A 49517-nucleotide genomic window follows, 5' to 3' on the forward strand; every position below is an offset into this window, starting at 1 on the left:
AATTTTGGATTGCTGATGGATAAAATTTCGCGATCGCTTGCCAAATTTGTTACTCTTTATCAAGAGACTATCCGAAAAATCGGCTGATAGAATTGGCAAAGATATGTATGTATCTGCTAGTTGTCTTCATCTGGCTACCCCACAGGAAGGCTACACCTACATCTGGCCATAAAAATATCTAAAACTGATTGGCTCCTGCCGCGATGGTATAGCCGCTCGGTAAGCTTATTTAAAGAAAGTCAAAAATTATTTGATTTCCTGACAGCTATTCTTATTTATGAATAAACATCTGTGATATAATGCAAGTCGTCTGCGCGACTGCTGTAATAGCAACGCTTTTTGAAACGTAAATTCTGATGCAAGGATGGGGTAGATGCTCTGGGGACTTTGGCACTGGCTCAAAAGCTTTTTTCAGCGCTTGTTTGGAACCTCTCCCCACCCGTTTTCGCAACGGGGAGGAAGCAGAACACCTTCTCCTCGATTGATGGGAGGTGCAGGAGGGACAAACTCAACCCTGAAGGATGCAGACTATGAAGTGTTGTTCGTTCAACTCCTAGAGGGGGTAAGTGAAGGCTGGAGTCGCGGTCAAGTTTCCGGCTTTTTGATTGGAAAACGCATCACCGAGGCTGAGTTGGTGCAATGGTTACCTCGCTTTGCGGAAAAATTGCTGGAAGCACCCGAACAGCATCAGGAATTAGCGCGACGGATGGTGTGGCTGGGTCAACTTCGCGGAGGAGAATTAGGAGATGTTTCCCAACGCATCGGCAGACAGCTACAACAAGCACAGGTGTCCCCCTCTCCAGAATCTACCGGTAGGGATGACGATCGCAGCAATAATATTTGGTATGGCGATGTTATAGAAGCTGACTTTGTTGGCGACGGTTTAACTGCGCCAGCCGATACAACTGCTCAAGTCGCCGCCTCCACAACTGAGGAAATTCCAGAAGCACAAGCTGTAAGCGTAGAATCAACTGATTTAGCCGAGCCAATTTCTCAACCATCGGCAACAGAAATAACTGCACCCCAACTGGCTATTGTTGAGGCATCGAGTAATCAATTGGATAGAGCAACAGCAGCCATAACAGAAGAGGAAGAAGTTGCCGAAATACCAGATGATGCGTCAGTAAGTGTGTCAGCAGATACAGATTTGGTTGAAGAACCAGTATCGTCAGTACCAACAACAGCAATATCCCCAACACCACAAATTGTTGAATCAGCAATTCAGCAATTAGAGCCGGAATCAGAAGAGACAACAACTGAAGAGATAATAGAATCTCCCGCAAAAGAATCGTCGTCAACGGTGTCAGCAGATGTAGATTTGCTTGAAGAACCAGTATCGTCAGTACCAACAACAGCAATATCCCCAACACCACAAATTGTTGAATCAACAATTCAGCCATTAGAGCCGGAATCAGAAGAAACAACAGCATCGCCAGCAATTGCACAAATTTCGGCAGATGAATCGTCGTCAACGGTGTCAGCAGATGCAGATTTGCTTGAAGAACCAGTATCGTCAGTACCAACAACAGCAATATCCCCAACACCACAAATTGTTGAATCAACAATTCAGCCATTAGAGCCGGAATCAGAAGAAACAACAGCATCGTCAGCAATTGCACAAATTTCGGCAGATGAATCGTCGTCAACGGTGTCAGCAGATGTAGATTTGCTTGAAGAACCAGTATCGTCAGTACCAACAACAGCAATATCCCCAACACCACAAATTGTTGAATCAGCAATTCAGCCATTAGATACAGAATCAGAAGAGACAACAATTGAAGAAATAATAGAATCTCCCGCAAAGGAATCGTCAGTAAGTGAGTCAGCAGATGCAGATTTGGTTGAAGAACCAGTATCGTCAGTACCAACAACAGCAATATCAGCATCTCCACAAATTGTGGAATCTCCAATTAACCAATTAGATACAGAATCAGAAGAGACAACAATTGAAGAAATAATAGAATCTCCCGCAAAAGAATCGTCAGTAAGTGTGTCAGCAGATGCAGATTTGGTTGAAGAACCAGTATCGTCAGTACCGACAACAGCAATATCCCCAACACCACAAATTGTTGAATCAGCAATTCAGCCATTAGATACAGAATCAGAAGAGACAACAATTGAAGAGATAATAGAATCTCGCGCAAAGGAATCGTCAGTAAGTGAGTCAGCAGATGCAGATTTGGTTGAAGAACCAGTATCGTCAGTACCGACAACAGCAATATCCGCAACACCACAAATTGTTGAATCAGCAATTAACCGATTAGAGCCGGAATCAGAAGAGACAACAGAATCGCCAGCAGTTGCACAAATTTCGACAAAGGAATCGTCAGTAAGTGAGTCAGCAGATGCAGATTTAGTTGAGCTAGTCTCGGAAATACCAACAACAGTAACATCGGCAACGCCACAAATTGTTGGGTCGGCAATTCAGCCATTAGATACGGAAGAAGAGGCAGAAGAGACAACAACTGAAGCAACAGCAGAATCTCCAGATGAAGCGTTGGTAAGGTTGTCATCGGATGTCGATTTAGAAGAAGAAATAGCAGCAGAAACGGCAACAAGGACAACTGAACTTACAGAAATTGATGAAAGCTCGGCCAATCAAGCAAGTGCGGTAACAGAAGCAACAACCGATGGGGTAGAAGTTTGGTTTAACAAAGGTTTACAGCAAGCAATGGCGGGAGATTTTCAGGCAGCTATTGCTAACTGGAATAAAGCGCTAGAATTAAAACCAGACTTTTACGAAGCATGGAATAACCGGGGCAATGCGCTAGCGAATATAGGAGAATATGAAGAAGCGATCGCATCTTACGATCGAGCAGTAGAATACAAACCAGACTATTACCAAGCTTGGTACAATCGCGGCAATGCACTGGGTAACTTAGGCCAACATGAAGAAGCGATCGGCTGTTACAGTAAAGCAGTAGAATACAAACCAGACTTTTACCAAGCTTGGTACAATAAAGGCTGTGCGCTTTATAATGTAGGGCAACAAGAGGATGCGATCGCTTCGTACAGCAAAGCCCTGGAATTCAAATCAGACTATCACCAAGCTTGGTACAACCAAGGCACTCTTCTATATAACATAGGTAAGAATGAAGAAGCGATCGCAGCTTACGATCGAGTCATAAAATTTAAGCCAGAAGATCAGCAAGCTTGGATTAACCGAGGCATTGCCGCTAGAGATTCGATCGACTATAATTCTACCGTCGCCTCTGTGTCAGCTACTCAAAATCAAGATTTGAACTTGCGAGGGTATGAGGGAGAACTGACAAGCTATCAGGAAGGATTGAAGTATTGCCAACAAGATACCCACCCGGAAGGTTGGGGCGATTTGCATAGAGCGATCGGCAACGCCCACTATTTTAAAGGGCGATCGGCTCCAAATCCTAGCGATTATTACCGTCAAGCTGTAGATGAGTACAACGAAGCCCTAAAAACTCTCACTGAAGCAGATTTTCCCGAACTGCATTTAGAGGTTTTGCAATCTTTAGTTCGCGCAGATTTGGGTTTGGGACAAAAAGATGAAGCCGCAGAATTACACCAACGCGGTATAGAATTATTGCAGCGCTTGTTAAACGAACCGCAACGTTCCCAGTACAGTAAAAAACAACTCGCACTCAAACAAGCCGCTTTTCAACAGCTGACAGTAGATATCGCCATCCAGTCCGGTCAATTTATAGAAGCTTTAGAAGCTGCCGAAGTAGGAAAAAATTCCTGCTTGTATTGGTTACTATATGGCTGGAAGGATAACGTTTCCTCACCGAAATATGCCGAAATTCAACAACTTTTGAATCCAAAAACAGCCGTAGTTTACTGGCACATCAGCCCCTGTGCCTTAACCACGTTTATCATCAAACACGACGCCCCAGCACCTATAGTTTTACCAGCCAATCGTTCTTTAGAAAAAAACGAGTATCTCAATCGCTTGGTAAAATTTGAAAATTGGGTAAAAGATTGGAACCAACAATACCAAGAATATCAGTCAAAAAACTCAGATGCCCTCGCCGCAGGTGAGGAGGACAAGAGTGGGATCGACTGGCGGGATAAATTACCCGAAACGATCGCCCAACTGCGTCAAATTCTCGGCATTTCCACAATAGAACTACTGCTTGCCGGAATTGATAAGTTGATATTTATTCCCCACCGCGACTTGCATCGCTTACCCCTTCACGCTTTGTTTGCCGATAAATTCAGGATCGCTTATTTACCCAGCGCCCAAATTGGACTGAATCTGCTGGAAAAATCTTCATCCAGCACTCAGCAGCAAGCAGCAAGCACTCTTTTGAGTGTAGAACAACCCGAAAGTGCAGGATTAAAGCCGCTACTATTTGCGAAAATTGAATCAGGTGCGATCGGTCAAATCTTTGCCAATCCCACCCGTCTTGTGGGCCCTTCCTGCACCCGCCCACAACTGGAAACCTTACTGCAACAACCTCACAGCATCTTTCACTTTGCCGGATACAGCACTGACAATTCCCAAAATCCCAGCCGATCGGCCCTAGCCTTATCCGGCGACGATAAACTCACCTTAGCAGAAATTGTTCAAATACCCTTCAACGAATATCAACTGATCGCTCTTTCCGCTTGCGAAACCGCCGTTAAGGGAAATCAAACCATCTCCAGCGAATACGTCGGCTTAGTCAGCGGTTTTCTCTACCAAGGCGCGTCCCACGTCCTCAGTACTCTGTGGACAGTTGATGACTTCTCCACCGCGCTGTTTACAATTCGTTTTTACCAATTATTCAAAGCAGGTGCGACTCCCACCGTCGCCTTCAAAGAAGCTCAAAACTGGCTTCGTAGCGTCACCTACGCCCAACTTGCCGAGTGGTATGTAGCATTGCCAACAGATGAAATCCGCGATACCGACCCTGAAGGCTGGGAACACCTGCAAAGCCTTGCCAAACACATTCAGGATAACTCAGACAATTCCAGCGATCCGCCTTACAGCCATCCTTACTACTGGGCTGGATTTACGATCGCTGGCAAGGTTAATTCCTAGTATCTCAAGTTGCTAGTTAGATTTAGTAGGGTGCTTCAGAACTTTAAAATTAATGACGATCGCGAAAATTATGCCCTCTGACACACCCGAAAAATTCAAAAAAATAACTAGCAACTTCCACGATCGGCAAAACTGCCAACTATCCCTTCCATGCTTTGTTTTGAGTGCAGACCTTGTTAATCTATCCTCACCTACTTCTATTTGCTTATAACCTGCAAGAAAAGTCTGACGGCAAAGAAATCAACCAGCCAAAATCCTGGGAAGCTTTGCGTACTCGACTGAAGGTTCCCCCAGAAGCAGATTTTGATTCCGAACGAAATTATCCCTTCGCAGTTGATGATATCCACGGCTTTTATCAGCGCATTTCTTTGGGCGAAACCGATAGCTTGTTAGTTTCCACTTTTATCAAAGATGAGGATAAGCCTCAAGATGTCGCCTGTTTCCATAAATTCAGACAAAAACTAGAATTACAAGCAAACGTCGGCAGAACTTGGCTGATTTTGGGTTATTTAAATTCTGCCTCGGATGCCGATCGCGAAAAAGCAGCCAAAGAAGCATATAAGGCTTTGAATGGCATTCAGCAAGAACCTAAATTAAAGCAAGGAAATTACTTTTTAGGCAGCACTATTTTTGAAGCATTGCAACCACAAGATTTGACAAAGCTGGAAAATAATGACTTTATACTGATTTGTATATGCCCATATAAGAAAACAATGGAAAGAATTGCCACTTTTTACTACGAGTGGCTGTGGTTGTTCTACTATCGCCATAAAATTCTCTGCGCTTATAGTAACAGTAGAATTGTTAAAAAACTTCTGGAAGCAGAAGGTTTATTCCCAAGTATATCGATAATTCCAGAGATTCAATTTTATTTACCGGAATTGAATTTAGCAAATCTATCTCTGGAGCAAATAAAAATAGATTTACATAAAAATTTACTGATGCTATCTAAACAGACAGGCGGACTGGAAAGTTTAGCGTTGCAGCTGCAAACGCTCAAAACTAACGTGAAAAATTATAAAAATCGCTTGGAAAAAATTAAAGAAATAGCTAATAACGAAAATGGACTTACTAAACTGAATTTTTTGGAGGAATTTGGCGAGGCTGTAGCATCGAAATATCAAGGGGAAATTGAACAAGATTACACAAGTTTGAGCCCTAGCTTGAAAATCAGAGAAAAGTACATCGATACAATTCGAGGCATTATGGAGGTTTCCCAAGCAGAACGCGATCGCACTTTAACCAACACTATAGCGATCGTCGGTATTGCCGTCGCCAGCAGTAGCATCACCGCCACCATTTTGTCAACCCAGTTACCTCAACCTCAACCTAAAAATAGTCTTTCTTTGACAACAGCCTTCTTCTTGAGTATATCAGCTGCCATAATTCCAGCTGCGATCGCCTTCATATTATTACATCAATTCCGCCGCAAATAACACTCAAGACTTATCCAAATAGAAGTGTAGCCGATCGCCCAGTTTCTTTGCCTCGATCTACTTAAAAAATCTTACTTATCGGTTTCGTTTGATAAACTGGAATTTCAATCAAAAATTCCGTTCCTTTGCCAACTTCAGAAACGTAACTCAACTCTCCCTTGTGCCTTTCCACCACAATTTGGTAGCAAATAGATAGCCCCAAACCTGTACCCTTTCCCACAGGTTTTGTAGTGAAGAACGGATCGAATAATTTGCTTTGGTTTTCTGGAGGAATACCACACCCATTGTCTTTAATTGTAATGACAACGCGAGGCTGACTGGAGCCTGAATCCGGATTTTTTAACTCAGTGCGAATAGTAATCGTAGGTGTAAAGCTTTCTTCTTCTTCTTCTTCTGTCGCCTTACATCGTGCCTTTTCCAAAGCATCGATCGCATTACTAATAATATTCATAAATACCTGATTTAGCTGTCCCGCATAACACTCCACCAGCGGCAGATTACCGTAATCTTTAACTACTTCAATCGCCGAATGCGTCGGCGTAGCTTTGAATCGATTTTGCAGAATAAGCAACGTGCTGTCAATTCCTTCGTGAATATTGACATCTTTCATTTCCGCTTCATCAAACCGCGAAAAGTTGCGTAACGACAGCACAATCTCGCGAATTCGATTAGCACCTATACTCATCGACGACAGCATTTTTTGCAAATCCGCAATCAAAAAATCTAGTTCAATTTCTTCTGTAAGTTCTGACACTTCCGGATCGGAATGGGGATACTTTTGCTGATAAAGTTCGAGCAGTCTAATTAAATCTTGCGTGTAGGTACTGGCATGAGGAAGATTTCCGTAAATAAAATTAATCGGGTTATTAATTTCATGAGCAATACCAGCTACAAGCTGACCCAAACCAGACATTTTTTCAGTTTGTATAAGTTGAGCTTGAGCTTGTTTTAAAGCTTGGTAAGCTTTAGCTGATTTCTCCATTTCTTTCCGTAACCGCTTCTCATTTACAGTCACCTGCCCCAGCAAATTATAAAACGATATAGTCAATTGCCCAATTTCATCTTCTCGGCTCATCAATTCTTCGCTTTTAGGACTAGCTTCAGCCAATAAATTACATTCATCCATAATAGGCTGTAGACGTTGATTTAAGCGTTTGACAAATAGAAAAACTACTATAGCCAGCACAATAGATGCACCCAGCGCAGCCAAGAGAGTTCCCCCTACTGTAAATTGCAACAATGGGCCAAAAATAACCCACTGAGGCACCGACGCCAGCAATATCCAATTATTATTAGCGATTCTCCTATAAGCCCAATATTCTCTTTTTCCGCTCCCATCTTGCCAAGATATAATACCGCTGTTTTTCTTACCAGTTTGGATATTCTTTTGAATTCGTTGCCAGAGTTGGGAATAATTATTAATTTCTGGAAAAGGTTTCAGATCGAGAGCTAATTCGGGCTTGGGTGGATAAGCGATCAAATTGCCTTTGGAACTCACCAGCGCAAAATATCCTTTATCCCTCATGACTGGCTGTGATAATTTCACGCTGAGAAAACCTAACTCTAAATCTTGAGCCAGTACCCCCAGCAACTCTTTTTTATTGTTGTAAAAAGGTAGTGAGTAACTTGTACTGACAGTTTGCTGTGGAGGTTCTACAGTTGTTTCTAAATAAGAAATTGGCTCCAACCAAATAGGCTTACCGGCTTTAATCGGTTCGATAAAATAACTTGCTTTGTAATCATCAGGACTAGATTCTCCCCCCTTAGCAATTACCTTACCATCATTTTCTCTAATCGCAAAAGGGTAAGCATACTTTCGCTCTGGAATAATTAAACGCTTTTGTGGTGGCTGACCGAAACCCAATCCAGTTCCTAAAGGTATAGTTTTCAAAGAACGACCGATTAAATTAACATAAACTTGTTCGCGTCGTTCTCCAGCCTCGTAGAGTGTGGTTGCAGATGCTGCAACCAGTTTGGCTGAGTTTTCAAAGCTATTGAAGCTGCCTTCTAAGTTTTGAGCATTTACCTCTAGGCTTGCCATCAATTCGGTTCGTGCCTGTTTCACAAGTTCTTGGTAGAATAAATAAGAAGCACATCCCAATCCCACCAAAGAACCGCCCAAAACTGAAAGAAATAAACGCGAGCCAACCGATTTTGCGATAGAAGTTTTTTGCTTGCGACGAGAGGTTAATTTTGGGGTAGTGTCCTGCATAGTTTTTTCTCCTAGCAGTAGATGCAAACGACGCATAGATGCCACCTATAAATATGGAATAACAGTCAAAGTTTAGCATTTCATTGTGAGTAATTTTTATGTGTTTATTTTGATTCTAGCTAACAAACTTTAACTTTTTAGACCGATCGTAATAAACGTTAAGAATAGAGTCCATTTCTTCTTTTCCTTCAGCAACCGCATTAACTTTATCAAGATATTTATGGTTAATTAAAGGTTTTAACGGCTGTTGAACTTGGTTAAAGTATTTCATCGCTTCAACCGCTTTTTTATCCCAATTCGGATAATATTTGAGAAGATCGTCAGGCATTACCTTTGTCCTTGTACTACCTTTTTCGGGGAAACAATAAAAAGGTTTGTCTAAATTCAAATAACCGTAGTCATCTGTCAATTCCTCGCCCGGATGGATATCCCTGCTAGCCAATTCAAATTTGTATGCCGTACCGATACAACTGGAATTAAAGCTATGATTTACAAATTTGCCGATATCCCAACACAATATATATGTACCTTCATTATCCCGATAACAATACTTGAGCAGTTTTTCTCGCAGAATCGGGTTGAGCGAGAATATGTAAGATGGAGAAAACCTTTGATCTAATTCATCTAAAACCCAAGTAATAGTACCTTTGGGAATGAGTTTAGTGGCAAACACGCCGTAGCCTATAATTTTGTTTATATAACGGAGTTCTGTGTGCGGGTGTATCATTTATCCAAAAAACAAGTAAATACTTCTAGTTTTCTCAAGATGAAAAAGCTTAAAATGTCGTGCAGGCAATCAAAACTATAGATAAACCTAGCTTACAAATTGGTAATGGACTTGCCGCTGGTATATCATCCAGATTACATCGCACCGCTGCCAGAGGGGCATCGCTTTCCGATGCGGAAATTTCGGCAACTATACGAACTGCTGTTAACCGATCGCGTTGCCCAACCAGAACAATTCTACACACCCAAACGTCCACCGCCAGAGTGGATAGAATTAGTTCACACCCCCGATTACATCCAAGCTTACTGCGAAGGAACCCTCGACGCCAAAGCGATTCGGCGGATTGGATTACCTTGGAGTCCAGCACTGGTGAATCGTACTTGCGTGGCTGTAGGCGGTACTATCCTCACAGCCGAGCTAGCACTAACTCGCGGTTTAGCCTGCAACACCGCCGGAGGAACTCATCACGCCTTTCCCAATTATGGCTCCGGTTTTTGTATTTTTAACGATTTAGCTATTGCCGCCCGTCTTCTCCAAAAAATGGAACTTGTCCGCCAAGTCTTGATTGTGGACTTAGACGTTCATCAAGGAGACGGCACAGCTTTTATCTTTCAAAACGACAAAAGCGTCTTTACCTTCTCAATGCACTGTGAAGTTAACTTTCCAGGCACCAAGCAAAAAAGCGATTTAGATGTTTCCTTACCAGTCGGGATGGAAGACGACGCCTACCTGCTTTCCCTGGCCCAATATCTGCCCGACTTACTTTCCCAGGTAAAGCCAGATATAGTATTGTACGATGCAGGCGTCGATCCTCATGCAGGCGATCGCTTAGGCAAATTATGCCTCACAGACACCGGCCTATTTCGCCGCGAAATGCAAGTTTTGAGTACCTGCGTCGCCGCCGGCTATCCCGTTGCCTGCGTTATCGGCGGCGGTTATGCTGACGATCTCAACGCTCTAGTGTATCGCCACTCTTTACTTCATCGTGCCGCCAGCATTGTGTACCACCAGTACCGACTTTGATGCCAAACTATTGATAGAGGAGTAACTCTATCTTTCTCTATACCGTTTTTAACAGAGGGAATTGGCGAGCCTTAATTGGTAAAAGAGAATTCCCCACATCTCCCCATTCCCCATTCCCCATTTCGCAGGCAAGGAGAAATCGTGCTGCTATCTAAAGGCTTTGAAGTTGAGATGTACACCGGGACGCCACAAGGAGATATTGTTGGCCTCTCAGACAAGATTGTGGCAGACCTGGACGGATTTGTCACAGAGCCAGATAGCCGCAATGTGGAATACACTACCGCTCCTTTGTATTCCTACGATCGGCTGTTGTGTGCCTTAGTGCGTCCTCGCCAGCGACTGCGGGCGTATTTAAAACGCTTGGGCGACTACACTCTCATTCCGGGAAGTACCTTATCTTTGGGACAGAGCGATCGCTTTTGGCGTTCCGATCCCAACAACCCTTACCACACCTACATCGAAAACACTTACGGCACAAACGTCGTTACTGCCAGCATCCACATCAATATCGGCATCAGCAATCCAGAATTACTCATGCGGGCAATTCGCCTCATCCGCGTGGAAGCACCCCTTTACCTCGCCTTAAGCGCCTCTTCTCCTTTTCTCGACGGTAAGGCGACCGGCTATCATTCCACCCGCTGGGCACTTTTCCCCAAAACTCCAGCCTATGTGCCCCTGTTTGAAAGCCACGCTCATTTTATCCAGTGGACGGAAGCTCAACTAGCCCTGGGTACAATGCAGAATGTCCGTCATCTCTGGTCATCTGTCCGACCGAATGGCAATCGGCGTCCCTACGATCTCAATCGGCTGGAATTGCGAATTTGCGATTTAATCGTCGATCCGATCGCTCTGCTGGCAGTCACCGCATTGTTAGAGGCACGTCTCCAACAAATGATGGCCGATCCCAACCTCGATCCTCTAGAAAAAAGTCAATTATCCTCAGACGATCTGACCTCCCTTACCGATGCTAACGAAGCTGCTGCTGCACGAGATAGTCTGGATGCCTACCTCAGACATTGGCACGATGGCAGAGAAATATTGGCACGAGATTGGATAATGGAACTTTACCAGCAGGTTTTACCTGTTGCCAGAGAACAAGGCTTCAGTTGTTTTCTCTCTCCCCTGACCAAAATTCTCCGCGAAGGTAATACAGCAACTCAGTGGATAAAACTACACCGAGAAGGTCTGGATGTTCGGCGCGTTATCTCTGGAGCTATCCAAGCAATGCTTTTCCAAGAAGGAGAGTTGGAAGATAAGCTTTGCCAGGAGATTTTAGTAGCTTAAGCTACCCCAGTTTCTGTTTCGCTTATTCTGATGCTCCTGTCGGGCATCAGAATATTTAATCGATTCTATTTTATAGAAACATATAAAAAATATATATAATAAACCTCTGCCTTCGGGTAGATTTTATCCAAGCGAGGTTGTTTACTTAATGTCTGATTTCGACTATTTTTAAGCCTCATGCCATATGTTGTCTTAATTAACCCACAAATACCCCCCAATACCGGCAATATTGCCCGAACCTGCGCTGCCACGGCCACAGAACTGCATTTGGTAGGGCCGCTGGGCTTTGAAATTACCGATCGATATCTTAAACGAGCGGGTTTGGATTACTGGCCATACGTGAAGTTGCACTATCACCAAAGCCTCGAAGATTTTCAAATCTTTCATAGCCAACGCGGGGGAAGATGGATTGGGTTCAGCACTTGCGGAAGGTGCAGCTATGTTAGCTTCCGATTTGAAAATAATGACTGGCTTTTGTTTGGCAGCGAAACAACAGGATTGTCGGCGCACGTACTGAAGACTTGTGCCGAAACTGTCTGCATACCGATGGCGGAACCCGGTGTCCGGAGCTTGAATCTTTCCGTTAGTGTGGCGGTTGGGCTGTTTGAAGCTCATCGGCAACTCGGACAATTGGGATAAATTTTATACCTGCTTATTTCTAGTTCGGAAAGGCGATCGATACTATATCTGCATATGAGTGTATGAATATGCCCCTTATCCGGATGAGGCTGAGGACTGCCTGACTATAGGTGTAGTCAAAAAAACGCACGCAATTCTACATCGAAGTTCCCAAATCATGCACTATCCAGAGAAAAGATTTAGTTTGGCTACGATAAGAAATTTCTATCGTTATCCCCCTTGTCAGAGCCTGCTGAATTGATAGATTTTATTCATTTTAAAAAGGCCGCTTCTCACCAAGCCAAAAAAATGTAGTAAGTTGTTGCAGAACTCCTATTCGCTTTTGAGTACCTACAGTGATGGCCTACAGCAAATCTGGAAACCTACTCAATTCTACGGTTGTGGTTTGATAGGGATTAGGTTTAAATCTGTGTTAAAACCAACACTGTATACGTATTTCATCGGGTGTGCTACAAAAGTCACAACACAGAAGAGTTGGTTGTCTGTATTGTCTTTTCCGGCAAAATCTTGTTTGTTATTGATGGTGCGTCTTCACTACTTCAGGGCGAATGTCTGCGGTACTATGGTGCCTCAGTTAATGCAGGAGTATCCCGGCACTTTCACAACAGAGCCAAACTCCATACCCTGTTAAAGTCTCGTAAAGGTAGCCCTGGCAGGTGAAATATGCTAGGCAAAATTTATTAAGTCTTGTAAACTTGTCTAAATTCAAAAACCAGGGTAACCTTGCCTAAGTATGTTTACCGCAAGTGATCCAGATCGGTTCTTAGAAGTGATCCAAATCATTTATAGGTAAACTTAGACGGCATCCATCAGGGACAGTTAAACGCTAGTGATCGTAGGAGGTCGTTTTTTGAAACGAGCATTGACGCAAAAGGTTAATCCAATCCCTGCCTGTGAGGTAGACAATTCTGCAATGGTGGGACATCTAAAGCCCATTCCACCAGAGGTTAACCGTCGGGCTCGCACCTCTGCTGCCATGATTGGCTTGGCTATCTCAATGGGTGCGTCTAGCCTGTTAATTCCACAGCAGGGCGATAGCGCAATGGCCACCGAACCTGGGGCTGGCAACAGCGCTTTATCAACACTTCCCTCAGTGCAGGGAGAGGCAGGAGCAGTCACCGCTTTAGAAGCGAAATCGGCACCGGAAACAGCCGAAGCGGGTCAGCAACTACCCCTGCTACAGTCCCATAAAGCACAAGAATGGCAACCGACTGGCGTAGAAACCAGTGCCGCTAGAGAGTCCGAGCCCATTCAAAAGGTTACGTTCAACTCCTCCGAAAACACTAACCGGGTGGAGCCAGAAAATACAGCCACAAACGATCGTCCCGGCTCCACCGCAACAGCGAAAAGTACTTCGCCCGATGGCATCGGTAACGACATCAAGGTAGGCGATATCGTTACCTCCCAGTCCGAGTCCTACAACATCGGACAAAATCAATCCAGACAATCTGCTGCACCAGAAGCATCTGGCGCTATGGCAGGCGAATCGGCTACAGCTGCTACCGATGATGTCAACAACCTTTTAAGGGCAAAACAAGCAGTGGCTCTCAATCGTCTGAGAGAGTCATCGAACCGTTTGAGAGCCAGTTTGGCGGAGTGGAAGTCTGAGGAGTTAGAAAATACATCAGCTCAAGTTTCTGAGCCTGCTGCACCAGCTGTAGTTGCAGAGCATTTGAAACCTGTAGTCGAACAAGCCCCTGCTTCTGTAGAAGTGCCTAATTGGCAACCCAAGTTGGCAGCGGTTGAGCCAGCAGTAGCAAAAGCATCGTCCGTTGATACAGCGGGGGAAGCAGCTCCAGAAGTCTGGGAAGCAGGTGTAGTATCTCAGTCAGCTGTATCCGCACCGACAATGGTTTACCAGGTTAAACCAGGGGACACCATCGGTACGATCGCCCGCAATTATGGCATAAATGTATCGGCTCTAGCTAAAGCCAACGATTTAGACAATCCGAACCGCATTCAGGTTGCACAGCTAATCTCCATTCCGCAATCTTCTCCGTCGGTCGGATTAACAGCGACTCAACCAGCGGCAAATCCCTTTGAGTCTGAGCCCATCTCTCCCAATTTTGCCGCTCGCAATCGGTCAAGTGCTTCCTCAAAAGCTAAAGTACCGATCGTTACTGCTTTGACACCCGTTACTGCCGTAGATAACATCTCAGCTCCTACGGTACCCCCAGCAAATTGGACTCCCGGTGCTGCGGTTGCCTCAGCATCAGCTAGCTCGGGCACAGACGCTGTACCGCCTGGGTACAAAGGTCTTAAATACGAAGTTCCGGAACATATATCCAGAACAAAGCAGACTTCTGAGGTTCCTGTTGGCAAGAACTTCCAGTTAAACGCACCTTCAGGTGAACCTTCCCTGTTTGCCGAGAACGAGCCGAACCAGGGGCTGCAAGCCAGTTCAAATCAGCAAAATAACCCCTACGTCGAGCGCTTGCGGGCTGAAATATTGCAACTTCGGGAGCAATACAAACACCAGCAAGGGAGCGATACGCTGCAACGCATGACATCAATGCGTCAGTCTTATCCCACACCAAATCCCGCGCCTGCTCACGCACCGACTCCCCTGGCTCCCGAACCTCGCCCCGCTTCGACATCTGCTCCCAGATCTGCCAAACCGGAGTTAAGCCGGAATCAGAATAACGAGCCTTTACAGGCAGAAATCCAAAGACCTGCAAGACAGCCATCCCAACAGGCTCCCATTCAGATTCCAGTACCCGAAGCGGGGGCAGTTCCAGCGAAAAGACAACAGCAGCTGGTTGCTACCGCTCCGCTGGGGCCGGAAGTATATCAACCCTACAATCAACCGGCACCGAGAATGGTGGCTCCAGAATTACCTCCCCTTCAAGGGCCGGATAACTATCTTCCCGATGGCGTAAACCCCAACTTCAACGGCTACAACTGGCCAACGAGAGGCGTCCTCACGTCGGGCTACGGTCGCCGTTGGGGACGGATGCACAAGGGGATTGACATTGCAGCTCCTACCGGAACGCCAATTGTGGCTTCTGCGCCTGGGGTTGTGGTCTACGCACGCTGGAATTCTGGTGGCTACGGGAACTTGGTAGACATCAGACACGCTGATGGCAGTCTCACCCGTTACGGTCACAACAGCCGCATTTTTGTCCAAGAAGGGCAAGTGGTTGAGCAAGGCCAACAGATTGCCGCTATGGGTAGCACAGGCTACAGCACAGGCCCTCACTGTCACTTTGAGATCCATCCACCAGGACAGGGTGCTGTTAACCCAATGGCTTTCCTACCCCGTCGTTAGTTTTTTAGCGATCGCATCAGTCATCATCGGGGAGTCAAACGACTCCCCACTTTTTTTGGGGAAGGGCTAGTAATTTTTGAGAAGTTTATGTTATCTTAATAAAGGTCTAGAAAAATCATGGCTCAGTAGCTCAGTTGGTTAGAGCACGGGACTCATAAGCCTGGGGTCGTTGGTTCAAATCCGACCTGAGCCATTTTAAAAAATTTTCAGTTTAAACTGATTGACATTCTGTCCGCCCTGAAGGGGCGGATATAGAATCACTTTCGGTCATACCAGTGACGGATTATTTCCGCTACTGACCAAGCTTGTGCGAAGGCTCCTTGGGCAGAATGGGGAATATCGCCGTCAAAAATTTCCGAAATCGAACCCAAACAAGCCTCGTTTTGAAAGTGTTCCCGTAGAAGTTGCCAATCGAAGGGTAGTGGCGCATCTGGATAAAAGCGTTGCCAAGCTCTAATAAAAGGCCCAATCAGCCAACTCCAAACCGTACCCTGATGGTAGGCACGATCGCGGTGAATGCGATCGCCACCATAACGCCCGATATAATCTGGATCGGAGGGATCGAGACTGCGTAAACCGTAAGGAGTTAAAAGACGATCGCGTGCCACCCGCAACACCTGACGAGCTCGCTCCTCCGTAAATCCGCAATGATGTAGAGACAGGGCTACAACAGCATTCGGGCGAATCTGGGCATTGGGGCGTCCATCCGGCTCGATCGTATCGTAAAAATAGCCGGTTTCCGGATTCCAAAACTGTTTGAGCGATACCTTAACCTGTTCTGCTTGCAGGGTGTAGCGTTCCGCTTGTTTGAGAAAGCTTTCCCGCTTGTCTTGCTTTTCCCTTGCCAAACGATTGGCCCACTCGGTCGCCCAACACAAAGCCGAGTACCATAGGGCATTGATTTCGATCGGTTTGCCCCGCCGAGGTGTGATGGGTTGACCGTCAATCACTACATCCATCCAGGTAAGCGCGACACCGACAGCATCCCAAGCAAGCAACCCATCAGTAGCATCAACATTGATATTGTAAATAGTACCGCCACAGAAGGCTTTGTATATCTGTCGCACCACGGGATATTGCTCGGCCAAAAAATCCCAATCCTGGGTTGCTTCTAAGTAAAGTCCCAGTATTTCTATCCACCAAAGGGCAGCATCGATACTGTTATAAAATGGCTCAGAGCCAGCATCAGGGAAAGTATTGGGAATTAAGCCCGATTTACAGTAACGACCGAAGGTTTGCAGCAATCCTTTCGCCAAATCAAAGCGTTGAGTTGTCAGCGCCAGTCCTGGTAAAGCAATCAGCGTATCCCGTCCCCAATCGTTAAACCACGGATAACCTGCAATTACAGTCGGGCCCGCAATTGAAGCTCGGTAGGCAATAAATCGATCGCCTGCTTTGAGTAGCTGAGGCCAAATATCGTCAGTATTGGGCTTTGGGGATTGAGAATTGAGAAATTTTTCCCCTTTCCCCCTCTCCCACTCTCCTACTCTCTCCTCTTGAGCCTGCACAGCTTGCTCAAACTCCAAAGCACTAAGTCGATCGGCCCCAGGATCGGGCCATCCCACTTTTGCTTCCAGGATGAGGACTGCTCCCGGTTGCATCATAATTGTTAAGTAACCTGGGTTATAGAGGTCTTCGCGATCGCCCAAACCCCGCCGCTTCTCTTCCGGATAGCTATAATTCCAGTACCAGACGCCCTCCGGTTGATAGTCTCCATCGCTCCAGCGTAGATGCCAAGGCGTTCCTAGCCAATCCAGCTTACTTGCTTGCAGAGTGACTTGTCGCTGAATCACTAACTGAGAAAAATAGAATCCAGGTTCGCCTAATTGCTGCTGGTGAAAGTCGCGATCGCCAATTAGCGGTCGCAACCTCAAAATGGCTGCCTCTTTACCTTCATAACGATACTGTATCAAAGTGCGGTTGCAAAACTGAGGATTCGATGTTTTCCCGCTCTCCCCTGAAGATAACAATCCATAAGGCATCACCAACTGGCGAGTCAGCTGCCAGTTCTCTCCACTCCATATCCATGTGGGTACGGGGTCGATCGCAAAAGAATGCAGGTGCTGGTATCCCAAAGGTGCGATCGTACCATCTCCCCAAAAATTCGTTCCCAGCGCCCAAACTTGCCCTCCTACCTCCAGCGTCGCCTCTATGTGAGACAGCAATAAGGTGCGCCGACTGGGGGGATCGAGAGATGCTATTAACCAACCGTGATAAGTGCGGGTACGAGCATCGCTAACCGTACCGCTGGCAAAACTGCCTAACCCATTTGTCAGCAGCCATTCTCGCGTATCCAAATTGTCCATTGCTACTCAAAATCGTTATGAGTATGATATATTTGTAACAGTTCGTAAAAGTGACTTCTAAAGCTGCCTTAAATATTGCCAGCCGAGAAGTCGCGACCTAAACGATCGGTCGTTGCGCCTGTCGGTAAGCCTCTAACTACCTTACCTGCTATTGTGTACGACTCAAAGCATAACTATCTAGTAGTAAGGAGAATCCCTTCATGCCCTTAACTTACGCAGCCGAAGGATGCCTTCGGGTTGGTCAGCCTGCTCCCGATTTTACTGCAACGGCTGTGGTCGATCAGGAATTCAAGACGATTAAACTGTCTGACTATCGCGGTAAGTACGTAGTTTTATTCTTCTATCCGCTCGACTTTACCTTTGTTTGTCCAACTGAGATCACAGCCTTTAGCGATCGCTACGAAGAATTTAAGTCTATCAACACCGAAATCCTTGGCGTTTCTGTGGACAGCGAATTTTCCCACTTAGCTTGGATTCAAACCGATCGTAAGTCCGGTGGCGTTGGCGACCTGAACTATCCCTTGGTTTCCGATATCAAAAAAGAAATTAGCGCTGCTTACAACGTTCTCGATCCGGAAGCTGGAGTAGCTTTGCGCGGTTTGTTTATCATCGACAAAGAAGGCGTTATTCAGCACGCCACCATCAACAACTTGTCGTTCGGTCGCAGCGTTGAAGAAACCCTGAGAACCTTAAAGGCTATTCAATACGTCCAATCTCACCCAGATGAAGTTTGTCCGGCTGGTTGGCAACCGGGTGACAAGACAATGACTCCCGACCCAGTTAAATCGAAAGTCTATTTTGCCGCCGCTGTTTAAATTTAGGCAAAGGGCTTTTTTGTAGATTGTAAACCCCAACAAAACGGCAATAACTTCAAAGCTAGTTATGTTGGGGTTTAAATTACTTTAAATTTGTTGGCAATCGCTGAATTTCTGGTTGAATTATGTTAACTTCCACAGACTTTAGCGGCTTGTTAAATGAGCGCTTCTTCCGCAATTTTTTACCCATACCTGCCAGTAATGGGATAAATTTGGGAGAAACAACGCCAGGATTCGATCTACCCGATATCACCCACAAACGTCCCGTAAGTTTATCAGATTACAAAAGAAAGCAACTTGTTTTAATCGCTTTTACGCGCATATTTACGGAAAAACAATACTGCCCTCTGTGCTATCCCCACATTAAAGCACTGAATGAAAACTACGAGCAGTTTACCAGTCGAGGTGCTGAAGTTTTGATGATTACTAGCACCGACAAGGAGCAAAGCGAAAAAGTTGTGCAAGACTTGGGGTTGAAAATGCCTTTGCTCAGCGACTCCAGTTGCTCGGTTTTTCGCGCCTATCAAGTCGGTCAAGCGCTGGGTGCGCCTCTACCAGCGCAGTTTGTTATAGATAAGCAAGGAAAACTTATCTATAAACATCTATTTTCTTTCCTTTCCCCCAATGCCTCTGTGGAAAAGTTGCTGAAAATATTGAGTTAATTAGGCTAGGCTGTAAATCTTGTACCACCAAATTCTGGAGATCGGGAGCGATCGCTTTGCTACTAACTGTGTACGAGTAATCGGTCACGTCATTTCTCCTTCGTCAGATTTTTGCGTAAAATTACGTAATAGCACCCTTGCAATTTAAATCCTAATGAAGGGTTGATAAAGTTATGATAAACTTTTCATAAAGTATTCATGAAGTCATGCTGAAGTTCTATTTTTAAGCGTCTCGTATTTAAGTAAAATTTACGCAAAAACACGGTAATTTTAGTAAAAATTTATAATTAATAAGTAAAGTTATAGTATTTTCTCCAGATGTGTCGGCCTTAAATATTACCGCACCAAATGCGAGAAAAAATGTAGAGACGTTGCGGCCAACGTCTCTACAACAGGAGTAGTATTAATCCCTAATGCTGCCTAGCCATTTCTACATAGGAGTGGTAGAAAATGGGTTGTAAGTGACAAGCCCAGCACCAGCCCCAGCAATGTGGTTAACTCCTGTGCCGCCCACAATCGGCCCGGTGTTAGAATCCCACCAGTTATTGGTAGCATCGATCGTGCCGCTACCGCCGTGGTAGAGAGCAGCATTCGTGTTACCGATTAAATTGTTGTCATTGATAGCGACAGTAGCGGGGACACTTGTTCCATTTGCGATCGCCACACCGTTGAAAGAGTTAGTAATACTGTTGCTGAGTACATCCACCGTTCCCAGATTTAGGCCGGAAACAAGGCCAGAACTCCGCAAGCGGATACCACCCCGGTCAGCAGCGCTGCTGGTATTGGCATTGGTGATATCGTTGTTGTCGATCGTGGCATTACCGCCAGCCAACTGAATACCCTGCTGAGCAATATTGCTAATCGTGTTATGGTTAATTATCGCCATACCAGTAATCGCATCGGCAGCTACACCAGGACCAGTGAGGTTAGCGATCGTATTGTCGGTAATCGTAACCGTGTCGAACCTGAATGCCTGAACGCCACTGGTAACGCTGCCGGCAGCAGTAGTAACATCGCGAATTAAGTTGTCGATGACACTTGCTGACGAACCAGATGCACCGCTGGTATCCAGGTAGACAACACCGGTATTAAATCCCCCAGGCCCAGTAAATTCATTTTGACGAACAACGATATTGCTACCAGCACCTTGCAATCGGATCGCGTTTTCACTATTCGTTTGAATCTGCAAACCTTCAATAGTGACATTACTGAGGCCAGCGGCGAGGGTGAAAACAGGTTGGGACGCAGGCCCACTAACAACAGATGGGGCAACTAGGGAACCGTTGCTGGGGCTGATACCTGCGTTCGCTCCGCGTATAGTTAATGCCTTATCGATCGTTACAGTAGCCGGTTCCGTGTAAGTTCCTGCTTGTGCGACTAAGATGTCGTTAGCAGCAGACCCACCAACAGCGGTAGTAAAGTTATTGAAACTACCCAGGAAAGTTCCACCAGAGTTATAACGAAGGATCGGGCCAGATCCGGCGGGAGCGATCGCTAATGGATTATTATCTACAATCCTGACTGTGCTTGAGTCTGCGCCACCCACCTGATAACCGATGTCTTCAGCTACAGTTACAACTACCGATTCCGTCGCTTCGTTAACGCTATCAGTCAAGGGGGTAATGACGACAGGAGCAGAAACGGACTGACCGGCAGCGATCGTCACAGTACCAGTCAACGGTGTATAGTCAGAGCCAGCAGTAGCCGTACCCGTGATAGTATACCGGATGGGGAGGGCTTGGCTGAGATCGCCGCCAGTGCGTGCGAACTGAAATGCACCATTTCCTTCCGAACGACCGGGTTCGCCAGCGACGGGATCGAGAGCGGCAACGAAAACGACTGGTTTGTCTAGCTTTACGTCATTATCCAAAATAGTCAGGGTAGCCGTATTCTGCGTCCCGATTGTGGCACCGCCTGTGGGGTTGGACAAGCTCAAATTAACAGTCTCGTCCAGTTCCACAAGTGTGTCATCTAAAATAGGAATGGTCACAATCTTGGGCGCAGTGTCTCCATCTGCCCAATTGACTACGATTGAGCTATTGTCGTAATCTTCAGGTGATGCCAAGGGTGCAGCACCGCCGATCGCAGTGCCGTCCGCGAGGTTAACTGTCGCTGAAACTGCTCCCGCACTACCCCCAGTACGATTGAGAGTAACAGCTAATACAGGCGTGCCATCTTCGCCAACAACATATTGCGGGTTGCTAAATTCAATAGTCCCAGGCGTATCATTGTCCAGAATTGTTAGGGTCGCCGTACCCTGCGCTCCGATGGTGGCACCACCTGTGGGGTTAGTCAAAGTTAAATTGACAGTTTCGTTCCCCTCTACCAGAGTGTCGTCAACAACGGGAATAGTAATAGTCTTGGGCGTATTATCCCCAGCGGCAAAATTAACTGTAATAGGACTGTTGGTGTAGTCACCAGGCGCTGTGGCAGTGCCATTGCTGAGATTAACTGTGGCACCAACTGCTGCGGTAGTATCGCCAGTGCGAGTTACCGTCACAGTTAGCACAGGCGTACCATTTTCGTTGACGCTGAAGACAGGTTGACTGAACTGAAGGCTGGTATCGTTGTCTACAACGTTTAACGTGGCTGTATTCTGCGTCCCAATCGTGGCACCGTTTGTCGGATTGGTTAAGGTTAAGTTGATAGTTTCTGTCGGTTCGATTACGGTGTCGTCAGTGATAGGAATCAAGACAGTTTTGGGTGCAGTATCTCCATCCGCAAAATTGACGACGATGGGGGTGCTGGTGTAGTCGCCAGGAGCTGTAGCGGTGCCGTTGCTGAGGTTAACTGTACCAGATACTGCGCCAAAACTACCGCCCGTGCGAGTAACTGTCACTGCTGCTACAGGCGTGCCGTTTTCGTTAACGGTGAAGACAGGATTGCTAAATTGAAGAGAGCCGATCGTTTCTTCTGTTCCGGTATATTTGATTTGTTGAACTAAGTAGTCAGAACTATCGCTGATGTATGTCCCCGTAGAATCTGTATAGGTCGGTTGGGTAGCGCTTGGGTTAGCATAGGCTTTGGTGGAAAATCGCAGTTCGTCAAAAGCTCCAAATACCTTAAACTTGAAATCTCCATTAGTTCCATCATCGGCGAGGAAAGTTACTCCATTGGTAGCGTTTTGGATGGAGGTCTGAGTACCGCTGACAGTATTCTCATTGACCATCCGAACGCCTGTCACCTGCACCGGAGCGCCATTTTTATAGGCTTGTAAGAAACCGACTTCGGTGCCTGCTCCTTCCGCACTTTTGGGAACGAATAAGCTCAGGTCAATAAAAGCATCTTGAATTGTTTTGTTAGGAGCCCATTTGTAAGTTAGTGTTTCGGATTGTCCGGTGTTGGGGTTATAGTTGATTTCCGCCCGCACTTTGGTTGTGGCAGTCCACCAACCGTAATAAGCATTGGCGACTCCCATGCCGTATTCGTCGCCATAACTTACTGTACTACCGTTGGAAAAATTTAGATTGTTTTGGGCAGTTGTTGTCAGGTAGTCGGTTTGTATACCGTTGAAACTGGTTCCGTATATTTGGATGCCTTGATTTTGGGCAGCTGTAAGCCACTCGGCTTTAAAAGCGTTTATGCCTGTCGTGTCATTGGTATACCCAAAGTTACGACCCAGTACACCAGTTATTGGGTTAGTAGCCATAATTTATCCTTTAATTATTTTAGCGATCGAGCAGATGAAAGCCGGGAATTTAGATCTCTAAATCTTCTTCCCTAGTACTTGAAGCTACATCCGGAAAATTGCTTCAAAATTTCCGATTTAACCCTGGCTAATTTGGGTGCTGAATTAATTTGTAAAGAACCAGTATATTTAAGGATTTGATTTTATTAATTAAATAAATTTATCCGGGTTTTCTCTGATATGCTAATGATTAAAAATTTCAACTATGGCTCAATCTTAAAGCTTATTGATAGAGATTAGCTTAATTTTTATAGGCCATCTATGTGAAACTACGGTTCTCAATAAAAACTTAAATTTTTAATCTCAATAATACTGAAAAAGTTGGTAGCATTTGGCCAGCAGCTGGTTGAAAGTTGTCAAAAGTCAAAAGAAAGGGGCTAGGGGTTAGGGGCTAGGGGCTAGCGAAGAGGGAAGAGGCAAAGGGAGGAGGGAGAGAGAAGAAGAGGAATTTTGACTTTTAGATCCCCCGCTCCCCCTCTTCCTTCAGTAACGAATACGTGGGTCGATGTAGGCGTTGATGATGTCAATCAAAATGCTGGCAGTCACGACGATCGCACCAAAAAATACCATAATTCCCTGTACTGTGGGATAGTCTCGTTCGGAAATTGCCAGATATAAGCGACGCCCCAATCCTTCCCAAGAAAACGTCACCTCAGTTAACACCGCTCCTCCCAGCATCGAGGCAAAAGTAAGTCCCAAAATCGTAATCACTGGGATTAAGGCATTTTTGAGTGCATGAGACCATAAAATGCGCTTTTCTGGAATCCCTCTGGCTCTGGCGGCTTCTACATAATCTGCTTGTAGGGTTTGCTGCAAATTTACTCGTACAATGCGCTCGAAAATACCGCTGATCAGGATACCTAACGTTAAGCAAGGAAGAGCCAAATGGTGCAGGGATGTCAGTAACTGACCGAAGTCGCCGCTGAGGAGGCTATCGATCGTGTATATTCCAGTTATGTTTTCTGGTGAAGGCCCGCGTCCGGAAGGGGGAAACCAGCGCAGCTGCACGGCGAAAATCAATTGCAGAATCATCCCAAACCAAAATAGGGGAATGGCGTAGGTGACAATCCCAAACAAACGTCCGCCGACATCCAAAAAACTGTTGGGATTGGAGGCAGAAATCGCACCAAAGGTAACGCCTACGATGAGTGCGATCGCCATACTGAATGCTGCCAATTCCAATGTTGCTGGGAAGTATAGTTGAATTTCTCCCCAAACAGATTGACCGGGAATTGTGAAGGAACTGCCTAAGTCGAAATGCAGTAACGATTCCATATACCGAAAGTACTGCCACCACAAAGGATCTGCTAATCCTAAGCTGCGACGAAATTCCTCCTTGACGCTATCTGGTACGCGACTGCTAAACATTGCATCTACGGGATCGCCTGGAGTTGCTCGTAATAGCAAAAACACTAAAGTGACGATCGTCCACAGCATCAGGGGAGCTAGTAGCAGACGCGAGATAATGTAATATTGCAGGGCTTTGGAACGAGACATAGCGATTTTAGATTTGAGATTTTAGATTTGAGATTGGTTTGAAAGTCTCAAATCTAAGCTTTCTTGATTTCCCAAAGAGGTAGTTGCTGAATTGGATCTAGCTGAACGCCTGACAATCCTTTTTTCGCGAAGGCATAGTCTTTGCTTTGCCAGAGAGGAATCAGGGGGACATCTTTGGCTAAGAGGTCTTGAATTTCCGCAAAGATTTGTTTGCGCTTTTGCGGGTCTTGTTCGGTGCGTTGTTGTTTAATTAGCTGATTCATGCGATCGCTATAATAAAATGACCCTTGACTTTGACTCGCTCCCTCTTGACAACCTGTCGCTTCTGTGCCTTTAGAACAACTCAATAAAGGCTGAATGTAGTTGTCTGGGTCTGTGAAATCCGGATACCAATCCAACAAAGCGCTTTGATAAATTCCTTTGCGAATGTTGGCGAAGAAACTTGCCGATTCAACTGTTTGCGGTTGAATTTGAACTATCCCTTCCAGTTGTTGTTTGGCATATTCGCTTAACAAAGTGGCAACTTGTTGGCGAATTGCGGAACCTGAAGAATACCAGACTTCTAACTTGAGGGGGTTTTCTTTAGAAAATCCAGCTTTAGTCAGGAGTTCTTTAGCTTTGGTAATATTGCCATCGCCATACGCTTGTTCAAATGTTGGCTTATAGGCATCGAATGTTTTAGGGATCATGCTATAAGCAGGTTCTCCCTGGTTTTTGAGAACGCGCTGGTTAATCAGTTTGCGGTCTAGCAAAGAAGCGATCGCTTGTCTGACTTCCGGTTTATCCAGGGGTTTCTGCTTGGTATTCAATACCATATAATTCATCACATTGCCTTGGGCTTCGATCGCTTGCCATCCGCCAGTTTTCGAGCCATCTTGCAAACCGACAATCTGTTCCGGTTCGAGACTTTGATAGCCAATGTCTACCGTACCTGTCGTGACAGAATTATACAAATTAACCGAACTGCTGAGAATCTGAAAATCAATTCCCTGATTGGCTGGTTTTTCACCCCAATACTTATCAAAAACATCGAGGCGGATGGAGTTGGGGGTAAACTGAACCAATTTGTAAGGGCCTGTTCCTACAAACTTCGTAGGAATGAATTTACCAGTACCGATTTCGTAAGCTTTCGGCGAGACGGCGCAGACACCTGAAAAAGCTAAAAGTGATGGAAACGGTGCAAAGGCATTCTTTAAGTTAATGGTGAGTTCGTATTCTGCTGTCGCTTTTACAGATGCAACGATATCCGATAAAAGCGATGAAGGTTTGCCACCGTTTTTAATAAAACGTTCTAGAGAGAAAGCCATTGCTTCAGCGTTGAAGGGAGTGCCATCATGAAAAACAACTCCCTGACGCAATGGGATAGTGTAAGTCAAACCATCTTTGCTGATTTTGGGAAGTGCTGTAGCGAGTTGCGGTACGATTTCGTCAGTGCCTAGTTTGTAAGTGTAAAGACGATCGCCCAAGCTGTAAAGGACGTTGTTAGCTGCGAGTTCGTATGCGTCAGCAGGATCGAGGGTGCGGGGTTTGAGCGTTGTGCCTATTGTAAGGCGATCGCTGCCATTACCGGTATTGGTCGAAGTATTTGGCCCAGTGGCTGTTGGGCGTTTCCCGCAACTGATAACTAGAAAAAAACACAGACAAAACAAACCGAAAAATTTTGCAAAGGAACGAAATTGTTGGGAGGATACAGGAAACCAGTTCATTAGTACCATTCTTTTCCGAAAAACTCTCAGCCGTCAGCAGTCAGTAGACCTCTGGCAAAAATACTGGCGATTGTAAATAGCGGTTACACGAACAAAAACTGCGTAGGCAAGTTTTGTTTGTATAGCCCCAGACTTAAGTCTGAGGGCGCACGTGTACTTTTGCAAGAGGGGTATTTAATATAACCAACCAACGACTAAAAAAGGAGTACGTATTGCAGAGTTTTGACTCCGGATAAAAGCAGGGCTACTTCATTGTCGTCAAAGAAAATTGATGGGCAGGGGGGCTTTCGGAGCAGGGGGGCAAGAAAGTTTGACGATTTTTCTACACGCCACCAACATAAAAATAATTTCTTCCGCGAACATGAATTAGCCCTGCGGATAAAAGGCTCTATTGCTGAGACTGAGATCTAGATGGAATAGTACAGCGGAAACGACTTGGCACCCTTTGGTTTGACGTAAACTCGCTGTTGCGGTTGCAGTTCTAACTCGTTAAACCGTTCTCTGCTCAGATGCGCCGTCACCACCTGACCGTCATCTAATATTAATTCGGCTTGAACTTCCCAACCCAAATTAATCAAGCGAGCGACTCTGGCAGGAGCTGTATTTCCGTTTGGCTCTCGTTGCACTAAGATATCGTGGGGGCGTAAAAAGATTTCTGACTGGGTAGACTCTATCCCGCTTTGTTGGAAAATGTGGGATGTACTGGGCAATACGTTCACCGGGCCGATGAAACTCATCACAAAAGCTGTGGCTGGGTTGTCGTAAATCTCGGCTGGTGTGCCTACCTGTTCGATTTTACCTTTATTGGTGATCACGATTTCGTCGGCAACTTCCATTGCTTCTTCTTGGTCGTGGGTAACGAAAACGGTGGTGACGTGAACTTCGTCATGCAGACGTCGCAACCAAGCGCGGAGGTCTTTACGGACTTTGGCATCTAAGGCACCAAATGGTTCGTCTAGCAGTAGAACTTGGGGTTGGACTGCTAGGGCCCTTGCTAAGGCGACCCGTTGTCTTTGACCGCCGGATAGCTGGGAGGGGTAGCGATCGCCCAGACTGTTCAACTGGATCAGTTCCAGCAGTTCCTGCACCCGCTCTTCGATCTGAGATTTTGGCATTTTGCGGATTTCCAGACCAAAAGCAATGTTCTGACGCACAGTCATGTGTTTGAACAAAGCGTAGTGCTGAAACACGAATCCTATTTGGCGCTCTTGAACGCTAGTATGGGTGGCATCCTTACCAGTAATCCAGATTCTGCCGCTATCTGGCTTTTCCAGACCTGCAATTAACCGCAGCAGGGTTGACTTACCCGACCCGGATGGGCCCAACAGCGCTACCAGCGTGCCGCTTTTTACCTCCAGGTTAACTTGGTCAACTGCTTGGAAACTACCAAAGTGCTTAGATACATTCTCAACAACGATACCCACAGAAAAGAACCTCTCTGACGCGCCATTTTCAACGTTATCTCAGTCAAACCACATTTTGTAAGCCGACATCCTGGGTGACCGATCGCCTTTTGACCTTAAAAATTGCATCTCTATTGAGAGAATCTCCCGTTACCCGATGCAATTTATGTAGTATTATCTCATATAAAGCTTACTCAATACCTAAGATAAGCGGGTTTTTGAATTTCTTGTCAAAAAGATTCACAGCCAGCTTGATTAAGTTGCAAAGGCTGACACCAGAAGAGGAAAATGTCTCAGCTTCTGCAATAGACATCTGCTCCAAAAGTTCTTGTAGGGCAGGCATCCTGCCTGCCCCACAAGAACTTTTGGAGATGTCTAAATATATTTGTTGTTTGATGAGGGATGGGAGATGGAACAGCGAAGTCGATCGCTACTTCGCCTATTGTTACCTTATGGGTATTTCGATCGCCTATTGCTTTCAGCCTATGACGCAAAATTAATAGCGTACTTTCTAGCCCTTCGTGAATATCGAATAGCACCTTAATACAAGTATCCGCACGAGAAAAAGTTCTGATAGCGACACTAATTTGGTAAATGCCTTCGATCCCCATTTTCATGGATGTCATCAGCTTGGGCAGGTCGTCCATCAGCTAATCTAATTCGATCGCATCTATTTCTGCTTGGATAGCAGGTGTGGGATCGGGATAATAGATATGATAGAAGTGGTGTAAGCTAAATTAATCATACTTAGTCGTTCTCAGAGCGTAGTAAATCGGGCGAGAGAGAAATATTAACTTCTTTATTGAGAATGCCCTGAATCTCATAAAAATCTTAAATATTAAATAAATCTAAATATTAAAGTATACAAATCTTCAGATAGGGAGCTTGTAGCTTCCTCTGACACGATCGGGAATTAAGTTTTGACGGTGTTGGGCGGTTTATTGCGGTAACAGAATCAAAAACTGCAACTACCGCAAGGACTACCGCAATCCAAACCAGAGCCGCAACCAACAGCACTACAATCAATCCCAGAGGCGCAAAAGCTGCAATCGGGCAGATCGCAGCTAGGTAGATCGCAAGGAACAAGCCCGTCGCAGTTTATCCCTTCAGCCCCACATTCAACGCAATTCCAGCCAGCGTCTGTCAGGCAATTATCTTGTTTGTGGATATTATTTCTTTTGGTCTGTTCCCGTTTGACTTCATCCTCTGATTCAGAGTTTTCTATTCTGGCGCTCAGAATCCGATTAGCTTCTTTACAAGCCTGAAATCTTTGCCGGGATGCGATCGAAGCATCCCATAAACCCTTGTGGGCGATCGTCCGTTTCACATACTCAGAGCAAGACTCGCCGCCATAGAGCAATCGGTGAGCGCAGGAGAAACCTTTGCGAGGAGAAATGTGTTTCTGATAGCCTGCGATCGAAGCGCAAGCGATCTGTCGGATTCCGGAATCGAGCCAATCAGCATTCATTTGTGCAATTGGGTGCATCTAACCTAAGATACAAATCTCTTGAACCCAAATACAGATCCTTATAGAGATATTAAGGTGTGTTGCATTTTATTCACATCCATAAGAGTAACGTAGGGGTTTTCAAGACTCCGTGATACCATCTCAGCTTGTAGGTTGATGAGATTGGGAGAAAACCTTTGACGATACGGGTTGCTGTTGTTGGTTCAGGCCCAGCGGGCTCCTCAGCCGCTGAAACGCTCGCCAAAGCTGGAATTGAGACGTATCTGTTCGAGCGCAAGCTAGACAATGCCAAGCCGTGTGGCGGTGCGATACCCCTGTGTATGGTGGGCGAGTTTGATCTGCCTCTACACATCATCGATCGGCAGGTGAGAAAAATGAAAATGATCTCACCTTCAAACGTTGAAGTCGATATCAACATAAACAAACAAGAAGAATATATTGGTATGTGCCGCCGCGAGGTGCTGGATGGCTTCTTGCGCGATCGCGCTGCTTCGTTAGGTGCCAATCTGATTAACGGCACAGTTTATAAACTGGATATTCCCACAAACAACACTGACCCTTATACCATCCACTATGCCGATCACTCGGATGGCAGTGCCGAGGGGACAATGAAAACCCTGAAAGCTGATGTAGTGATTGGGGCAGATGGAGCGAATTCGCGCATTGCCAAAGCGATTGATGCTGGGGATTATAATTATGCGATCGCCTTTCAAGAACGCATTCGCCTCCCGGAAGACAAAATGGCTTACTACGAAGACCTAGCCGAAATGTACGTTGGCAACGATGTTTCCACCGACTTCTACGCTTGGGTTTTCCCCAAATACGACCACGTTGCTGTTGGTACCGGCACCATGAAGGTGAACAAAGCCGACATCAAAAATCTGCAAGCAGGTATCCGCAAACGTGCTGCCCAGAAACTGGCCGGCGGTGAAATTATTAAAGTAGAAGCTCATCCAATTCCAGAACATCCGCGTCCTCGCCGCGTTGTGGGTAGAGTCGCGCTGGTAGGAGATGCCGCAGGTACTGTTACCAAGTCTTCTGGCGAAGGTATTTACTTTGCCGCTAAGTCTGCCAGGATGTGTGCCGAAGCGATCGTCGAATTCTCTAACGGTGGCACCCGCATCCCCACAGAAGCCGATCTCAAAGTTTACTTGAAACGTTGGGATAAGAAATACGGCCTCACTTACAAAGTGCTGGACATCCTGCAAACCGTATTTTATCGCTCCGACGCTACCCGCGAAGCTTTTGTGGAAATGTGCGCTGATAAAGATGTGCAGCGCATGACCTTTGACAGCTACCTATACAAAACAGTTGTGCCAGCAAATCCCTTGATTCAGATGAAAATAACCGCCAAGACGATTGGCAGTCTGCTGCGGGGTAATGCCCTAGCTCCTTAGAAATAGGTAAGTTTGGTGGTGGGAGGCTAAGAAACTGCCAGATCCGCTAATAGCAGTAGGGTATGCGATCGCGCACCCTACTTTTTTGTTTGTTTATAAGTACAAATTCTACAGTAGCCGTATTTTTTAATACTTTTATTTGTTAACTATATAGCGGTAATTAAGGTTGAATACTTGCTCCTAAATTAAGTACCTTGGGTTTGCAGAGTACTAAAAAGTAGAATTATGTCCTTACATTCTCGCCCATTTAACCCGCTCGTGCGGCAAGTTAAAAATATGGCCACACCACGAGCCAACTTTGGGTTATCAGGTGCAGCTGTCACCGCTGCTGTGCTGGTAAGTTTTGTCAGTCAAGCGCAAGCTATTACCTTCTTAGGCACATCCTCCGGTCAATGGGGAATGCCTGAAAATCCTTCTGCCAGTACGGTTATTTCCAGTCAGAATGGCGGTATAAATAATCGTCTGTCATGGGGTAGAACCGATAACTGTTCGACCTGTACCCCATTCAACAATTATGTCCAGTACGATGGTATAGGCTTCAACACTGGTGTAGGTAGCCTTTTCAATCTTGGTAATCTCAGTTACCGGAATGGCTCTGTTTACGATGCTTTCGACGGCGACTTTCCTCTCAGCATTACTTTGTCTTTGACAAATCCTGTCAGCAACTCTACTACTTTTGACTTCTCGTTCAACATCTTCAACTCGCCCAACAACAGCGGCAATCCAGTTATAGATGGAGATAAACTGCGTTTTTCCACGGCTGGAATATCCAGCCAGACGTTCAAGTACGATGGAGTCGATTACACCCTGGAGTTGTCCGGCTTTTCTACAGATGGCGGTCAAACTCTAGTCAGCGAGTTCAACTCTCCAGAAGGGACTGTCGCCTACGCATCCCTGTACGGGAAACTAACTGCTCTGGAATCGACTGAATTGCCTGAATTACCTGAAACGCCTGAATCACCGCAACAGACAATTCCTGAGCCTGCTGCTTTGGCTGGTTTATCTCTGTTGGGAATTTACTTTGCCACCCGTCGTCGTAGCCGAAACATTTAAATGCTGCAATCTCAGTCTTGCTCATCAAGCAGCTGAAATGGCTCTATTTGCGTATATTTGCGGAAACTGCGCTGCTCGTTTAGCAAAATTACTGTTGAGCCAGTATGCAGAAGTTTTCAGTTGATTAGCACATTTGCAGCAGCCTCAAATATTACTGCACCAAATGTCCGATATCTATGAATTACAGCCCATAAACCCGGTTTTTGCGAGAAACCGGGTTTCTTTGTCGCTCATTCACCTGAAAAGGACTGTATAAGCTTAAAAATATATCCAAAAAGTCTTGTGCATAGTTTTTTATAAAGATTGCATAAAGCTTAAATAAAGAATCTATGAAGAAAAATAGTTTCTGGTGTTTGTAAAAAGCCTTTTGTGAAATATCGATAAAGATTGAATAAAGAATTAGTAAATACGTAAGTACAAGTTTGGCAAGCCCTACGTAAATCTACTAGCTTTAAGAAGTTACTTCTATTGAGTAAGAAAATTATGAAATTGCAATTAGAAGATACACTTAAGCTATCTAAGTTTTTTTTGGCGATCGCCGCTGCATTATTAGGTTTACAAGATCGAGCACAAGCGATAAATTTCTCAGGCACAACTTCTGGTGAATGGGGACTTCCTCTTATTTCCAGTCCTACATCAGCTATTTCCATTACTAGCCACAATGGCGGTACAAATAACCATAATCCTAGATACCTGAAAAGTCTGAAAAAGCCATATATCAAAATACGGTAGGACATACCGAAATCAATGCTTGCAAAGAAACGATCCTATACTTAAACCTGGAACAGTACTTAAGCAAGAGCATTTGCTGAAGCAAAAATCCCCCGCCACAACCGTTTAGGTTTGGCGGTGGGAGTGTCAAGATTTTCCACCTTCTACACTTAATGAAGTCGTATCCGACCCCATTTGCTCGCGGCTGGGTAACTCCAAGCAGTAACCAGCACCGTACACTGTTTTGATGTAACGCGGGTGGCGCGGGTCTGGTTCCATCTTGGTTCTCAGGTGTCGGATATGTACCCGAATAGTTTCAATATCATCATCTGGGTCATAACCCCAGACTTCCTTGAGAATTTCGCTAGGAGAGACAGTTTGACCGTGACGTTGGAGTAAGCAGTGGAGTAGCTCAAATTCTAAATGAGTTAGTTTGATAGTCTGACCGAACCAAATCGATTCAAACCTTTCCGGAACGAGGGTCAGAGGGCCGTAGTTAAGGATTTCGGCGTGTTTGGCAGCTTGGGGAATGCGATCGGTACGTCGCAGTAGAGCTCGCACTCGTGCCAACATTTCCTCTATTTCAAACGGCTTGGTCATGTAATCGTCGGCACCAGCATTTAAGCCTTCTACCTTATCTTGGGTTTGACCCAAAGCCGTCAACATTAACACAGGGATATCGGCGGTGCGCTCATCCCGACGCAGGCGCTGGCAAACAGTAAAGCCATCCACCTTGGGTAGCATCAGGTCTAGCATGATCAAGTCTGGCTGTATTTGCAACGCCAAAGCCTGACCTTTTATGCCATCTTCTGCTTGACTGACATCGTATCCAGCCATTTCCAGATTGACGGCGACTAATTCTGAGATAGCGGGGTCATCGTCGATGACGAGTATCCGAGGCATCATTATATAGCTTTGACTAAGGTGTTTTTTTAAGGTTCTATAAGAACCTGTTAAGGCATCCAAAGATTCCTGTACAGATTATAAGCAAGGATTCTAAATTCTTTCTAAAGAAGGCCAAGTTTTATTAAAGCTTTACAGCTACCAGCAGATGAAATTTCGTCGTTATGGGTTATTCAGCTACTGGGGACGGATTGGTGCGACTGGTTTCGATCGGGTGAAAGAGGTGGATTTGGATCGGCTGGGCAACTGTGCTGGTATCTTGAAGTAGTTTGAGATTGCAAGATCTGTTCCGATATGCCAATTCCTGCTTACATTCCGCCAAAGTCAGTTAGAAACGGTTTGGCCATGACGCTCTACACTGCTCTATGGGCTAGTCGTAAGTGGGAAAGCACTATTACCGAGCCGGAGCCGCCTTACCAAGAGACAATCTTTGCAGGTGCTGAAGATGTGCCGATTTTTGGTCTTGTGGCAATTCCCGACAAACCTCGCGCTACGATCGTCGGTACTTATGGCATTACAGGCTCTTTAGATAATCAATGGTTTCTCAGACTGCTGGGACGCAAAGCTTTCGCTAGGAGTTATGCAGTAGTTCTGTTTGACTGGCGGGCTCACGGTAAAACGGCTTTGTTATCTCCGACGCTAACTTCTGATGGATTGTACGAGGGAGAAGATTTTGTTCGCGTTGCGGCTAAGGCTAAAACAATGGGGTGCCCGCCGCCGTTTTGGTTTGCGGGGTACTCTCTGGGAGGACAGCTGGCGCTGTGGGGAGTTAAAGCAGCAGGCGAGTGGGGGAGTAACTCCAGCCCGTCCCGCGAGGAGGGAAGAGGAGAATTTGGCTCAGCACTCAATTTTGAGGATATTGGGGGAGCTGCGGTTATTTGTCCGAGTTTAGACTCAAATCGTTCCCTTTCTTATTTAGTGAAGCATCCTTGGGGTAGGTACTTAGAAAAGGCGATCGCACGGGAACTGAAAAAACTGGCTTGGCGTATTTACTCAGCTCACCCAGACGCAATCGATCCGGATGCGATCGCACGCGCTAACAGTATCTGGGGTTTCGATCGCGAATTGGTAATCGAGAGATTGGGCTTTCCATCTGTAGAAGCGTACTACGAGGCTAGCAGTGCCCTGCACATACTGCCACACTTAAAAAAACCGACATTGATTTTATACGCCGCAGACGATCCGATGTTCGATCCGACGATAATACCTGACTTGCAAGCTGCTGCTCAAAATCCTGATATTAACTTGGTATTAACTCAGTATGGCGGTCACGTTGGCTACATCAGCAGTAGGGCTTGCCAGGGCCAAGCGGGAGACCCAGACCGTTGGTGGGCTTGGAATCGAGTTTTGGAGTGGTGCGATCGATGTCAGGATGTTAAGTCGCTAACTTGACTAAGTACTGTTCAAAAACTTGGACAAAACCAATTGCGACTTGAATTAAAGGCCAGCCTACCAAACAAATTATCGCTGCCGATCGAGTCTTGATATCTAAACCTTGACGAACTGCAACGATCGCCGCGAGCAAACTCCAGACGGATAACACCAATTCGATGGGTCGCCCTAACAAAGGAATCACCGTTAAAAAATTCAGCACTTGGGGAGAATAGGCATAGCCGATCGGAATTAGCAGATCTTTATAAGTGACATGATTTGGTTTTAGCCACTGCCCTATTTTTGATATAGTTAAAGTCCAAAAATAGTAGCCTCCAACCACGCTGAGTTGATCGATTACAAGTGCCAGAATTAAGATCTGCAACGTAGCCCGATTGATTAATAATATTATGGCACTGCCCAAGGCATGAGATACTGCTGCTAAAGTGACGATCGCTAAAGCTCTCCTGGCTCTTTTAGGTGTATTGTGAGCATTCTCATAAAAATTGGCATTTAAAGTTAACGCTTTCCAGATAGTCTTCCCTAAACTCCCTTTTGACTTCTGACTGTTCACAGCTAAATTTTAATACCTTAGATAGATGACTGCATTGATTTTGTTATTATACTGTTTAGTTTGGCAAAAAACAATAAAAAGTTCGAGCGAAGTCTGGATTTATTTGCTGACTGTAAACTTGGTGATGCACCCAAACAATAGAAAATGCTTCAGTTAATTTGGCGAATTTTACTTTGGCTGCGAAGCGGAACATTAAATTTGTTGATTTTAGCAGGAATATTACTTTTAATTTGGGGGATATTCTCACCCGTCGGAACTATAGTTTGGTGGGTGAAGGAAGGTTCGGAGAGTCTGGGTTTTAAACCGGAAGGGTCTAAAAACTTGCCAGCAAGGAAAAAATTGAATTTCGTTGCTAAATCTGCAAATATAAATTGTTATATAGTTTTTCTACCCGGAGTAGGAGATTTTTCTGCGGATGAATTAACTCCTGGAGAAGAAGAATTTCTAAACCGTTTGATTAAGAGCCATGCCAATTGCGTAGCGGTCAGCGATGTTTTTCCCTATTCAGCAGCTAATGAAAGTTTAGGAGGAAGAAGACCCTTAGCTCCATTATGGCGATTTGCGAATCGGGCAGATGGCTGGCTGGATATGGCAGACGTGCTGATTAAAATTCGCAATTTGTGGCGATTTGCGATTTCCGCAGACGATCGCTACGGGCCGATCTACAATCAGGGAATCGCGACTGCTATTATCGATCGAATGCAAGCGGCACATCCGATTCCTCAGTCTAGCAATCAACCGTTTAAAATTATACTTATCGGCACTAGCGGAGGCGCACAAGTCTCGTTGGGAGCGGTTCCCTACCTTCACGAGTGGCTGAATGCAGAAATTAATGTTGTTTCTGTAGGTGGTGTATTTGCTGGGGATAAAGGTTTTAATGTATCCCAGCATATTTACCACTTGCGAGGTCGTCGAGATTGGGTTGAAGATATAGGTCGCATTGTGTTCCCATCCCGTTGGCCTTGGACTGTTGGTTCTCCTTTTAATCAAGCAGTTCGGGACGGTCGTTACACAGCAAAAATCTCTGGGCCGCATAACCATGATGGCCCTCAAGGATACTTCGGTCAAGATTTAGCCAAGGGTAAAGATATTTCCTATGTAGATATCACGCTGGAAGAGGTTAACAAGCTTCCGATTTGGTCTGTGCAAAAATCATCAGCAGTGAGGCAAGGGAAAAGCGATTAGGGAATGGAGACAGGGGTGATTTTATTTTGCGATTTTAGCAATTTGAAATCATTCAAGCTCCCATCCCCTTTTAGGAAATTACCAATAAATAGCCAATTAGAAATCGACCGCTAGTGGGAATATTGACGAAACGAAAAAAATTGCGATCGCTCTCTCTTTCGGCGGGGGTATAACCGAGTATATAGAGGTATTCTGCAAGAAAAGAGTAGCTTAGTTTTCGTATAGGGTAGGCAGCTATACCCTTTGGGTTGAGACGTGGCCTATTTCTGGAAAAACCGCTCTAGCAATTCTCAATAGAGACAGATATGCAAACTCAGTCAGAAACATCCTTACTTACCCCAACAAAGCAAAAAGTTATCACCCTATTTCGCCTACTAGGCTGGCTTAGCTTCTGGGTAGAATTAGGTTTGGCTATAGCTTCTGGCTTAGCTTTGTTATTTTCTATCTCTGGAAGAAACTTCGCGACAGAAACTAATGCCGGACTGGGAGTAGGGATATTTTGGGCTGTCGCTGGACTTTTGGCGCTGTTGTTCAGCATATTTTTAGCTTTCCGTTACACGCGCATAGCCAAACATTTAGCAAATCGTAATTCAGGGGTGCATCCAAAAAAAGCAGATACTATGCAAATGTTGCGACTGGGTGCGATCGTTAGTTTGGTGGGCATATTTTTATGCCTTTTAGGCGCTGGCGCGACTGTAGGTGTAATGGTGGCAAAAGCTGTATCTCAACCTCCTGGCGTCGCCATCACCGACCCCAACAAAATTATTCGAGCGCTTGACGTTTTTGTAGCCGTAGCGAATATCAACGGTATTGCCGCTCATTTTGTGGGTGTTGTAATTTCACTTGGTTTGTACAGTTGGCTGCATCGCGATTAGTAATGAAAAGTGCTAAGCAAATAAGAGAAATATTACGGTCAATTAATACGCGATTCTTGCGGCTCAACATCCCTAGATTTTGGGCGGGTTCGTTCTTGCAATGCCCACAAACTTAATAACGCTGCCATTGTAGCACCAATGCTATCCATAACTAAGTCGCTTATCGTATATTTCCTCATTCGTTGCCGTTACCATCTCTTTGCGATCGCATTTCTGCCAATTTTCGGAGAGAACCGCCAATACTGCGAGCTTTCGGGACTTGAGCTTTACCTGCGGGCCATCCTTCGCGCTGACGGGAGCGATCGCCATCTGTCTCTTCCGTTTGGTCGTGAAACAGAATCTGCTGTGTTGGGAAAGGCAGATCGATACCGTTGGCAGTCAGCTTGTTTTTAATTGCAGTCAGAACGCGATCGCGCATATCGAGAGCATCTGCGCGTCGGGGTGGTTGAATCCACCAGCGAGCGCGGATATTCACAGTACTGGAAGCGAGTTCCATTGTCAGCACATCGGGAGCGGGATCGGCCAAAACTCCATCGACACTGTGCATTGCTTCTAGAATAAGTTGTTTGGCGCGATCGATATCATCCCCATAGCCGATCCCGATATCGTATTCTAAGCGGCGTTTTTCAAAAGCAGTGTTCACCATCACCGAATTAGTAAAAAGCTCAGAATTAGGAATGACAATGCGACGACCATCGTAAGTCCTAATTGTGGTAGCGCGTGTCTGGATGTTTTCTACCGTTCCCTCATAACCTTTAAAAACAATTTGGTCATCAATCTGGAAAGGTTCCGTCAAAAGAATCAAGATACCAGCCAAAAAGTTCTGGAGAATATCGCGAAATGCGAAGCCGATCGCCACACCGCTAATACCCAGCAGTTGAATCAAATCTCCTGCCTGGAATGTTGGTATGACAATGGATAAAGCCACAAATAGACCGACTAAAATCACAATTCCCTGCGATAAACGCCCCAACACCAGTCCCAGATTCCTAGCCTGCCGATGCCTTCTGGTCAGACGTTTGACGAGCGACTTAATTTTACTGCCTGCGAAAAAAAACAGTGCGAATACGATCGCCGCCAGCACAATGTTAGGCAACATTACGATTAGACCGTCTATCATCCCCTGAATCTTCGCCCATGCTGTTAATGCTGATTCTTGGAGATTCATAACACCTGCCTGCCCTGTAAAACTTCGTTGATAGTAATCAAAAATAAAATAATTAAAATCTACCCCTGGGAAGTAAATAGGCGTTTCATACTGCTTGTTGAGGAATATGTATACCAAGAAGGAACTTTTGAGGATGTCCTAGCCTGACACCATATAACTTGATGTGACTGCAAAATTTGTCCCTAGCTTACCAGGGCAATATTACTAAATTTATATGCGATAATGAGTGGTTTGAGACTGAGCAGATTGCTTTGGTGTCTAATTGTTAAGTATTCGTTCATACTTGTTTGCCGAGCAGGAGTCTATGTTGTTGAACTCTATCCGACTCAGGTTGAAAAAAATGCAAAGGCGCGAAATCCAGCCTCAAAATGTAGAGCAAATCCAAATAGAACTGTTAGAAGAATCAAGTTTAGATACTAACTATCTTGTCTTGATTTTAGGCTCGTGCGTAATTGCAACTTTGGGGCTGTTATCCAATAGCGCTGCTGTAATTATTGGCGCAATGATTATAGCTCCTTTAATGATGCCTATCCGAGGGTTAGCGTTTGGAGCATTAGAAGGAAACGTTGTTTTAGTTCGTAAAGGTTTGACGGCGATCGCAGTTGGGACAGTTCTAGCAACTGTTTTAGCTATGTTGCTGGGTTTTTTGGTAAGACTGCCCGAATTTGGCAGCGAAGTAATAGCGCGTTCCAAACCGAATTTGCTAGATTTGGGAATTGCCGTAGCAGCGGGAGGAATTAGCGGTTTTGCTAAAGTTCAGCCCAAAGTTTCTGGGACTTTAGCTGGAACTGCGATCGCAGTTGCTCTCATGCCACCAATTTGTGTAGTTGGGTTGGGTTTAGCTCAAGCAAATTGGTCGCTCAGTCTGGGTGCAACGCTGCTTTATCTTACCAATTTACTCGGCATTACTATCTCGTGTATGTTCACTTTTTTAATAGCTGGCTACACCCCGCTGCATCGCGCCCACAGAGCGCTTAGTTGGGCTTTAGCTTTTACGGTCATACTTATCATTCCTTTGGGTATCAGTTTTGTAGAATTGCTCAGACAAAATCAACTGGAAGCCAGCCTTAGACGGGCCTTACTCAACCGCACGATTACTTTTCAAAACGTTGAACTAATTAAAACGAATACAAACTGGCTAGCCAATCCACCAGAAGTGCGTTTGACAGTTCGTAGCAAGGAAACTTTAACGCCAAAACAAGTGCTACTTTTAGAAAATTTTGTAGAAAAGGAAATGAAACAGCCGTTTACCCTCATATTTGAGGTCAGCCAAATTGAAGAAGTCAGACGAGACGACCCCGATAGTGGTACTTGGGAGTAGAAAGTTTAGACTTACGATTGGCCAACTAAACTCTCTAGAGGCCGCGCAACGGACTATTGTCCGTTGCGCTCTAACCAACTTGTTTGAAGAGCATTTGGTTAGACAAATACAATTACTATATTATGATGTTTGTTTGCATAATGCAAGAGGTTTTCCAAAAATTTTTACCAAGTAGCTCGGCACGATCGAAAGCTCGATCTGCAAAGCATTTATGGCAGAAGAGTTAAAGCACTTCTTAGCGATATCGATTCTTCCTTTTGCCGCTAAATCGTTGCAGAAAACCATACCATCCAGAACGTTTGGACATCCTTCTGTTGCTCCGGTTGGTGCGTTCTGATTCTGATGCCGCTTCGATATCGTTGGTGCGAGGAATTTCCTGTTGTCGGCGAGCTTCATCAGTGAGAGATATGGCATTTTTATCGGGGACAATTTGAGAGCCATATTTTCTGGCGTAAACTTGAGTGAACTCTGCGCCGAAAAAGAGAATTTGGGCAGCATAGTAAACCCAAGCCAGGATAACGACGATCGATCCTGCTGCGCCGTAAGTCGAACCAAAACTGCCGTTCCCCAAATACAGCCCCAGCAGAAACCTACCGATGGAGAACAGCAGCGAAGTGATAGCAGCGCCAATCCAAACATCACTCCATGCAATTTTGACATCTGGCAAGAATCGATAAATCATCGCAAACAGCAGCGCAGTCACACCGAAGGAGATAACAAAGTTGGCCAACTGCCACACAAAGTCAATACCGGGCAGCAAGTGGCTTAAATAAGAATTAAGTCCTGCTAATACGGCACTAATAATCAGCGATACCAGTAATAAAAAGCCTATTACCAGCACCATTGCGAAGGATAAAAAGCGTTTGCGAATGAAGCCTTTAACGCCAAGATCTGGTTTTGGCGCTACTTCCCAAATAGTGTTGAGGGCATCTTGCAGTTCGCCAAACACGCCAGATGCGCCGAACAGTAGGGCGATGATGCTGATAATGGAAGCAATAGTCCCAGTCGCTGGTTTGTTGGCGTTTTCAATTGCCGTCTCGATGACTTCTGCCCCGCTTCTGCCTACCAAACCTTGAATTTCGGTAACGATTTGACCCCTGGCGGCTTCTTCGCCAAATACAGAGCCTGCGATCGCAATGACGATAATCAACAGAGGTGCGATCGAGAACACCGTATAGTAAGCTAATGCTGCCGCCAACCGCGATGCTTTATCTTCATTCCATTCATCAAAAGTTTCTTTCAGCAATCCCCAAATCGTCTTTAAATTCATGGGCACCGCTCTTTTCCGGGAAAGGTTATTCTGTGTAGAGGTACGTTGGCGCATCTTCTCGCTCTTAATTGAATATTTCCGACTTATTTTCTGGTTTACTGCCTTCAGGTATAAGAGCGCATCTATCGCATGAGCGAAAATTTGTCAAATTTGGAAAATTAGTGAGATTTTTTCGATAAGCTTGCCAAATTCTACCTTCAGACCGATCGAAAAAACTTTAGTATTATGCTTTCCTTAAAATGAGAACCGATTGTTGTTATATAAAGTCCTAGCTTGTGGTTATTGCAGTGTAAGGAAGTGGCCAAACCGAAGGTGAAGAATTTGGCTTTTGTCTTTAAAGTTATCCCTCTAGGGAAGAATTGCAATAGCGATATCGAGGACATGATATGGAAACGCGGCTATATAGCTGCTGAAGAGTTTTAAAACATTTACCAAAGCAGGATAAATATGCAACTAGCAGGAAGAGTGGCACTTATTACGGGAGCGGGCTCGGGAATTGGTAAAGCAGCAGCTGTGTTGCTGGCAAAAGAGGGTGCAAAAATTGCGGCGCTGGGGCGTACAGAAGGTGACATTGGTAAAATTGTCGCTCAAATTGAGGGAAATGGTGGGGAGGCAATCGCATTATTAGCGGATATTTCCCAGCCAGATGAGATGCAAAAAGCCATCAAGAAAATTGCAGATAAGTGGGGACGGATAGATATTGTTTTTGCAAATGCAGGTATCAATGGAGTCTGGGCACCGCTAGAAGAGTTGACGCCGGAAGAATGGGATAAAACTCTAAATGTCAATCTCAAAGGCACATTTTTAACTGTTAAATATGCCGTACCTTATCTTAAAAAACAGGGTGGCTCAGTTATTATTACCTCGTCGGTTAACGGTACCAGAATGTTTAGCAATACCGGTGCGACTGCCTATTCATGTTCTAAAGCTGCACAGGTTGCGTTTACAAAAATGGTGGCGTTGGAACTGGCGGAACATAGCGTCCGCGTGAATGTTATCTGTCCGGGTGCGATCGAAACGAATATAGACGAAAACACGCAACGGCGCGACCTGGATAAAGTCAAAGAACCCGTTGAGTTTCCGGAAGGGGAAATACCGTTAACTGACGGCGACCCGGGAACTTCAGAACAGGTGGCACAGTTGGTACTATTTTTAGCTTCGGAGGCTTCCAGCCATATTAGCGGCACAGAAATTTGGATTGATGGGGGGCAGTCGCTGCTACAAGGGTAGAGGCTTACGCATAAATTTAGTTGATTTGAATTGTGTGTAAGTCTAATTCATAGAAGTAACTCAAGTTGCCATTTAGCTGCAAATACGGATGTTGTTGCGCTGAAGCGCTCGATCGCAACAACATCCGTATCCTAAGTAGCAACTTGCGTTAGTACAAAGCCCGCGCTCGATAAAAATTTTTTAATTAAACGAAATAATTTATTAATCAAACATGATTATTGCTTTTAGTATAGGATTCTTAATAAGATATAAAATTAATTTCCAGAATTATTTATTTTATCATATCCATTGAGAAGGAGCCTCAAAGAGAGGGCTTTCACAAAATAAAATGATATATTTTACTACTCGATCGTATATGTTTATATTAAGTTTAGTTGAAAAATTATGAATCTCCACCACCAAGAGTCAAGCTAAGAGAGTAAAATATTTTTTTAGCTTTGGCTTTATATGGCCAAGGGCGAGCGACTGTTTTTATCAAAACCATTGAGATAATTTGTTAATAATCAGAGAATAAATAAAAATGGAAAATCCAAAACAAGAGTTAATTCTAGTTGTTGACGACCATCCTGCTAACCTCAAATTGCTGTTTAGTTTTTTGAAATCATCTGGCTTCAAAGTGTTAGTGGCAGAAAATGGAGAAAGCGCGATCGAAAAGCTAAATGAGGTATCGCCGAACCTAATTCTGTTAGACATAATGATGCCAGGAATAGATGGTTTTGAAACCTGTCGCCGTTTGAAAGCATCAGTGGCGACAAAAGATATTCCCGTAATTTTTATGACGGCGCTAACCGACAATATAAACAAAATAAAAGGTCTATCTATAGGGGCGGTCGATTATATTACCAAACCTTTTCAGCAAGAAGAAGTTTTGGCTAGAGTAAAACTGCATTTAAAACTGCGTTCTTTGACGAAGACGCTGGAAGCTCAAAATCAGCTACTCAAACAGGAAATTGCGGCGCGGATCTCAGCAGAAACTGAATTGCAGAAGCTGACACAAGAGTTAGAGCAACGAGTGGCTGAGCGAACATCGGAACTTACAGACGCTATGCAAGATCTTCAAAAAACGCAAATTCAACTATTGCAGAGGGAAGAAAAATTGGGGCGTTTTGCTTTTCAAGATTCGCTGACGGATCTGCCTAACCGAGCTTGGTTTATGAATAGGCTAGCACAGGCGATCCAGACTGCTCGCGAACGTCAAGATTATTTATATGCGGTGCTATTCATCGATCTAGATCGCTTCAAAGTAGTAAACGATAGCCTGGGACATTTGTTAGGCGATGAATTACTGAAAAGCGTTAGCCGCAAACTGCAAGCTTGTTTGCGTCACACAGATACTGTTGCGCGTTTTGGGGGAGATGAGTTTGTGATTTTATTGTCAGATATTAAAGATATAAGCGAAGCGACTAAAATTGCCGATCGCATCCAAAAAGAATTAAAACAGCCGTTTCAATTAAACGATTATAAAGTGTTCACCGAAGTAAGTATTGGCATTATCCTCAGCAGCACGGGATACGATCGGCCAGAAGATGCGCTCAGGGATGCAGATGCGGCAATGTATCGCGCTAAAGCTAAAGGTAAAGGGCGTTACGAAGTCTTCGATCCCACAATGCAAACACTTGCGATGGCACGGTTGCAGCTAGAAAATGACTTAAGACGGGCGATCGACTTGCTACCTTGCTCAAGCACCGCCAGCGCCAGCCAGGAATTTTGCCTTTACTATCAGCCAATTGTATGCCTCTCTACAGGTAAGCTAAGTGGTTTTGAAGCATTGCTGCGCTGGGATCATCCATCTTTAGGATTAATATCGCCCGATCGGTTCATTCCTATTGCTGAAGAAACTAGATTGATCGACGATTTAGGGTGGTGGGTTTTGCAGGAAGCGTGTCGCCAACTAAAGATTTGGCAAGAACAATTTCCCCAAAAACCTCCCCTCGCAATTAACGTAAATTTTTCTGCCGTGCAAATTAAACAAGTGGATCTGCTGCATCGAATAGAAGAAATTTTACGCGAAGCTGCGATACCAATAACATCTTTAAAACTAGAAATTACCGAAAGTTGTATTTTAGAAACTTTAGACTGGGAAGAAAAAACTTTAAAGCAACTAAAAGCATTAGGTATTAATTTATGTATTGATGATTTTGGTACAGGCTACTCTTCTTTAAGCCGCTTGCACGAGTTTCCCATTGATACTTTAAAAATCGATCGCTCTTTTGTGAGTCGCATTGCCTCGGATAAAGATGATACCCAAATTGTTCAAACCATTGTTACTCTTGCCCGCAGCCGAGGCATGGATATAGTGGCAGAAGGGATAGAAACGCTTTTCCAGCTACAGAAGTTGCAAGAATTAGGATGCGATTTCGGGCAAGGGTACTTTATCTCTATGCCTGTAGATAAGGAAACTGCAACGGAACTTTTGGCTCGCGAGCAAATATTGCAGGCAGTACTACAGAAAGAAACTAGAGCTTAACGCTGAAACTGAAATGTTAAATATTTTCTGTATAAATAATTATTTTATATACTCAATCAAGCTTAAAACTGTCGATTGTAAACAATCAACAGTTATGAATTAAGCTGCATAAAAGATTTTTAACTTTAATTACACACACTGGCTTAGCTCCTGTTATACCGATACTTAAGCTAGGATGCAATATCGGCAACTGATGTTAAGAAATGTGAGCTTGCTACAATCTTGATGCGATTTCTACGCACGGCATACTGAATTCGCCTAATGCAACTTTGTTCGTCCTCACTGAGGCAGTTTTGCATCATTGCCAGGGTCAATCTATTGTATTCGGCGCGACTAATTTTCCCAGAACGACTGGCGCGTGCAAAAATTTCCGACAGAGTGTAAGGAAAGAAACCAGGTTGAACTATGAGCATAATTAGTTTTCGCCTTCTTCGATTAGATGAAGTATAACAATTATCAATTTAAGACGTAAAAGTGAAAAACTGGGGAAGAAAAAAAGTTTGCCGTAAACTATTTTCAATAAGTGCTGACTCTCTTCAGAGTTTCCAAAAATAAAACTATTTAAATAATCATTGAGATAGATGTAATAAAGTAACGTGAGTTACAGTTATAGATAACACAGTGAAAGGCAGATTGATTTTAAATAATTACCGCTCTATTAATTGTGCGATCGCCAAAGCCAAATACTCGTACTGTGCTGGTGTATTATAAATTTGAGCCGAAATGCGAAGCAGCTGCTTTGGTGCCGCAGGCCAGGGAATCACAGGCACTTCAATGCCAAATTTTTTAAACAGCGCATCTTGCAAAAAAGGGATTAACGGTGCTTTTCCTGCATCAGGGACTGCATCCGGCAAAGGCACAACTGCCATTGCGGCGATCGCTTCATCGGGACAAGGCGGCGAAACGGCAAGCGCTTGGCAAAGAGTCTGCCTAGCTGCCATTGCTAATGCTCGATTTCGCGCCATTAATTCTGGCCATCCACCCTGAAGCAGCGATCCCATAAATTTAATCGCTGCCGGTACGCAGAGGTAAGCAGTAGGATCGTCCGTTCCCATCCAGTCAAACTCTAGCTGGAAACGGGATCTGTCTGTGCGTGGAGAATTTGCACCGTGACTGATGGTCATGGGACGAATCTGGGATTGCTTATCGCGCCGTACATACAAAAATGCTGCCCCTTTTGGCGCACACAACCACTTGTGGCAGTTGCCTGTATAATAGGTTGCGCCTATTTCGTGCAAGTTCAAGGCCAACATCCCTGGCGCGTGGGCACCATCAATGAGAGTATCTATTCCAAGTTCTGTCAGCTTTTGTATGATTTGCTGGATGGGAAAAATCAAGCCTGTTTGACTGGTGATGTGGTCTAATAATACTAACCGCGTTTGCGATCGCACCTTTTCCATCACCGCTTCTACGATTCGATCGGGCGATTCGATCGGGAAAGGCACTTTTGCTACCACCACCCGCGCACCCGTCTCGGCGGCGACAAAATCAAGCACATTGCGACAAGCGTTGTATTCTTGATCTGTAGTCAGCAACTCGTCGTCCTTGGTGAATTTGAGCGATCGCAGCACTGCATTCACCCCTGTTGTAGCATTGGGGACAAATGCCAACTCCGAAGCGTCTGCACCGATAAACTCAGCTAACTCGCTTCTTGCCGCATCCAGCAGTTCTTCAAATTCTCGGACGAAAAAGCGTAGCGGTTCCCTTTCCATCTGCTGACGCAGGCGCTGTTGCGCCTCCAACACAGGTACCGGACACGCACCAAACGAGCCGTGATTGAGAAATGTTATTTCCGGATCGAGCATCCAGAACTTTTCAAACTCTGAAGGTGTAGGTTTGAAGTTTGTTTTTTTCATCCTTCATCCCTTCATCCCTTCATCCTTCATGTTTCATCCTTCATGTTTCATGTTTCTCTGTTTCATCTTTCTCTGTTGTAAAACTCCCCGGGTAGGATTCGAACCTACGACCAATCGGTTACACTTATCCCAACGTTTCCGAAGGGGGTGGACTATCTCATCATCCACATGGGATGTCGGGCGCTGTAGGATTTATTGGTTAGGCTCCTCATCCTTAGTCTCTGCTCCTTTCTGGCTACCTACGGATAACCGCTGCCTTTTGCCAGACTTGGTTCAGGGTTGCCGCCACCCGAAGTGCTGCGGTTTCCTTGAATTCACCCGATTTTCCACTACTCGTTTCCAAGTAGCGCTGCTAGGTAATGCAAGCAATCTTAAAGATTTACCTGCTTTTGTCCCTTACAGCCGACCGCTCTACCACTGAGCTACCGAGGAATGTGTGCTTTGCTTGTGCAACGCTTAACTATAGTAACGGTAATTCCAGAAATTTGGCAAGCCCTTTGGCAAATTTTTTTTATCGAAGGTCTCGTAAATCTCTGTAATTCGCACCCTGTCTGACTTTCGCCAGTTTTAAATCTTAGCGCTCACCTAAATCCATTTCGCAGTTCAGCCAAGCGCTGTCTGGATTTAGGATCGAGAGAGTTGGCTAAGAAACGACTTGATGATTGACTGCGCGGTTTGTGTTTGCGCCGGATGCGCTGAGAAGTTAACTCTACTTCGTGGGCTAGCCGCTGTGCTGACATCCATTCAGCACCGTAACCTAAGATCGTCAGTTGTTGGGCTCTGTCTGATGTCGCGACAATCAGCCGCCGCTGAAATTGCCGCAGCTCGTGGTGCAAGTCAGCACAGATTTTCTCAATAAAAGAATCTGCTGTTTGGCCAAAGTCGGTAAAGGAAATCGATAAGTTCTCCGTTATGACTTCGCTAGTACTGGGAGTGTCTCGATACTGGGCATCAAAAACTATCTGAGTACCGAAACCTTGAAAAGCGCTATAGCCAATCAGAGATTCAATCAGTTGCCAGCGGGCTGCCTCTAATCCATTGCGATCGCGCTCGTGTAGCAGCGTCGGCCAACAGCCAATTATGTTGTAGCCGTCCACGAGCAAAACAGCTGACGGCGAGTCGGGTGTCATTTTTCAATGCCAAATTTTTCTAAACTTAACAATTAAGATGGTAATTCATCTCTTAATAGTAATCAAATTGTTAAAACGGTGGACATTTTACACATTATGTGCATAGTGTCCACCACGTTAGGGCGTCGGGGCTGGGGGAGAGTGGGGGAGCTTAGGTCGTGGGGGAATGAGATAGCGGGAAGAGATTCTTAATTTTGAGTGAGTGACTGAGTGACTTTTGAGTTGCTCAGATAATTTCCTGAACTTGCATCAAGCGTTGTTTTAAGCGTTTGGGATCGCCTCGATCTACAACAAAACCCCGTTCCAACAGGAATGCGCCATCGCAGTAATCTAACTCATCTAAGCGGTGCGTTACCCACAAAGCAGTTATTCCCTGACTATTGACTAAGCGCCGCACTTGAGCTACCAAGTCTAACTGACTGTCTGGGTCGAGAAGGGCGGTGGGTTCATCCAACAGCAAAACTTCGCAACGACGAGCGATCGCACCGGCGATCGCCACTCGCTGCTTCTGGCCTCCACTCAAAGCATAAATTGGGCGTCGTTGCAACGCCCATAAGTTCACAGCTGCGAGAGCTTCTTCCACCCGCTGGCGAACTTGGAGCAAGGGAAGGTTTTCTTCCACCAGTCCAAACGCAACATCAGCTCCAACTGTAGGCATCACCAATTGATGGTCGGGATTTTGGAAGACGAATCCTGCTGGCTGTGCAATCTTAATTTCACCAGACTGGGGACGCAAAAGCCCAGCCAGCAATCTCAGCAAAGTTGATTTGCCGCTGCCATTAGTACCCAAAAGCATCCAAAATTCGCCTTTAGGAACAGTCAGAGAGCAGGACTTTAAAACCGTTTCGCCCCCAGACCAGCCAAAACAGACATCTTGCACTATGATGGCCGATTCCGCCATGTCATCACCGTTGCGGGCGTTCATCCTTCACTCATTGCGAAAAAGCCTGGGGGTCTGCCTGCTGCGGCGGCACCGGACTTTTGAGATATTTGTACTGCTGTGATTTCCGTAGTCAAGACGGCGATCTTTTTTTCCGGCTGTTTATCGCAGGTAAGCTCCAGAATTTGAGAGCTGCCGGAACGCATCGCTTCTAGAACTCGATCGTACAGCTGGCGAGCCTCGTCCTCTGACTTTCGCTGCACCGAAAGCGGGAAAGGAGTGTTCTTGAGAGTCAGGTCGATAGTGAACATAAGGCTTTAAACGGTTTTGGTTAATTTCACGACTATTTTCTAGTATTGCAAAGTTGACTCATCCCAGCAGCAAACCTTTGTGAGCAAAATTCGGCAACGAAATCAGTTAAGGGGGTGAAAAATTAGAAAACTTACACTTATAATGAGAGACATGGTAAAGAAACGTAAACTTGAATTACGTTTTAACAGGTTTTGTGCGTAGTCATAACTGCTTAGCAGTTAGACAACGATCGAACCGCCTACCCGTACTCATATCTATTCGGAGATCCACGTCATGACTGTTGCAGTCGGACGCGCCTCAGCACAAAGAGGATGGTTTGACGTCCTCGACGACTGGTTAAAGCGCGATCGCTTCGTATTCGTAGGTTGGTCTGGTATTCTGCTGTTCCCCTGCGCCTACCTGGCCTTGGGCGGCTGGCTGACAGGCACCACCTTCGTCACATCCTGGTACACCCACGGACTGGCATCATCCTACTTGGAAGGATGCAACTTCCTGACTGCCGCCGTATCCAGCCCAGCAGACAGCATGGGACACTCCCTACTGTTCCTGTGGGGCCCAGAAGCGCAGTGGAACTTCACGCGCTGGTGCCAAATCGGCGGACTGTGGCCGTTTGTAGCCCTGCACGGAGCCTTCGGATTGATCGGCTTCATGCTGCGGCAATTTGAGATCGCTCGCTTGGTA

The 49517-nt window shown here is 45.3% G+C and carries 35 protein-coding genes, 1 tRNA gene and 1 pseudogene; 19 read left to right on the forward strand and 18 right to left on the reverse strand.

The features are described from left to right. Positions 1–373: 373 nt before the first annotated feature. Together ACE1CD_RS12390 and ACE1CD_RS12395 are read left to right on the forward strand one after the other, a co-directional pair. The gene (locus tag ACE1CD_RS12390) at positions 374–4999 is read left to right on the forward strand and encodes a CHAT domain-containing protein (protein ID WP_374824385.1); all 4626 of its coding nucleotides are present in this window, start codon (positions 374–376) and stop codon (positions 4997–4999) included. Positions 5000–5172: 173 nt separating this feature from the next. Further along, positions 5173–6435, forward strand: coding sequence for a hypothetical protein (locus ACE1CD_RS12395; RefSeq protein WP_374824388.1), 1263 nt, complete (start codon positions 5173–5175; stop codon positions 6433–6435). Positions 6436–6496: 61 nt separating this feature from the next. On the opposite strand, the gene ACE1CD_RS12400 is transcribed toward ACE1CD_RS12395, so the two are convergent. Together ACE1CD_RS12400 and ACE1CD_RS12405 are read right to left on the reverse strand one after the other, a co-directional pair. Then, positions 6497–8647 (reverse strand): ATP-binding protein, encoded by a 2151-nt coding sequence (locus tag ACE1CD_RS12400; protein ID WP_374824391.1) that lies wholly within the window; start codon positions 8645–8647, stop codon positions 6497–6499. A 115-nt stretch (positions 8648–8762) separates the two neighbouring features. Beyond that, complete coding sequence (locus ACE1CD_RS12405) at positions 8763–9374, reverse strand: SET domain-containing protein (protein ID WP_374796051.1); 612 nt, start codon at positions 9372–9374, stop codon at positions 8763–8765. 105 nt (positions 9375–9479) lie between these two features. Between ACE1CD_RS12405 and ACE1CD_RS12410 the strand changes: the two genes are divergently transcribed. The 5 genes from ACE1CD_RS12410 (at position 9480) to ACE1CD_RS12430 (ending at position 15781) form a co-directional block, all read left to right on the forward strand. Continuing rightward, the gene (locus ACE1CD_RS12410) at positions 9480–10397 is read left to right on the forward strand and encodes a histone deacetylase (protein ID WP_374824394.1); all 918 of its coding nucleotides are present in this window, start codon (positions 9480–9482) and stop codon (positions 10395–10397) included. A gap of 141 nt (positions 10398–10538) precedes the next feature. Further along, positions 10539–11681, forward strand: a complete 1143-nt coding sequence (gene gshA / locus ACE1CD_RS12415; RefSeq protein WP_374796049.1) for a glutamate--cysteine ligase — start codon at positions 10539–10541, stop codon at positions 11679–11681. A gap of 177 nt (positions 11682–11858) precedes the next feature. After that, a complete protein-coding gene (locus tag ACE1CD_RS12420; RefSeq protein ID WP_374796048.1) occupies positions 11859–12320 on the forward strand; it encodes a tRNA (cytidine(34)-2'-O)-methyltransferase in 462 nt (153 codons plus the stop codon). Positions 12321–13170: 850 nt separating this feature from the next. After that, complete coding sequence (locus tag ACE1CD_RS12425; RefSeq protein WP_374824397.1) at positions 13171–15588, forward strand: peptidoglycan DD-metalloendopeptidase family protein; 2418 nt, start codon at positions 13171–13173, stop codon at positions 15586–15588. 119 nt (positions 15589–15707) lie between these two features. Beyond that, positions 15708–15781 (forward strand) — tRNA-Met (locus ACE1CD_RS12430). A gap of 64 nt (positions 15782–15845) precedes the next feature. On the opposite strand, the gene ACE1CD_RS12435 is transcribed toward ACE1CD_RS12430, so the two are convergent. Continuing rightward, positions 15846–17894, reverse strand: coding sequence for an amylo-alpha-1,6-glucosidase (locus ACE1CD_RS12435; RefSeq protein ID WP_374824400.1), 2049 nt, complete (start codon positions 17892–17894; stop codon positions 15846–15848). Positions 17895–18094: 200 nt separating this feature from the next. Here ACE1CD_RS12435 and ACE1CD_RS12440 point away from each other — a divergent pair, with 200 nt between their 5' ends. Together ACE1CD_RS12440 and ACE1CD_RS12445 are read left to right on the forward strand one after the other, a co-directional pair. After that, positions 18095–18709, forward strand: coding sequence for a peroxiredoxin (locus ACE1CD_RS12440; RefSeq protein ID WP_190473856.1), 615 nt, complete (start codon positions 18095–18097; stop codon positions 18707–18709). 125 nt (positions 18710–18834) lie between these two features. Beyond that, complete coding sequence (locus ACE1CD_RS12445; protein WP_374796045.1) at positions 18835–19371, forward strand: peroxiredoxin family protein; 537 nt, start codon at positions 18835–18837, stop codon at positions 19369–19371. Between the two features lie 430 nt (positions 19372–19801). On the opposite strand, the gene ACE1CD_RS12450 is transcribed toward ACE1CD_RS12445, so the two are convergent. From ACE1CD_RS12450 to yidD, 6 genes are all read right to left on the reverse strand, one after another. After that, on the reverse strand, positions 19802–23020 hold the full coding sequence (locus ACE1CD_RS12450; RefSeq protein ID WP_374824403.1) for a beta strand repeat-containing protein: 3219 nt from the start codon (positions 23018–23020) through the stop codon (positions 19802–19804). 522 nt (positions 23021–23542) lie between these two features. Next, entirely contained in the window at positions 23543–24556 is a 1014-nt protein-coding gene (locus tag ACE1CD_RS12455; protein WP_374796243.1) for an ABC transporter permease, read from the reverse strand. A gap of 53 nt (positions 24557–24609) precedes the next feature. Next, a complete protein-coding gene (locus ACE1CD_RS12460; protein WP_374824406.1) occupies positions 24610–26271 on the reverse strand; it encodes an ABC transporter substrate-binding protein in 1662 nt (553 codons plus the stop codon). A gap of 398 nt (positions 26272–26669) precedes the next feature. Beyond that, entirely contained in the window at positions 26670–27686 is a 1017-nt protein-coding gene (locus tag ACE1CD_RS12465; RefSeq protein WP_374796245.1) for a sulfate/molybdate ABC transporter ATP-binding protein, read from the reverse strand. Positions 27687–27958: 272 nt separating this feature from the next. Continuing rightward, entirely contained in the window at positions 27959–28312 is a 354-nt protein-coding gene (locus ACE1CD_RS12470) for a hypothetical protein (RefSeq protein WP_374796246.1), read from the reverse strand. 308 nt (positions 28313–28620) lie between these two features. Next, positions 28621–29151, reverse strand: a complete 531-nt coding sequence (gene yidD, locus ACE1CD_RS12475) for a membrane protein insertion efficiency factor YidD (RefSeq protein WP_374824409.1) — start codon at positions 29149–29151, stop codon at positions 28621–28623. Positions 29152–29309: 158 nt separating this feature from the next. Between yidD and chlP the strand changes: the two genes are divergently transcribed. The 3 genes from chlP (at position 29310) to ACE1CD_RS12490 (ending at position 32315) form a co-directional block, all read left to right on the forward strand. Continuing rightward, positions 29310–30530, forward strand: a complete 1221-nt coding sequence (gene chlP / locus ACE1CD_RS12480) for a geranylgeranyl reductase (RefSeq protein ID WP_374796248.1) — start codon at positions 29310–29312, stop codon at positions 30528–30530. A gap of 276 nt (positions 30531–30806) precedes the next feature. Then, complete coding sequence (locus ACE1CD_RS12485; protein WP_374796263.1) at positions 30807–31583, forward strand: choice-of-anchor K domain-containing protein; 777 nt, start codon at positions 30807–30809, stop codon at positions 31581–31583. 483 nt (positions 31584–32066) lie between these two features. Next, a complete protein-coding gene (locus tag ACE1CD_RS12490) occupies positions 32067–32315 on the forward strand; it encodes a hypothetical protein (protein ID WP_374796249.1) in 249 nt (82 codons plus the stop codon). A 126-nt stretch (positions 32316–32441) separates the two neighbouring features. Here ACE1CD_RS12490 and ACE1CD_RS12495 read toward each other — a convergent pair whose 3' ends face one another. Next, positions 32442–33197, reverse strand: a complete 756-nt coding sequence (locus tag ACE1CD_RS12495) for a response regulator transcription factor (RefSeq protein WP_190474130.1) — start codon at positions 33195–33197, stop codon at positions 32442–32444. Positions 33198–33491: 294 nt separating this feature from the next. On the opposite strand from ACE1CD_RS12495, the gene ACE1CD_RS12500 reads away from it, so the two are divergent. Next, positions 33492–34589: a YheT family hydrolase gene (locus ACE1CD_RS12500; RefSeq protein WP_374824412.1), complete on the forward strand. Its 1098-nt coding sequence runs from the start codon at positions 33492–33494 to the stop codon at positions 34587–34589. Here the strand turns inward: ACE1CD_RS12500 and ACE1CD_RS12505 are convergent. Then, positions 34573–35142 (reverse strand): hypothetical protein, encoded by a 570-nt coding sequence (locus ACE1CD_RS12505; RefSeq protein WP_374796251.1) that lies wholly within the window; start codon positions 35140–35142, stop codon positions 34573–34575. The genes ACE1CD_RS12500 and ACE1CD_RS12505 overlap by 17 nt on opposite strands. A gap of 144 nt (positions 35143–35286) precedes the next feature. On the opposite strand from ACE1CD_RS12505, the gene ACE1CD_RS12510 reads away from it, so the two are divergent. Together ACE1CD_RS12510 and ACE1CD_RS12515 are read left to right on the forward strand one after the other, a co-directional pair. After that, on the forward strand, positions 35287–36327 hold the full coding sequence (locus ACE1CD_RS12510; RefSeq protein WP_374824415.1) for a hypothetical protein: 1041 nt from the start codon (positions 35287–35289) through the stop codon (positions 36325–36327). A 305-nt stretch (positions 36328–36632) separates the two neighbouring features. Beyond that, positions 36633–37202 (forward strand): DUF3611 family protein, encoded by a 570-nt coding sequence (locus tag ACE1CD_RS12515; RefSeq protein WP_374824417.1) that lies wholly within the window; start codon positions 36633–36635, stop codon positions 37200–37202. A 175-nt stretch (positions 37203–37377) separates the two neighbouring features. On the opposite strand, the gene ACE1CD_RS12520 is transcribed toward ACE1CD_RS12515, so the two are convergent. Then, entirely contained in the window at positions 37378–38370 is a 993-nt protein-coding gene (locus ACE1CD_RS12520) for a mechanosensitive ion channel family protein (protein ID WP_374796254.1), read from the reverse strand. 340 nt (positions 38371–38710) lie between these two features. Here ACE1CD_RS12520 and ACE1CD_RS12525 point away from each other — a divergent pair, with 340 nt between their 5' ends. Continuing rightward, positions 38711–39691, forward strand: coding sequence for a DUF389 domain-containing protein (locus ACE1CD_RS12525; RefSeq protein ID WP_374796255.1), 981 nt, complete (start codon positions 38711–38713; stop codon positions 39689–39691). 235 nt (positions 39692–39926) lie between these two features. On the opposite strand, the gene ACE1CD_RS12530 is transcribed toward ACE1CD_RS12525, so the two are convergent. Then, the gene (locus tag ACE1CD_RS12530) at positions 39927–40961 is read right to left on the reverse strand and encodes a YihY/virulence factor BrkB family protein (protein ID WP_374824420.1); all 1035 of its coding nucleotides are present in this window, start codon (positions 40959–40961) and stop codon (positions 39927–39929) included. Between the two features lie 447 nt (positions 40962–41408). Between ACE1CD_RS12530 and ACE1CD_RS12535 the strand changes: the two genes are divergently transcribed. Then, entirely contained in the window at positions 41409–42191 is a 783-nt protein-coding gene (locus tag ACE1CD_RS12535; protein ID WP_374796257.1) for an SDR family oxidoreductase, read from the forward strand. 520 nt (positions 42192–42711) lie between these two features. Next, positions 42712–44658: an EAL domain-containing protein gene (locus ACE1CD_RS12540; RefSeq protein WP_374824423.1), complete on the forward strand. Its 1947-nt coding sequence runs from the start codon at positions 42712–42714 to the stop codon at positions 44656–44658. 170 nt (positions 44659–44828) lie between these two features. Here the strand turns inward: ACE1CD_RS12540 and ACE1CD_RS12545 are convergent, their stop codons facing one another. From ACE1CD_RS12545 to ACE1CD_RS12565, 5 genes are all read right to left on the reverse strand, one after another. Next, the gene (locus tag ACE1CD_RS12545; RefSeq protein ID WP_374796259.1) at positions 44829–45071 is read right to left on the reverse strand and encodes a hypothetical protein; all 243 of its coding nucleotides are present in this window, start codon (positions 45069–45071) and stop codon (positions 44829–44831) included. 234 nt (positions 45072–45305) lie between these two features. Then, a complete protein-coding gene (locus tag ACE1CD_RS12550; protein ID WP_374824425.1) occupies positions 45306–46514 on the reverse strand; it encodes an aminotransferase class V-fold PLP-dependent enzyme in 1209 nt (402 codons plus the stop codon). Positions 46515–47095: 581 nt separating this feature from the next. Next, a complete protein-coding gene (locus ACE1CD_RS12555) occupies positions 47096–47644 on the reverse strand; it encodes an NYN domain-containing protein (RefSeq protein ID WP_374796261.1) in 549 nt (182 codons plus the stop codon). 226 nt (positions 47645–47870) lie between these two features. Then, positions 47871–48545 carry an ABC transporter ATP-binding protein gene (locus tag ACE1CD_RS12560; RefSeq protein ID WP_374796264.1) on the reverse strand — a complete coding sequence of 225 codons (675 nt, stop codon included), beginning with the start codon at positions 48543–48545 and terminating at the stop codon, positions 47871–47873. Between the two features lie 20 nt (positions 48546–48565). Then, positions 48566–48835, reverse strand: a complete 270-nt coding sequence (locus ACE1CD_RS12565) for a hypothetical protein (RefSeq protein ID WP_374796262.1) — start codon at positions 48833–48835, stop codon at positions 48566–48568. 274 nt (positions 48836–49109) lie between these two features. Here ACE1CD_RS12565 and ACE1CD_RS12570 point away from each other — a divergent pair. Beyond that, a pseudogene (locus ACE1CD_RS12570) lies at positions 49110–49517 on the forward strand (photosystem II D2 protein (photosystem q(a) protein)); the annotation flags it as partial.

Origin of the sequence: Aerosakkonema sp. BLCC-F183, assembly GCF_041929145.1 — a bacterium.
Taxonomy (GTDB): domain Bacteria; phylum Cyanobacteriota; class Cyanobacteriia; order Cyanobacteriales; family Aerosakkonemataceae; genus Aerosakkonema.

Bases quoted from the DNA above. Each gene is read 5' to 3' on its own strand.
- ACE1CD_RS12455 (WP_374796243.1), bottom strand. From the start codon at position 24,556: ATGTCTCGTTCCAAAGCCCTGCAATATTACATTATCTCGCGTCTGCTA.
- ACE1CD_RS12515 (WP_374824417.1), top strand. From the start codon at position 36,633: ATGCAAACTCAGTCAGAAACATCCTTACTTACCCCAACAAAGCAAAAA.
- ACE1CD_RS12510 (WP_374824415.1), top strand. From the start codon at position 35,287: ATGCTTCAGTTAATTTGGCGAATTTTACTTTGGCTGCGAAGCGGAACA.
- ACE1CD_RS12470 (WP_374796246.1), bottom strand. From the start codon at position 28,312: ATGGACGACCTGCCCAAGCTGATGACATCCATGAAAATGGGGATCGAA.
- ACE1CD_RS12520 (WP_374796254.1), bottom strand. From the start codon at position 38,370: ATGAATCTCCAAGAATCAGCATTAACAGCATGGGCGAAGATTCAGGGG.
- ACE1CD_RS12450 (WP_374824403.1), bottom strand. From the start codon at position 23,020: ATGGCTACTAACCCAATAACTGGTGTACTGGGTCGTAACTTTGGGTAT.
- ACE1CD_RS12440 (WP_190473856.1), top strand. From the start codon at position 18,095: ATGCCCTTAACTTACGCAGCCGAAGGATGCCTTCGGGTTGGTCAGCCT.
- ACE1CD_RS12540 (WP_374824423.1), top strand. From the start codon at position 42,712: ATGGAAAATCCAAAACAAGAGTTAATTCTAGTTGTTGACGACCATCCT.
- yidD (WP_374824409.1), bottom strand. From the start codon at position 29,151: ATGCACCCAATTGCACAAATGAATGCTGATTGGCTCGATTCCGGAATC.
- ACE1CD_RS12390 (WP_374824385.1), top strand. From the start codon at position 374: ATGCTCTGGGGACTTTGGCACTGGCTCAAAAGCTTTTTTCAGCGCTTG.
- ACE1CD_RS12460 (WP_374824406.1), bottom strand. From the start codon at position 26,271: ATGGTACTAATGAACTGGTTTCCTGTATCCTCCCAACAATTTCGTTCC.
- ACE1CD_RS12530 (WP_374824420.1), bottom strand. From the start codon at position 40,961: ATGAATTTAAAGACGATTTGGGGATTGCTGAAAGAAACTTTTGATGAA.
- ACE1CD_RS12400 (WP_374824391.1), bottom strand. From the start codon at position 8,647: ATGCAGGACACTACCCCAAAATTAACCTCTCGTCGCAAGCAAAAAACT.
- ACE1CD_RS12560 (WP_374796264.1), bottom strand. From the start codon at position 48,545: ATGGCGGAATCGGCCATCATAGTGCAAGATGTCTGTTTTGGCTGGTCT.
- ACE1CD_RS12435 (WP_374824400.1), bottom strand. From the start codon at position 17,894: ATGGACAATTTGGATACGCGAGAATGGCTGCTGACAAATGGGTTAGGC.
- ACE1CD_RS12495 (WP_190474130.1), bottom strand. From the start codon at position 33,197: ATGCCTCGGATACTCGTCATCGACGATGACCCCGCTATCTCAGAATTA.
- ACE1CD_RS12555 (WP_374796261.1), bottom strand. From the start codon at position 47,644: ATGACACCCGACTCGCCGTCAGCTGTTTTGCTCGTGGACGGCTACAAC.
- ACE1CD_RS12445 (WP_374796045.1), top strand. From the start codon at position 18,835: ATGTTAACTTCCACAGACTTTAGCGGCTTGTTAAATGAGCGCTTCTTC.
- ACE1CD_RS12420 (WP_374796048.1), top strand. From the start codon at position 11,859: ATGCCATATGTTGTCTTAATTAACCCACAAATACCCCCCAATACCGGC.
- ACE1CD_RS12525 (WP_374796255.1), top strand. From the start codon at position 38,711: ATGCAAAGGCGCGAAATCCAGCCTCAAAATGTAGAGCAAATCCAAATA.
- ACE1CD_RS12535 (WP_374796257.1), top strand. From the start codon at position 41,409: ATGCAACTAGCAGGAAGAGTGGCACTTATTACGGGAGCGGGCTCGGGA.
- ACE1CD_RS12550 (WP_374824425.1), bottom strand. From the start codon at position 46,514: ATGAAAAAAACAAACTTCAAACCTACACCTTCAGAGTTTGAAAAGTTC.
- ACE1CD_RS12565 (WP_374796262.1), bottom strand. From the start codon at position 48,835: ATGTTCACTATCGACCTGACTCTCAAGAACACTCCTTTCCCGCTTTCG.
- ACE1CD_RS12485 (WP_374796263.1), top strand. From the start codon at position 30,807: ATGGCCACACCACGAGCCAACTTTGGGTTATCAGGTGCAGCTGTCACC.
- ACE1CD_RS12410 (WP_374824394.1), top strand. From the start codon at position 9,480: ATGGACTTGCCGCTGGTATATCATCCAGATTACATCGCACCGCTGCCA.
- ACE1CD_RS12490 (WP_374796249.1), top strand. From the start codon at position 32,067: ATGAAATTGCAATTAGAAGATACACTTAAGCTATCTAAGTTTTTTTTG.
- ACE1CD_RS12500 (WP_374824412.1), top strand. From the start codon at position 33,492: ATGCCAATTCCTGCTTACATTCCGCCAAAGTCAGTTAGAAACGGTTTG.
- ACE1CD_RS12405 (WP_374796051.1), bottom strand. From the start codon at position 9,374: ATGATACACCCGCACACAGAACTCCGTTATATAAACAAAATTATAGGC.
- ACE1CD_RS12545 (WP_374796259.1), bottom strand. From the start codon at position 45,071: ATGCTCATAGTTCAACCTGGTTTCTTTCCTTACACTCTGTCGGAAATT.